Source organism: Micromonospora sp. NPDC005163, from assembly GCF_053599835.1.
In genome coordinates this window covers 254,751-311,753 of sequence record NZ_JBSFYP010000002.1, presented here as the reverse complement: position 1 = coordinate 311,753, position 57,003 = coordinate 254,751, and the positions used below count along the sequence as shown (strand labels likewise).

Genomic DNA, 57,003 nt, shown 5'->3' with positions numbered 1-57,003 from the left:
GTGAACGACTCGGTGGGCGCGGTCGCCACGATCTCCGCGAACGCCCGGAAGTTCGCCGCGCCCCGAGGGATGTCCAGCGTGCGGGCCTGGGCGATGGACTTGCCGGTGTCGGCGACCTCGGCGGTGACCAGGTCGTCGAAGCGGCGTTCCAGCTCGTCGGCGACCCGGCGCAGCACCTCGGCGCGCTCGCGTTCGCCCATCCGGCCCCACGGCCCGCGCAGCGCGGCCCGGGCGGCGGCCACCGCGTCGTCCACGGTGGACTTCGACGCCTCGGCCACCTCGAAGACCTGCTCGCCGGTCACCGGGCTCATTTTGGTGAACGTCGGCCCTCCGTCGACGAACTCGCCGGCCACGAAGTTGCGCAGCCGCGGTGGCCCGGCTGGCGCCCGGCCGTCCATCAGTCGGGGATCCCAGCTGCCAGTCATGCGCGCCTCCCTCGGCTGAGCGCCGCGCCGATCGCACCGACCAGCAGCAACGCGGCGCCGCCGGCGAGCACGCCGAGCGCCCGGTGCTGCCGGCGGACCCGACGGCGAACCTCGGCGTACGGGGTGGTGGAGAAGGACACCAGCTCGTACTGGGAAACGTACCGGCCGGGCAGCGCCCGTTCCAGTGCGTGCTCCACCCGCCGACCGAGCTGGAAGACCGGTGAGGCGACCTTGTCCCGCATCTCCACGAAGTTGGTCAACGCCATCCTCGCGATGGCCTCGGCGTTCTCCTGCCGCCGCCGCTGGAACAGGGGCAGCGCCGCCGCCCAGTCGTCGGCGCACTCGTCGAGACAGCGGTCCAGCTCCACCACGTCCTCGAAGGCGCAGTTGGCGCCCTGGCCGTAGAACGGCACGATGGCGTGCGCGGCGTCGCCGAGCAGGCCGACCGTGCCGTTGACCTGCCAGGGTGTGCAGCGGACCGTGCCGAGCACGCCCACCGGGTTGTGCTGGTAGTCGTCCACCAGGCCCGGCGCCAGCGGGATCACGTCCGGGTAGTGCTGGGCGAAGTGCCGCTCGATCGCGGCCGGGCTGTCCAGCGAGGCGAAGCTGCCTGCGCCCTGGTTGGGCCAGAACAGCGTGCAGGTGAAGGAGCGGTCCGGGTTGGGCAGGGCGATCATCATCGAGGTGCCGCGCGGCCAGATGTGCAGCGCGTCCGGATCCAGCGCGAAATCCCCGCCCAGTGGCGGCAGGGTCAGCTCCTTGTAGCCGTAGTCGAGGAGATCCACGCTCTCGCTCAGCAGCCCGTGCGCCAGCAGCTGCCCGCGTACCGCCGAGCCCGCGCCGTCGGCTCCAAGCACCACCGACGCCTTGGCGGTGACCGGGCCCTGCGGGGTGTCGAAGGTCAGGCCGCCGTCGGTCGGGTCGAGCCCGACCAGCCGGTGATCGAAGACGATCCGTACGCCGGGCAGCTCGGCGGCCGCGTCCAGCAGGGCGTTGTTCAGCGCACCCCGGCTGATCGAGTTGATCGCCCGGTCACCGGCCGCGCTGTACGACTGGAACTGCGGCTCCCCCTCGACCGGGTGGATCATCCGGCCGCGCATCGGCAGGGCGTCGGTCATCACCTGCTCGTCGAGGCCGATCCGGCGCAGCGCGTCCAGCCCGCGCTCGGAGAGCGCCAGGTTGATGGAGCGGCCCCGCTCCGCCGTGCCGGCGCGCGGGTCCGGCCGGCGCTCGTAGAGCGCCACCGGGTAGCCGCGCCGGGCCAGGAAGCAGGCGGCCAGGCAGCCAGCCAGTCCGGCGCCGATGATCGCGATCTCGTCGCGCTGGGAAGTCATGAGGACACCTGCCCAACCGTCGCGGCGAGCGCTGCGGCGGCCCGCCAACAGTCGTGATACGTGGAGTAGAGCGGCACCGGGGCGAACCGGACCACGTCCGGCTCCCGGGCGTCCGCGATCACGCCGTGTTCGTGCCGCAGGCGCTTGGTCAGCTCGGCGGCGCTACCGGCGCCGATCCGCACCGAGAGCTGGCAGCCCCGCCGGGCGGGGTCGCGCGGGGTGATGACGCGCAGCGGCCGGTCGGCGGTGACCTCGTCGAGCAGTTGCTCCAGCCAACCGGTGAGCCGCAGGCTGCGGACGCGCAACGCCGGCATGCCGACCGCGTCGAACAGCTCCAGCGAGGTGCGCACCGGGCCCATCGCGAAGATCGGCGGGTTGGAGATCTGCCAGGCCTCCACGGTGGCCGGTGGCCGGGACACCGGCGTCATCTCGAACCGGGTGGCCGCCGCGGTGCTCCACCACCCCTCGAAGCGGGGCAGGTCGGGGTCGCCGAGGTGCCGCTCGTGCACGAAGACACCGGCCAGCGCGCCCGGCCCCGAGTTCAGGTACTTGTAGGAGCACCAGGCGGCGAAGTCGACGTCCCAGTCGTGCAGGGCCAGCGGCACATTGCCGACCGCGTGCGCCAGGTCCCAACCGACCACCGCGCCGGCCGCCCGGCCGGCGGCCGTGATCGCCGGGATGTCGAGCAGCTCGCCGGTCAGGTAGTTGACCCCGCCGAGCAGCACCAGCGCCACCCGGTCACCCTCGGCGGCCAGGTATCCGGTCACGTCCTCGGTGCGCAGGGCGTCCTCGCCGGGGCGCGGGCGCAGCCGGACCACGGTCTCGTCCGGGTCCAGGCCGTGGAACCGCGCCTGGCTGCGCACCGCGTAGCTGTCCGAGGGGAACGCGGCGTCCTCGATGACGATGCGGGTGCGGGCGCCGGCCGGGCGGTAGAAGCTGACCATCAGCAGGTGCAGGTTGACCGTGAGCGAGTTCATCACCACGGTCTCCGCGGGCCGGGCGCCGACCAGTCGGGCCGCCGGCGCCGTCAACAGCTCGTGGTACGGCAGCCAGGCCCGCTCCGCCTCCAGGTGCCCCTCGACGCCGAGCCGCTGCCAGGCGTCCAGATCGGCGAGGAGTTCGTCACGGGTGGCCCGGGGCTGCAGTCCGAGCGAGTTGCCGGCGAGGTACGCCGACTCGGCGTGGCTGCCGCCGTCGGCCGGCGGCACGTGGAACAGGTGCCGGTGGCCCGGGTCGGCGTCGTCCAGGCGGCGGGCCTCCGCTTCGCCAGCGGCGAAGCCCAGTGGCTCGGTTTGAGGGGTGTGCACAGGGGTGTCTCGCTCTCCGGTCACATCGCGGTGCGGGCCGACCACAGCTCCGGGAAGACCACCCGGGCCATGCTGCGCTGCAACCACGCCAGTCCGGCGGAGCCGCCGCTGCCGACCTTGGCGCCCATTGTCCGCTGCACCGCCTTGACGTGGTTCCACCGCCAGTCGCCGAACTCCTCGGCGACCCCGCTCAACGCCTCGCCGAGCAGCCGCAGGTGGTTGTCCGGGCCGGCGTCGGCGTAGATCCGCACCCAGGCCGCCTCGACCGACGGCTGCGGGTCGTGCTCGACCGCCACGTCCCGGTCGAGCAGGTCGGCGGGGAGGTCGAAGCCGTGCCGGGCGAGCAGCGCGAGCACGTCGTCCCAGAGGCTCGGGCTGGCCAGGGCGGCGCTGAGCTCGGCGTACACCTCGGTCTGCCGGCGGAACGGCCGGATCAGCGCCGGATCGCGCAGCCCGAGCAGGAACTCCAGCTGCCGGTACATCGCCGACTGGAAGCCGGAGCCCTCGCCGAGCAGGTTGCGGAACCGGTTGAAGTCGGCCGGCGTCATCCAGCGCAGACCCTGCCAGGCGGCATTCAGCCCCTCCAGGTGCAGCGTGGCGCGGCGCAGCGGGGCCAGCGCGTCCCAGACCCGGTCGGCGCGCAGCAGTCGCTGGGTCTCCCGCAGCTCGTGGCAGGTCAGCCCGAAGTACAGCTCCATGATCTGGCTGACCACCAGGAAGGACATCTCACCCGGGTCGGTGCTGAGCGGGTGCTGCAACTGGTGCAGGGCGCTCGCCTGCACGTACGCGTCGTACGGCACCAGCTCGGCGAACTCCAACGTCGGCTCGCCGCCGTTGCGCGCGGCGCGGGCGGCCCGCTGCCGCGGGGTCACCGGTCGCACCGTGGCGGCGCGGTTCGGCGCCCGCCGCTCCGTCTGATCCACCATTGGTCTCCCTCCCCCGGACTGCCGACGTCATGATCTCGCGGTCAGATCGGCCTGCGGAATGCCGGATCAACGGCTTCCGCCGCGTTCTCCTGGTGAAACAAAGGCAGCTAGGCGAATTGAGTTCACGAAAGTAAGGTCTGAGCGTGGACGACATGGACTGGGCGCTGCTGCGTGAGTTGCAGGCCGACGCGCGGCTCTCCTTCAGCGAGTTGTCCCGGCGGGTGCACCTGTCCCCACCTGCGGTCGCCGAACGGGTCCGCCGGCTGGAGGAGGCCGGGGTGATCACCGGCTACCACGCCCACGTCGACCTGACCCGGGCCGGTCGCACCGTGGTCGCCCTGATCCGGATGTCCTGCTACGGCGCGCGGTGCATCCTGCACGATCCCGCGGTCGCCGGCTGGCCGGAGATCCTGGAGATCCACCGGATCACCGGGGACGCGTGCAGCATGCTCAAGGTGGCGGCCGGTTCGATCGGCGAGTTCGAGGCGGTCATCGACCGACTCGCCCCGTACGGTCAGCCGTCGAGCACGATGGTCCTGTCCTCCCCGCTGGACTGGCAGCCGATCACCCCGCTCCCGTCCGCCGGCACCACCTCACGCCACCGCTGACCCCACCCGCACCCTGCCCTCCTGCGGGTTTGCCCCCTGGCCAGCGGGAAATCAGCGCGGTGCCCAGGGGAGGGTTCCGGCGGTCGTCGCCGGGAGGGGGAAATCATGCAGGGTCTTCGCACGATCAACCGCGCGCTCTCGGCCGCCCTGACACTGGTCGGGCTGGTCGGGGCATTCGTCCTGATGTCGGTCTCGCCGGCACGCGCCGGTGAGAACACCTTCATCGAGGTGACGCCGAACAGCGTCCAGGCCGGCAGCCGGGTCAATATCCGGGCGAGCTGCGACAACAACAACAATGAGCAGGCCAACGTGCACTCCGACGCGTTCGGGAACGTGATGCTCAGACCGGACAAGGGGTTCCTGACCGGCGAGGTGACCGTCCCGGGCGACAAACAGCCCGGTGACTACCCGGTCGACCTGCGCTGCCAGAACGGCCAGACGGCCTCGACCATGCTGACCGTGCTGAACATGGCCTCACCCAGCAAGGGGCCGGCGACCGGGGGCGGCGGCACGGCCGGCGGTCACGGCACCGGATCGCTGCTGGTACTCGGCGGGGTGGCGCTCGTGGCCACCGCGATCGTGCTCGGCATGGCCGGGAACCGGCGCCGGACCGGAGCCGGCTCCTGAGCCGGATCAACCATGAGCCGCAGAACCGCGCGTGCGCGGCCGGACCACGGTGCCCGCAGCCGGGCCGGGGCAACGCTCCGCGCCTCCGGCCGGCTGCTGGCCCGCGCCTCCGGCCGGCTGCGCCGGGTCGCGGGGCAGGCGGTGTCGGCCAGCGTAGCCACCACCGACCCGGCGACCCGCCCGCTGCCGCCACGCCGTCCGGCCGGGTCGCCGCCGGCCCGGTGGCGGTTGGGCACCGGACCGGGAGTGCCGGTGCTGGCCGTCGCCGCGCTGATGGTGCTGATCGTGGCGATGCTCGGCGTCGAGCAGGTGACCGGGATCAGCATGCTGCCCGACCGGCTCAGCGCCGGTCTGCGGCCGCCGCCGAAGAAGTTTCCGGTACTGCCCGCCAGCCGCCCGACGGGTCTGGCCATCCGCACGCTGGACCTGCAGGCGCCGGTGCATGACGTGGGCATCGCCCCGGACGGCACCATCGCCGTGCCGGACGCGGCCCGCGCCCAGGAGGCCGGCTGGTACGACCAGGGCCCCGCACCCGGCCAGTACGGCCCGGCGGTGATCGTCGGGCACGTGGACACCACCAGCGGGCCGGCGGTCTTCCACCAGCTGCGGGAGTTGCGTTCCGGCGACCAGGTCGAGGTCACCCGCTCGGACGGCAGGATCGCCGTCTTCGAGGTCGACTCGGTGGAGCGGTTCGACAAGGGCCGGCTGCCGGTGGACGAGGTGTACGGCGACTTCAGCCGCCCGAGCCTCCGGCTGATCACCTGCGGCGGCCGCTGGGTCGGCGGCGAGACCGGCTACTCGGACAACGTGGTGGTGTTCGCCTCGTTGGTCAAGTCGCGTGAGGGTGGCTGAGGTTGGGGTTGTTGCGGGAGCCCGACCCGCTCCGGGCGGTCAGGCTTGATCCCTGCGCGGGTCGGGCTCCCGCAAACCCTCGCGCCGGCCATTGCCGCCTTGAGCCGCCGGGCTCAGGGGTGGCTTCAGCCCCGGTTGCGGCGTCGGGTCAGGCGGCGGTGTTTGGGTCAGCGGGCGGCTCTGGGTCAGGCTGCGGCTTCGGGCTCGCGCAGGTCGAGCCAGTCGGCCCAGCGCGGGTCGGGGGCGCGGTGCCCGAGCACCCGCCAGGCGGTGCCCTTTGGCGCGGCCGGCAGGGCGTGCAGCCGCCAACCCAGCTCGGCGGGGGTCTTGTCGCCCTTGGTGTGGTTGCACCGCGCGCACGCGGCGACCACGTTCTCCCAGGCGTGTCGACCGCCCCGGCTCCGCGGGAAGACGTGGTCGATGGTCTCCGCCGGGCCTCGGCAGTAGGCGCACCGCCACCCGTCCCGGGCGAAGATCGCCCGGCGGGAGAGCCCGACGTGGGTGCGGTACGGGACGCGGACGAAGCGGGTCAACCGGACGACCGATGGCACTGGGAGCGCGTCCCGCGCGCTGTGCAGGATGCCGTCACCGTCGGCGACGCAGACCGCCTTGGCGGAGAGAACGAGGATCGCGGCTCGACGCACCGACACGACACACAGCGGCTCGTAGGTGGCGTTGAGGACCAACGCGCCGGAGCCCACCGTGGGTCGTATGTCAGGCATCGCGCTCACCCTCCCGGTTCAGCGGCAGCTGGGCGCCGCCGCCGACCGGAGTGGGGCACGACGACCCACACGGTCGACGCCGGTCCGATCACCGACGTCCGTTGCGCCAATAGTCCCTGATCGGACCCCGGATTGCACGTACTAATCCCTCTTGGGGTATGAGGATCATCCGCATCCGGGCGGATCGCCGTCCCGACCTGGGAGAACTCTGCCGTTGCCTGACAGCGGTTGCCAGCCCTTGCCGGTCTCACTTGTGCCGGATCTGTGCCCGATGATCTTCGATCCCACCCCTTCCTGGAATCGCACCGACATCTTCCTATTCATCGCTCAATCTGGCTATCATCGCGTTATGGCGATTGATTGCACTCCTGGCCTGGCTCCGGCCGTGGCGCTGTTCCGGTCTCTCGGGGATCCGGCCCGGCTTGCGATTCTGCGCCGAATCGCGTCCAGCGAGGCTCGGGTGGTCGACCTGACTGGCGAGCTGGGGTTGGCGCAGTCGACGGTGTCAAAGCACTTGGCGTGTCTGCGTGACTGTGGCCTGATCGACTACCGGGTAGAGGGTCGCCAGTCGTTCTACGCCCTCACCCGGCCTGAGCTGCTGGATCTACTGCGCTCGGCGGAACAGGTCCTCGCTGCCACCGGCGAGGCCGTAGCTCTGCGCCCGGTCTACGGGACTCCGGCCGACTCCACCTTGGGAGTGAGCGCGTGAGTGCGTCGCTGCTGACTCCGGAGCGTCGGGCGGTGCTGTCCCGACGCAGCCTTTGGCTGGCCTATGCGACCGCCGGTTACAACCTGCTTGAGGGCCTCGTCGCGATCGCCGCTGGCGCGGCGGCCTCCTCCACCGCCCTGATCGGCTTCGGCCTGGACTCCTTCGTCGAGGTGTCCAGCGCAGCAGTCGTGATCTGGCAGTTCCGCTCTCGGGTGCCCGAGGACAGGGAACGACTGGCGCTGCGGCTCATCGGCGCATCGTTCTTCGCCCTGGCAGCCTGGGTCACCTTCGACGCCGTCCGCTCATTGCTGTCCGGGGGAGACGCTGACGCCAGCCGGGTCGGCATCGGCCTTGCCGTCGCGTCGCTGCTCGTGATGCCGTTGCTCGTTCGGGCCAAACGTCGCACCGGCAGGGAACTCGGCTCGGCAACAGTCATGGCCGACTCGACACAGACGATGCTGTGCACCTATCTGTCTGCGGTGCTGCTCATCGGCCTGGTCCTCAACGCCGCTTGGGGTTGGTCATGGGCCGACCCGATCGCGGCACTCGTGATCGCCGGGGTGGCAATTAAGGAAGGAATTGAGGCATGGCGGGGTGAGCACTGCGACGAATGCACACCCCTGCCTGCCGTCGATACCGCTACCGACCAAGCCTCAGGCTGCGGCAATGGCTGCTGCGCCGACCGCACGGTGTAGCCCTCTCTTCTGGTAAGCGGATCACCCGCACCGGGGCCGATTCGTACCCTTCTGGGGTCTGTGGTGTCCTTGGCGCGGTGGCAGCGCCGAGGGCGTGGCGTGTCCAAGGTCCACTCGGGGCTCGTCGCGGTGTGGACCACGCTCCGGTCGGCGGTGCTCGGGTATGGATCGGCCCGGATAAGATCGTCGGTCGTGACCCCGACCTCGCGCCGACTGTCCGCCCTACTGCGGCCGCTTCGGAGCTGGGCGCCGGCGCTGGTCCTGTTGGGGGCGGTGGTCGCGGCCGCGGGGGTCGTGGCCGTCGGACTGCGCGGTTCCCCCGCCGCGCCGTCCCGGGCTGTACTGGTCTCCAGCGGTGCGTGGGCACCGTTCGTGGGTCCCGATCTGCCCGGCGGCGGCCCGGTCACGGAGCTGGTCGTCGAATTGCTCAGCCGGTCCGGATACTCCCCCGAGGTCAGGTACACGTCCTGGCCCCTGGCCGAGGAGACGGTTTCCTCCGGAGCCTCCATCGGGGCGTTTCCGCTGGTGGCCAGCGAGTCACGGCGTACCAAGTTCCTCCTCTCCGACCCACTGATCGACTTCGAGTACGTGCTGTTCTACAACCGCCGCAACGGCGAGCCGAAGGTCTCGTCCGCCGGCGACCTCGGTGCGTTACGAGTGGGCGGCATCGCCGGGTACGACTACTGGGACGAGTTGGAGTCGGCGGTTCCCGAATTCGTGGAGTTCGAATCGGCCCTGGAGGGTTTCCAGGCGCTCGCCGACGGCCGGATCGACCTGCTCGCCGAGGGGCTGCTCCCCGGTCAGGCGGTGCTTGCCGACCCGTCCTTCGCCGGTGACGCCGGGGACTTCGGTCACCTCCAGGGCGACAACCGGCTGGTGCATTCGGTGCAGGGCCTGCACTTCATGATGGCGGACACCAACGAAACCGCCTCGGTGATGGCGAAGCTCAACGGAGTGCTCACGAAGATGCGTCAGAGCCAGGAGTACGAGGACATCATCGCCGGGCTCGAACCGTCCGCGTTCGACGAGGTGACCCTGACTCCGGTCGCTCTGTCAGGTCTGGTGGAACTCCTCGACCAGGAAGGCAAGCCGGTTCTGCTCGCTCCGAAGGGCACCAGGGCGCGAGTGCTGGCCTGGCCCGAGGCGTTCGTCGGAACCGGCGGCCCGCCGTCGGCAAAGGTCCTCGTCAAGGTGAAGGTGACCAACGGTCCCGCGCAGGGCCGGGTGCTGCACGTCGATGCCCGTGCCCTGCTGCTCGATCCGGGGACGGAATGATCCAGCTACGGATCCTGGCCCCGGTCGCGGTGGACTACTACGCCGTGCCTGGTGCGTCTCTGCGCGATCCTCATGGGTACGCGCGGTTCTGGGCCGACCAGCAGCGGGCGGTGGACGAGCTGCTGGCGGGGCTGGCGCCGGGCCCGGTGGCGGATGTGCCCCGGCGTCCCCCGTCCGTCGTGCTGGAACACACCCGGGCCACACGTTCGTTGAACCTCTACCGCACCATCGACGACCATGCGATCGAGCGGACGACGCACGTCCTCACCGGCACGCTGCACCCTGAGCACCTGCCGGGAGTGTTCGGCGGCGTCACCACCGCTCCGCATGTCGGGGTCGTCGAGATCAGCTTCCGGCTGTACGACCACGGCCTGATGTTGCTGGAGATGCTGGCCGACGTTGATCCGCGGCCCGCCGAGCACACCGAGGGCCTGGCGAGCCGCCTCGACGAACTCCAGGCCCGAGCGGTGGCGATGGGTGAGCGGGCAGCGCGGGAGATCGTCGCGCGGTACCTGGATCCGCTGCTGCGCCTGCTGCGTGCGGCCGACCGGGACAACCGGATCCTGGTCGCGGCGACCCCCGAGGGCGACCCGTTGACGGCGGAGTTCGGCGAGCCGCTCTGGGTCACCCGCAGCCTCGTACTCGACCCGGCCGAACCGGGAGCCGACGCGGTGACCCGGCACTGGATCAAAGACGTGGTGATCGCCGACGACGTCCGCGACCCGGCGGACCGGCTGCTCGACGGCGACCTGGAGCACCTGGTCCGCTGGCTGAACTACATCTTCCTGGACCGCACCGGGGTCGGCGGCCGGATGCTGCCCGGTGACCCGTTCCGCGACCAGTGGGACGCCCTGCGCTACGCGCAGGTGTTCTACGGCGCGCTGGATCGGATCGACGCCCGGCTGTCGAAGATCCTCGCGGATTCGGCGGCGGCCGATTCCCGCTGGGAACTGGAGCAGCTGAAGGGGAACCTGTTGGGGCTGAGTCAGCGCGCGGAGCTGATCATCATGGAGCGCCAGGACCTGTCGAAGTACCTCAAGCGCGCGGTACGGGCGGAGATGGACGCCATCCTCGGGTTCTGGGACTACGAGAGCTTGCTGGCACAGCCGGTCCGGTTCAAGATCGAGGTCTGCGACCGGCGCCTGGCCGAACTCGCCACACGGCGCACGGCCCGTTCGGCGATGTTCACCGACCTCATCCTGCTGGGCATCGGCGTGACGTCGATCCTGGGTACGGCGCTCGCGGTGACCGAGTTCGGGCGGTCGATGACCAACGACCCGGGCATGGCCGTCTACGACCTGGGACGCTCGTCGATCATGGCTTGGATCGCCGGGCAGCCCGCGGACGCCGTCCTGATCACGTCCGGCATGGTGTCGCTGCTGTTGGTGATCATGTATCTGTTCTTCCGTCGCGACCGGACCTGATGCGAACAGCCCTGCGCAGCCGCCCGATCCGGACGCTGGCGATCACCCAGTTCCTGCTCGAAGTGCAGTTCTGGTTTCCGATCTGGCTGATCTACCTGCTCGATCTGGGCTTCCCTCTGACAACGGCGGTACTCGCCGACGGAGCGTTCCGGATCGTCTCGGTGATCTGCGAGTTCCCGGTGGGGCTGGTCGCCGATCGGATCGGGCGGCGGGCCACCTATCTGGCGCTGGCCGGTGCGACGGTGCTGACCTTCGCCGTCATCACGCAGATCCGGTCCGTGCAGGTGCTGTTCGGAGCGTGGGTGCTCTGGGGTGTGCTGTGGGCGTTGTCGTCCGGCGCCGCCAGCACCTACCTGTACGAGCTGTGCGCCCAGGACGCTCTCGACATCGACCCGGCCAGGGCGATCGGGCTGGTACGGGCGGTCGGCAACGTGTCCGTCCTCGTCTCGCTGCTGGCCGCGGGCTACCTGTACGACGTGGACCACCGACTCCCGTTCGCCGTCACCGCCGTACTGGCCGCGGTCGCGTTCCTGCTCGCGTTCACGCTGCCGGAGATCGCCGGCTCACGGGTGGTCGCCACGGTCTCCTCGGTGCTGGCGGACATCCGGGGCGCGGCAGCCGACCCCCGCGTACGTCGGGCCGTGCGGCTGGGCGCGCTGCTGCTGCTGTTCGGCTGGAGCGCCCGCATCCTCTTCCAGCCACTCGCGCTGCATCTGGGCCTGTCTGCGCAGGTCACCGGATGGATGTACGGGGTGTTCGCGGCCGCCTCGGCGCTCGGTGGGCTGGTCGCCGGATACGTCCGCCCGGCGCACCGCGCCGGTGCGCTGAGCGCCGCGTTCCTCCTCATCCTCGCCGCGCTGGTGGCGACCAACCAGATGGACCGGCTCGGCCCGTTCCTCTTCCTGCCGATGATGGGATTCGGGTACACCCTCGGCCTGACGGTGCTGGAGGTCTTCACCAACGAGGTCACCCCGCGGGCGGTACGCGCCACGATCTTCGGGGTGATCGCCTGTGTCGGTGGTGTCGGCATCGCCGTGGCCCGCCCCGGTCTCGGGATGCTGGCGGAACGGCACTCCACGACCTTCGCGTTCGGGATCTGGGCTGGCGTGGGCGTGCTGCTGATCGGCCTGGCGGTGCCGGGAATCCGCCGGATCCGGGTGGCCGCCGCCCACCCGACATCCGACCGCTGAGCGAGCAGGTGTTCCCCGCGGCAGATCACCCGGCCGGTGGGTCGCCGATGGTCGCGCCGACCCGTTGCGGTACGAAGACAGGGTGAGTGCCGCCAGCGTGACGCCCCTTGCCCTGTCCACCGCCCCGTCGGTGAGCTGTCAGGGCAGTTCCTCCTGCGAGTTCCTGTACCGAATGACCCACTCGGCGTGGTTCGCCGAGGGCAGCTACTGGATCCTGCTCAAGCCGCTCCGGGTGCTGCTGATCGTGGCGCTGGCGATGGTCGCCCGCTGGGCGCTGCACCGGACGATCAACCGGTTGGTTCGGACCACCACCGACGGCGCGGTGCCGACGATGCTGCGGCCGCTGCGCGAACGGGTGCCCACCGCCGCGGTCAACCCGACCGAGTTCGTGCCGGAGCGGCGTCGGCAGCGGGCCGAGGCGATCGGCTCGGTGCTGCGCAGCCTGACCACCGCGTTCGTCTTCGGCATCGCGCTGCTGATGATCCTGCGCGAGTTCAGCTTTGACCTGGCTCCGCTGCTGGCCAGCGCCGGGATCGCCGGCGTCGCGCTGGGCTTCGGCGCGCAGAGCCTGGTCAAGGATCTGATCGCCGGGTTGTTCATGCTGATCGAAGACCAGTACGGCGTGGGTGACACCGTCGACCTGGGCGAGGCGACCGGTGTGGTCGAGTCGGTCGGGCTGCGGGTCACCACGGTGCGCGACGGTCGCGGCGTGCTCTGGTACATCCGCAACGGCGAGATCGTCCGGGTGGGCAACAAGAGCCAGGGGTGGGCCCTGGTGGTGGTGGACCTCCCGATCGGTTTCAGCGGCACCGAGGAGGCGACCGCCGTGTTGCGGACCGCGGCCGCCTCGGTGGCGGTGGACCCGGAGCTGTCGCCGGAGATCGTGGAGGCGCCGGAGGTGCTGGGCGTCGAACAGATGACGGTGGACGGCGCGGTGATCCGGACGGTGGTGAAGACGACCGCCGACGGGCAGTTCGCGGTGGGCCGGGAGCTGCGCCAGCGGCTGGCGGAGGCGCTGGAGAACTCGGGGATCACCGCACAAATCGCCTCCTCGCGCATTTATCCCGGTCTACTGAACCGGCCGTTGGCCGACGGCGAGACTGGTCAGGGCGGTGCGACCTGACCCGGCGGGCACTGTCCGCGAATCCAGGGGTCGCGGGCCACCCGGCCCCTCAGGTATCGTCCGTTCGTTCAGTCGGGGATGCGACGAACGATCCGTTCGCGCTAGCTAGTTGTCAGACGATCGGGCAGAATCCGGAGCACGCGTTCCCGCCGGAGCGTGATCACATCCTCGCTGATCCGTAGATCTGACGAGTGTTCCCGGCCGGGCTGCCACGAGCGGTCTCTCCGGGGGCCGATGGAGGCGACGGTGCCCGACGAGCGACCTTCCGTGGAAGGCCCGGCCACTTTCCGCGAGGTGTTCGACCAACGCGAGTTCCGGGCCGTCTTCACGGCCGGCGCCCTCTCCTGGGTGGGTGACTACGTCGCCAAGGCCGCCGTCACCCTGCTCGTCTACCAGCAGACCAAATCCGTCGCGCTCTCCGCCGCCGCCTTCGCGGTCAGCTACCTGCCCTGGCTGCTCGGTGGGCCTCTGCTCGCCGCGCTGGCCGAGCGGCACCCGTACCGGCGGGTGATGGTGGCGTGTGACGTGATCCGGATGGCGCTGATGCTGCTCATCGCCATCCCGAACCTGCCCGTCCCGGCCGTGCTGCTGCTGATCTTCGCCGCCACGCTGGCCAACCCGCCCAGCCAGGCGGCGAAGTCCGCCCTGATACCGCAGATCCTCGCCGGGGACCGGCTGGTCGTCGGGTTGTCGCTGAACAGCAGCATCGGGCAGGCCGCCCAGGTCGTCGGCTACCTCGTCGGCGCCGCCGTCGCCGCGATCGACCCGGCCCTCGCGCTGCTGATCAACGCGGTGACCTTCGCCGTCTCGGCGCTGATCGTCCGGCTGGGCGTCCGCGACCGGGCCCCACTGATGACCACCGCGCACCGCAGCCACCTGCTCCGCGAGACCGCCCAGGGGTTCCAGATCGTGTTCGGCACACCGGTGCTGCGGGCCATCGCGGTGCTGGTCTTCAGCGCGATGCTCTTCTCGATCGTTCCGGAGGGGCTGGCCGCGGCCTGGGCCAACCAGGACACCGGCGGCGACCTGGACGCGGGCGTGGCGCAGGCGGTGATCATGGTGGCCAACCCGGTCGGTTTCATCCTCGGCGGGCTGCTGGTGAGCCGACTGTTCGGCCCGGCCCGGCGGCTGGCCCTGATGCGGCCGCTGGCCGTGTTCGCCCCACTGGTCCTCGTGCCGGCGCTGTTCGACCCACCGCCGCTGGTGGTGGCTCTGCTCGCGGCCCTCTGCGGGTTCGCGGTCGCCGGCATGCTGCCGATGGCGAACGGGCTGTTCGTCCAGGCGCTGCCCGCCATCTTCCGGGCCCGCGCATTCGGCGTCATGGCCACCGGCGTGCAGGTCATCCAGGGTGTGGCGGTGCTGGTCACCGGGCTGCTCGCCGACCGGTTCGACATTCCGCTGGTGGTCGGTGTGTGGAGCGCCGCCGGGGTGCTGCTGATGATGGTGGCCGCGCTGCGGTGGCCGGACAAGCAGACCGTGGACGGGACGATCGCGGCGGCGACCGCGGCCAACGCCGAGTCACATGGCCCGGACAGCCCGAGCGCCGGCGGCACGGGGGCGGCGGCCCCCGAGCCGCGGACCGGCGACGGCCGCCGCCGGCACGCGGTCACCTGAGCCGGTCCCTGCCGGCGCCGACGGGAGCGGGCGGCGTGACCCGACGCACGGCGTCCGGGTCGGACTGGCGCGGGCCACACCTGGCAGGATGGAACGGTGAACCCCGCAGGCGAATCCGACCGACCCGGTGCATCGACAACCCTCTTCGAGGCGGTCGGCGGCGAGCCGACCTTCCGCAAGCTGGTGGCCGAGTTCTACGCCGGCGTCGCCACCGATCCCCTGCTCCGGCCCATGTACCCGGAGGAGGACCTGGGCCCGGCGGCGGACCGGATGACCCTGTTCCTGATGCAGTACTGGGGCGGCCCGAACACGTACTCCGCCCAGCGGGGGCACCCGCGGCTGCGGATGCGGCACGCGCCGTTCCGCATCGGCCTGGCCGAGCGGGACGCCTGGCTGCGGCACATGCGCCGCGCCGTGGACCGGCTCGACCTGGAGCCGGAGATCGCCGGCGCGCTCTGGGACTACCTGGAGCGGGCCGCGCACTTCATGGTCAACGCCGTGGACGAAGCGGCCGACGGCGCCTGACGGGCCCGTCACGGCGCCCGCCCGGCGGCAGCCTCAGAGCAGCGCGCCCTCGTCGTGCAGCCAGTCCACGAAGCTGGTGGCCACCGCGGCGCCGCAGTCGAGCATCTCGACCAGCAGCGCGTCGTGGGTGCCGGCAGCGAGCGGCACCTGCAGCTCGGCGTAGATCGGCAGCTGCCCGCGCTCGGTCGGGTCACCGATGTACGCCTTGCAGAACCGACGGGTGTGGTTCCACTCGTTGACCACCCGGTAGGCCCGGTCGGCCCAGTCCGGCGGCACCGTGGCGTGCGGACGGGCCCGCATCACCAGAATCTCGTCCTCCGGCCCCTCGAGGGTGACCAGCACGGCGTGCCGCTCCCACATGGCCAGCAGGTTGCCGTCACCGTCGGCCAGATATCGCACGTCGAGCAGATCGAGTGCGTCACACACGCGACGCAGGCTCACCGCCTCGACGGTGGCCGGCATCTCGGTCAGCACGGGCCGCTCGTTTCCCGGACAGTCGTCCCCCGGCTGCCGAGGGCTGGGCGGCCCGACCCGGACCGCGCTCTCGACTGTGATCCCCCTTCGGGCTTCCGGATCGCCGCCCTCAGCGGGACCCGGGCGCCATGACCACCACGGCATCGCTCGCGCACCTCACTCCCCAGCGGATCCAGCCGCCTACGGTGCGTTGGATCCGAGGATGGACGGTACCCGGACAGCCGAGTTGAAGCACCCCCCCAACGACCGCCCCAGCCCAGAAGAATGACCAGGGGTCATCCGTTCGGACGAGTCGCCAGGGGTGTGACGGCGAGATCCGTGGCCTTCTGCAACCAGGCCGCTCCGTATGGTCCCACCAGGCCAACCCAACGGCCGGCCACCCGCACCTGGACGGCGGCACCCGCGGGGGCGCCCGCCGGGCGGTCAGCCGTGCCCAGGAAGCCCATCCGCGTCAGCCCCTGCACCAGTCGCTGCGGCACCTCCACCGGCGGACCGGGCGGGTCGTCCGGAGTGACCAGCACGGCCACGTGGTCGAGCAGCGCGTCACGCAGCGCGCGTTGGCCCACCGCGCGACCGGCCACGCCGTGCTCACTCGCGGCGCGCAGGGTGCCGGCCGCCGCGCCCGCGATCCGCCACAGCTCGGCGGCGGGCAGCGCCTCCACCGGTTGGCTGCGGGCCGGCGGCAACGGCCACCGCCACTGCGCGTCCCGGCGGGCCGGCAGGGCCGCGCCCCCACGCTCCAGCTCCGCCAGCAGCTCCGGAGCCGCCACGGTGACGTCCGTGGACGCGCCGTCGGCCGGGCCGCCGTCCACCGTCCGGACCACCAGCACCTGCCACGGCAGCCGGGCCCAGAGGGCGACCCGGCCGGCGGCACCGGCCGGCCGCAGCCGGACCGGCGCCACCGGATCCAGCCGGACCAGCCGGGCCAGGAAGGCACCCGCGTCGGCCACCCCGGTGAGGCCGTGCCCGGGCGGCGCCGCCCGGTCCGGCCCAGCCGTGTCCGGCCGGGTCACGCAGCGCCGCCCTGCGGGGCGTAGGTGAGCAGGAACTCGCGCTCCTCGGCGCTGATCCGCCGGGGCACCTGGCGGGTCAGGTCGAACGGCACCAGCACCGAGCGGGCCCGGCTGGCCAGCACCTCGCCGTCGTACAGCTCGTAGGCGACGGTGAACCGGGAGGCCCGGATCTCCTCCACCCACAGCTCGATCCGGACGGTGGGTGCGGCCTCCGCGGTGGCCCGACCCAGCGCGTAGTCGACCGGGCGCAGGTAGTCGACCTCGTGCCGGCGGATCACCACCCCGTCGGCGAACGAGCCGACCCCCCAGGCCCGGCCGCCGGCGAACATCAACGCCACCCGCGCCTCCTCGTACAGGGTGAGGAAGCGCGAGTTGTTGACGTGGCCGTACGCGTCCAGGTCGGACCAGCGCAGTGTGCAGTGGTAGACGAACCGGTCAGACACCTTGTCGGCCGGTCAGTCGCGGGTCAGCTTGCGGTAGGTCACCCGGTGCGGCCGGGCGGCCTCCGCGCCGAGGCGGTCGATCTTGTTCTTCTCGTACGCCTCGAAGTTGCCCTCGAACCAGAACCACTTCGCCGGGTTCTGGTCGTCGCCCTCCCAGGCCAGGATGTGCGTGGCGACCCGGTCCAGGAACATCCGGTCGTGGGAGATGACCACGGCGCAGCCGGGGAACTCCAGCAGCGCGTTCTCCAGGCTGGAGAGCGTCTCCACGTCCAGGTCGTTCGTCGGCTCGTCGAGCAGGATGACGTTGCCGCCGATCTTGAGCGTCAGCGCCAGGTTGAGCCGGTTACGCTCGCCACCGGAGAGCACCTTGGTCGGCTTCTGCTGGTCCGGTCCCTTGAAGCCGAACGCGGCGATGTACGCCCGCGACGGCATCTCGACCTTGCCGACCATCAGGTAGTCCAGCCCGTCGGAGACGACCTCCCAGACGGTCTTGTCGCCGTCGAGGCCCTGCCGGTTCTGGTCGACGTACGACAGCGAGACGGTGGGACCGACCCGGACGTCGCCGCCGGTCGGCTCCTCCAACCCGACGATGGTCTTGAACAGCGTGGTCTTGCCGACACCGTTCGGGCCGATGATGCCGACGATGCCGTTGCGGGGCAGCGAGAACGACAGGTTGTCGATCAGCAGCCGATCGCCGAAGCCCTTGCTGAGACTCTGCGCCTCGATGACCGTGCTGCCCAGGCGCGGGCCCGGCGGGATCTGGATCTCCTCGAAGTCCAGCTTCCGGGTCTTCTCCGCCTCGGTGGCCATCTCGTCGTACCGGTCCAGGCGTGCCTTGGACTTGGTCTGCCGGGCCTTGGCGTTGGAGCGGACCCACTCCAGCTCCTCGGTGAGGCGCTTCTTCATCTTGGCGTCGCGGCGACCCTCGACGGCCAGCCGGGCGGCCTTCTTCTCCAGGTACGTGGAGTAGTTGCCCTCGTACGGGTAGGTGCGGCCGCGGTCCAGCTCCAGGATCCAGTTGGCCACGTTGTCGAGGAAGTACCGGTCGTGCGTGATCGCCATGACGGTGCCGGCGTACTTGGCCAGGTGCTGCTCCAGCCAGGAGACGCTCTCCGCGTCCAGGTGGTTCGTGGGCTCGTCGAGCAGCAGCAGGTCGGGCGCCTCCAGCAGCAGCTTGCAGAGCGCGACGCGGCGGCGCTCACCACCGGAGAGCTGGGTCACGTCGGCGTCCGGCGGCGGGCAGCGCAGGGCGTCCATGGCCAGTTCGAGCTTGGAGTCGACGTCCCAGGCGTCGAGGTGGTCCAGCTCCTCCTGGAGCTTGCCCATCTTCTCCATCAGCTCGTCGGAGTAGTCGGTCGCCATCTGCTCGGCGATCTTGTTGAACCGCTCCAGCTTGGCCTTGGTCTCGGCGACCGCCTCCTCGACGTTGCCGAGCACGGTCTTGGCGTCGTTGAGCGGAGGCTCCTGGGCGAGCATTCCGACGGTGTAGCCGGGCATCAGCCGGGCCTCGCCGTTGCTCGGCTTGTCCAACCCTGCCATGATCTTGAGGAGGCTGGACTTACCGGCGCCGTTCGGGCCGAGCACACCGATCTTGGCCCCCGGCAGGAAGCTCAACGTCACGTTGTCGAGCACGACCTTGTCGCCGTGCGCCTTGCGCGCCTTTTCCAGGACGTAGATGTACTGGGCCACGGTGCGGGCTACCTCCGTCGGTTGCTGTCGCATGATCGGCGGCGCGGCGCGGGCTGCGACCTCCGCCCGCCGCCACCGGCCGGGAGCCGGCCACGCGCACGCCATCGTCAATCCTGACAGGTACGGCCCGCTTCGCCCACATCACCCCGCCCCAGGAGTACGTCGTGCCGCTCACCGAGCCACCCTGTCAACAAGATCACGATTCCGATTCAGCCCACGCTGAGCGGGTACGGAACTCCGGCACGGGGCAACAGACGCCGCAGCTACGCTCAGTACGCTCATCGCGGTGGACCCGTCAGCACCCGGAGGTGGCCGATCGTGACCGTCCGTAGCTCCTTTGTCGTAGTGGCGAACCGCCTGCCGGTCGACGAGGTGAGCACACCCGAGGGACGGCAGTGGCGACGCAGCCCCGGCGGGCTCGTCACCGCGCTGCATCCCGTGCTCGCCGAGCACCAGGGCACCTGGGTCGGCTGGGCCGGCGGCACCGGCGCCGCCCCCGAGCCGTTCGACCTGGAGGGCATCCGGCTGCATCCGGTCCCGTTGAGCGCCGAAGAGTTGGAGCGCTACTACGAGGGCCAGTCCAACGCGACGATCTGGCCGCTCTATCACGACGCGGTGGAGACGCCGGCCTACAAGCGCCGCTGGCGGGAGGCGTACCGCCTGGTCAACGCCCGGTTCGCGGAGGCCGCGGCGGACGTCGCGGCCGAGGGCGCGACGGTCTGGGTGCAGGACTACCAGCTCCAGCTGGTCCCGGCGATGCTCCGGGAGCTGCGGCCGGACCTGCGGATCGGCTTCTTCCTGCACATCCCGTTCCCGCCGATCGAGCTGTTCATGCAGATGCCGTTCCGCACCGAGATCCTTCGCGGCCTGCTCGGCGCCGACCTGGTCGGCTTCCAGCAGCGGCTGGCCGCGCAGAACTTCGTCCGGCTGGCCCGGCACCTGCTCGGGCTCCGCTACGAGGGGCAGATGATCCAGGTCGACGGCCGGCAGGTGAAGGCGGGCGCCTTCCCCATCTCGATCGACACCCAGGAGATGGAACGGATGGCCGCCGACCCGGCGGTGCAGGCCCGTGCCAAGCAGATTCGGGCCGAGCTGGGCGACCCGAAGACGATAATCCTGGGCGTGGACCGGCTGGATTACACCAAGGGCATCGAGCTGCGGCTGAAGGCTTTTCGCGAGCTGCTGGCTGACGGAAAGTTGACAGTCCCGGACGCGGTTATGGTGCAGGTGGCCACGCCGAGCCGGGAACGCGTCGAGCACTACCAGGCGCTTCGGGTCAAGGTGGAGCGCGAAGTCGGTCGGATTAATGGTGAATTCGGCAGGGTCGGCGTGCCGGCGGTGCACTACCTGCATCAGTCGTACAGTCGCAGTGAACTGGCCGCGATGTACGTCGCTGCCGACGTCATGATGGTGACCCCGCTGCGAGACGGAATGAATCTGGTGGCCAAGGAGTACGTCGCATCGCGCGCCGACCAGGGTGGCGCGCTCGTGCTCAGTGAGTTCGCCGGCGCCGCCACCGAGCTGCGCCAGGCCTTTTTGTGTAACCCGCACGACCCGGACGCGGTCAAGGACGCCCTGCTCCGGGCCGTGCACGTGGAGAAAACCGAGGCACGCCGCCGGATGCGGACAATGCAACGTCACCTGCGTACCCACGACGTGGGGCACTGGGCCAAGTCTTTCCTCTCCGAGCTTGGAGTTTCCGAGGCGGAGGCCGCGTGAACACGTCCGTCAACGACGGAGCGGCGACCGCCACCGGGGTGATGGACCCCGAGCTGCGCTCCGCCATCGGCCGGATCGCCCGGGTCCCCCAGCTCCTGATCGCCTGCGACTACGACGGCACACTGGCGCCGATCGTGGAGGACCCGAGCACGGCCGTACCGCTGCCCGAGTCGGTGGCCGCGATCCGCGCGCTCGCCGCGCTGCCGCAGACCACCGTGGCGGTGATCTCCGGCCGGGCGCTGCGCGACCTGGCCGCGCTCTCCCGGCTGCCCAGCGAGGTGCACCTCGTCGGCAGCCACGGCTCCGAGTTCGACATCGGCTTCGTCGAGCGCCTCTCCCCCGAGCTGGTCGCCGTGCGCACCCGGGTGCGGAACGCGCTACGCGAGATCGCCGCCGAGCATCCCGGCATCCGCCTGGAGCGCAAGCCGGCCAGCGTCGCCGTGCACACCCGGGGGGTCGCTCCGCAGGTCGCCGCCGCTGCCATCGAGGCGGTACGCAACGGGCCGGCCACCTTCGACGGCGTCACGGTCACCCAGGGCAAGGAGGTCATCGAGCTCTCCGTGGTGGCCACCCACAAGGGCACCGCGATCGACCAGCTGCGGACCCAGCTCGCGGCCAGCGCCGTGCTCTTCATCGGTGACGACGTGACCGACGAGAACGCGTTCGGCAACCTGCACGGCCCGGACCTCGGCATCAAGATCGGTCCCGGGGACACCCAGGCCGGCTACCGGGTGGCCGAGCCGCTCGAAGCGGCCCGCGCGCTCGGGCTGCTGCTGGAGACCCGCCGGCACTGGCTGTTCGGCGAGCGGGCGGTGCCGATCGAGCGGCACTCCATGCTGGCCAACGGCCGCACCGTCGCGCTGCTCACCCCCGATGCCAAGGTCAGCTGGCTGTGTCACCCCAAGCCGGACTCGGCGGCGATCTTCGCCGACCTGGTCGGTGGCAGCCCGGCCGGCCACTTCAGCATCGTCCCGGAACGCGGCGGCATCCCGCTGGGCCAGCGCTACCGCTCCGGCACGATGACCGTGGAGACCCGGTGGTCCGGGCTCACCGTCACCGACTGGCTGGACAAGCCGGCCCGGGAGACCACCCCGGACGGCCCCGCGGTGATCACCGGCGACTCGACCCTGATCCGGGTGCTCACCGGCAGCGGCCGGGTTCGGGTGGAGTTCGCGCCGCGCCCCGAGTTCGGTCAGGTCGCCGTCCAGTTGCAGCCGCTCGGCGACGGCCTGCTGGTGCTCGGCTCCAACGAGCCGATCGCGCTCTACTCCCCGGGGGTGGAGTGGCAGGTCAACAATGACGGCGGCTACGAGACCGCCAAGGCGGTCGTCGACCTCTCCGCCGCCGGCGGGCAGGTCGTGCTGGAGCTGCGCTTCGCCACGCACAGCCTGGAGCACCACCGGGTGCCGATCCACGACCGGCAGGCCGCGGCCGAGCAGCCGTGGAAGGACTGGGTCGCCTCGCTGCGGCTGCCGTCCACCGCCCGCGACCTGGTCGCCCGCAGCGCGCTCACCCTGCGCGGGCTGTGCCACGAGGCGACCGGTTCGATCCTCGCCGCGGCGACCACCTCGCTCCCCGAGGAGCTGGGCGGCGTCCGCAACTGGGACTACCGCTACTGCTGGCTCCGCGACGCGGCGCTGACCGCCCGCGCGTTGGTCGACCTGGGTTCCATCGAGGAGGCCGAGGGGCTGCTGCGCTGGGTGGACGGCTGCATCGAACGCACCGGCGGCCACCCGGAGCGGTTGCACCCGCTCTACACCATCGACGGCTACGAGCTGGGCGCCGAGGCGGTCATCGACACCCTGCCCGGGTATGCCGGCTCCCGACCGGTCCGGGTCGGCAACCTCGCCAACCACCAGCTCCAGCTGGACGTCTTCGGCCCGATCTCCGACCTGATCGCGGCCGTCGCCGATGCCCGCGGCTCGGTCCGCGAGGACGAGTGGCGGGTGCTGGAGAACATGGTCGAGGCGGTCCGCCGCCGCTGGCACGAGCCCGACCACGGCATCTGGGAGGCCCGGCTCCCACCCCGGCACCACGTCTTCTCCAAGGTGATGTGCTGGATGACCGTCGACCGGGCGCTGCACGTGATCCGCCAGCACGGCGGCGAGGACCGGCCCGACTGGAAGGAACTCCGCGACCGGATCGCCGCCAACGTGCTGGAGCACGGCTGGCACGAGGAGGTCGAGGCGTACAGCGTCGCGTACGGCGACGAGGACATGGACGCCTCGTCGCTCTGGATCGGGCTGTCCGGCCTGCTTCCAGGCGACGACCCGCGCTTCCTGTCCACGGTGCTCCGGATCGAGGCGGACCTGCGCAGCGGCCCGGTCGTCTACCGCTACCACTGGGACGACGGCCTGCCGGGCCGCGAGGGCGGCTTCCACATCTGCACGGCGTGGCTGATCGAGGCGTACCTGCGCACCGGCCGCCGCACCGACGCCGAGGAGCTGTTCGCGCAGATGGTGCTCACCGCCGGCCCGACCGGGCTGCTCCCCGAGCAGTACGACCCGCTCGCCGAGCGCGGGCTGGGCAACCACCCGCAGGCGTACAGCCACCTCGGTCTGATCCGCTGCGCCCTGCTGCTGGACAACATGCTCAAGCAGTAGCCGATCGCCAGTTCAACGGCGGGCCGGAGCTTCACCGCTCCGGCCCGCCGTCTGTCCAGGGGCAGCGACCGGGGGGTGGCGCCTGCCGGGGGTCGGTGCCGCCGGCCCGGAGTCGGTGCCTCCGGCCGAGGAGCGTTGCCGGCGGGCCCGGGGTCGGCGCTGGCGACCGACGACCGGCGCCGCCGACCGAGGAGCGGGGACTACTCGCAAGCCCTTTGCTCTGCTTCAACCAACGCAACAGAGATGGCCTCTGGGTGTTGCGCCGGTTGAAGCAGAGCAAAGGAGGGCAGGAGGGTCCGCCGCCGGTGCCGCGCCGCTCGTTCCCGCCACCGCACGGCGAGGCACCGTGCACCGCGCGCCGCGGCATCGCACGGCCAAAGCACCGCACGGCCAAAGCACCGCCCACCGAGGCACCGCACGCCGGGAGCACCGCCCGCCGGAGCCCCGCATCGAGGCCGGCTGACGTCAGGTGTCCAGCGCGTGCACCACGTCGCCCACCACGACGACCGCGGGCGGGCGCAGGTCGGCGGTGAGCAGGTCGCCGGCCACCGCGCCGAGCGTCGACCGCAGCACCCGCTGGGCGCCTGTCGTGGCCTCCTGGACGATGGCGGCTGGCGTCTGCGGCGACCGGCCGTGTGCGATCAGAGTGGCCGTGATGGCGGCGAGGTTCTTCAACCCCATGAGGATCACCAGGGTGCCTCGCAACCCGGCGAGCGCCTCCCAGCGCACCAGCGAGGCCGGTGAGTCGGGCGCGACGTGCCCGGAGACCACGGTGAACTCGTGCGCCACCGCCCGGTGGGTGACCGGGATATTGGCGGCGGCGGGGGCGGCTATCGAGCTGGTCACTCCGGGGACCACGGTCACCGGTACGCCGGCCGCCGCGCACGCCAACAGCTCCTCGCCGCCCCGGCCGAAGACGTACGGGTCACCGCCCTTGAGCCGGACCACCAGGGCGCCGGACCGGGCACGGTCCACCAGGATCCGGTTGATCTCCTCCTGGGCCCGGGACGGTCCGTAGGGGATCTTCGAGGCATCCACCAGCTCGACGTCGGCGCGTAGCTCGTCCAGGAGCAGCCCGGGCACCAACCGGTCGGCGACCACCACGTCCGCCTCGGTCAGCAGCCGCCAACCCTTCACGGTGATCAGCTCGGGGTCGCCCGGACCCGCCCCGACTAGCGCCACCCGCCCGCCCGCGTCAGGAAGGGACCCTTCCACTACCGCAGGTGTTAGCAGGGGGCCCTTCCTTGCGCTCAGGAGGTCGCGGATGGCGTCCCGGACGGTCATCGCGCGGCGCGGGTCGCCGCCGCCGAGCACCGCCACGGTGACCGGGCCGTGCCGGGTCACCGCCGGGGTCCAGGCGGTGGCCGCCAGGCGGTCGTCGGCCCGGACGCAGAAGATCCGGCGCTCGGCGGCGACGGCGCTCACCGAGGCAGCCGCGACCGGGTCGTCGATGGCCACCTGGACCAGCCACGCCCCGTCCAGGTCAGCCGGCTCGAACCGGCGGGGCACCCAGCGCAGCCGGTTTGCGTCCGCCCGGGCGCGCAGCGCCGGGGTCAGCTCCGGTGCCACCAGCAGGACGTCCCCGCCGGCGTCCAGCAGCGCCGGGACACGTCGGGTGGCGACGGCGCCACCGCCCACCACGACCACCCGCCGCCCGTCGAGCCGCAGGCCGAGGGGGTACGGGTTGGTGCTCACGCCGCCTCCTCGCCCCGCCGGGCGGCGATGCCGGGCACCGCACCGCCGAGCCGGATCGTCCGCTCGCCGGGTCCGCTCACTTCTCCGCCACGCCCGCCGAGTCGAAGGTGGCCACCTCGTGCAGCACCCGAACCGCGCCGGTGACCACCGGCAGCGCCAGCAGCGCTCCGGTGCCCTCCCCGAGGCGCAGCCCCAGGTCGATCAGCGGGTCGAGGCCGAGGTGGCGCAGCGCCACCGTCGCGCCCGGCTCGGCCGAGCGGTGGCCGGCGACCATGGCGCTGACCGCGTCCGGGGCGAACGCGGCGGCGGCGAGGGCGGCGGAGACCGCGATCACCCCGTCCAGCAGCACCGGTGTGCGGCGCGCCGCGGCGCCCAGGATCAGCCCGGCCAGGGCGGCGTGCTCCAGGCCGCCGACGGCGGCCAGCACACCCAGCGGGTCGGCCGGGTCGGGCGCGTGCCGGGCCAGCGCGGCCCGCACCACGGCCACCTTGCGGGCGTACGTCGGGTCGTCGACCCCGGTTCCTCGGCCGGTGGCGTCGAGCGGGTCGGCGCCGGTGAAGGCGGCGATCAGCGCAGCGGCCGGCGTGGTGTTGCCGATGCCCATGTCGCCGGTGAGCAGGATGGCCGCCCCAGCGTCGATCAACTCGTCGGCGATCCGGATGCCGGTCTGCACCGCCGCCCTCGCCTCGTCCCGGGTGAGCGCGGCGGTCACCGCGAGATCCCGGGTGCCCCGGCGAACGCACGCGGCGACCAGCCGGGGCGTGGACGGGTCGAGGACGACCGGGCCGGATGCCTCAGCGGCCGGCTGAGCGGGCAGCGGCGTGGCCACGCCGACGTCGACCACGGTGACCGAGGCGCCCGCCTGCCGGGCGAAAGCGTTGACCACCGCACCGCCGGCCAGGAAGTTGCCGATCATCTGCCCGGTGACCTCCTGCGGCCACGGAGTCACCCCCTGGGCGTGCACCCCGTGGTCCCCCGCGAAGATCGCCACCGCGGCCGGCTCGGGCAGGGGCGGCGGGCAGGCACCGGCCAGGCCGGCGAGGCGTACTGACAGCTCCTCCAGCGCGCCCAGGGAGCCGGCCGGCTTGGTGAGCCGGCCGTGCAGCGCACGGGCGTCGGCCATCGCCGACTCGTCCGGCGGTTGGATCGCCGCGATCGTGGTCTCCAGCATCATGCCTCCATGGTCTCGCGCAGCACCTCGATGAACGCATCGGTGGTGGATCGGTCGCGCACCGCCACCCGCAGCCAGTCCGGGCCGAGCCCAGGGAACGTGTCACCCCGGCGTACCGCCCAGCCACGCTCGCGCAAAGTCGCCCGGACGCGGGTCGCTCCGGGCAGGTGCAGCAGCACGAACGCGCTGGCCGGGCGGCCGACGACGCGTACACCGGGCAGGTCGGCCAGGCGGGCGGTCAGGTGGTCGCGGTCGGCGGCGAGGTCGGCGGCGATCGCGCGTTCGGCCTGGACCGCGACGGGGGTGGCGCAGGCCGACGCGGCGGCCAGCGCCGGTGTGGAGACCGCCCAGAGCGGCTGGACGGCGGCCAGCCGGGACAGCAGCTCCGGTGCGCCGAGCAGGTAGCCGATGCGCAGGCCGGCCAGGCCCCAGGTCTTGGTGAGGCTGCGCAGCACGAGCAGCCCGGGCAGGTCGCGCCGCTCGGCCAGCGACTCCGGTTCGCCGGGTCGCCCGGGTACGGCGGTGGTGTCGGCGAACGCCTCGTCGACCACCAGGATCCGACCCGGTCGGGCCAGCGCGGCCAGGGTGCGCGCCGGGTGCAGCACCGAGGTCGGGTTCGTCGGGTTGCCGATCATCACCAGGTCGGCGTCGGCGGGCACCCGGTCCGGGTCGAGCCGGAAGTCGTCGGCGGCGTCCAGCAGCACCCGCTCCACCGGGTGCCCGGCGGCTCGCAGCGCCGCCTCCGGCTCGGTGAACTGGGGGTGCACCACGACCGGCCGGCGGACACCGCGCAGCGCCTGGGCGATCAGCACGAACCCCTCGGCGGCGCCGGCGGTGAGCAGTACCTCGTCCGGGTGACGCCGGTGCCGGGCGGCGACCGCGGCTCGGGCCGGTGCCGGGTCCGGATATCGGCCCAGGTCGCTGAGGGTGGCGGTGATCGGGTCGGCCAGCCAGTCCGGCAGCGGTGCCTGGCGGACGTTGACGGCGAGGTCGACCAGGCCGGCACCGACCTCCACGTCGCCGTGGTGTCCCAGGTCCGGCTCGGGAACTGCGGCCGGTCCGGTCCCGGCGACCGGTGCCACTCCGCTCGGCTGATCACGCATGTCCGCGATCCTGCCGGGAAGGTCGCCGATGGAACAGCTGATCTCCGCGTAAGCCGCGTCACCACCCGCCGGTTTATGAGTTCTTCTCATGTACGAATCGGAAATGTCATAACTTGGCCACGTGAGCAACCGACCCCTTGCTGCCGCTGGTCGACTCGTCCCTCTCCTCCGCGCCGGGCTGATCGCCGGCATCGTGATCGCCGCCGCCGCGTACCCGCTGGTCGCCCTCACCGGGCTCGGCGCGAAGGCCACCGCGCACGCCGTGGAGCAGAAGACCAGGCTGCTGACCACCGCCCTGCCCGCCGAGACCTCGTACCTCTACGCCCCGGACGGCAAGACCGTGCTGACCATGTTCTACGAGGAGTACCGGCAGTACACCAAGCTGTCGGACATGTCGCCGAACATCCAGCAGGCGATCGTCGCCGCCGAGGACTCCCGCTTCTACCAGCACCACGGCGTCGACCCGAAGGGCGTGGCCCGGGCCTTCGTGGCCAACACCCGCTCCAGCGGCGTCTCCCAGGGCGCCTCCACCCTGACCATGCAGTACGTCCGGATGGCCCTGCGGGACAGCGCGACCACCCCCAAGGAGGTCCAGGAGGCCACCCAGCAGACCAGCCTGCGCAAGGTCAAGGAGATGCGGATGGCGCTGGACCTGGAGAAGGAGATGAGCAAGGAGCAGATCCTGGAGCGCTACCTGAACTCGGCGTACTTCGGGCACCGGGCGTACGGCATCTACGCGGCCAGCGAGATCTTCTTCTCCAAGACCCCGAAGGACCTCACCCCCGTCGAGGCGGCCACCCTCGCCGGGCTGGTCAAGTCGCCGTCGGAGTACGACCCGGCCGACTCCGACCAGAAGGAGGCCACCGGGCGGCGCAACTACGTCCTGGACCGGATGAGCCAACTCGGCTACCTCTCCCCCGACTCGGCCGCCGCCGCGAAGACCGAACCGATCCGGCTGAAGCTGACCAGCCCGCCGAACGACTGCGCCGCGGTGTCGGAGAAGTACAACAGTTGGGGCTTCGCCTGCGACTACCTGAAGAACTGGTGGAGCGCGCAGCCCGCGTTCGGGGCGAACCGGCTGGAACGGATGGACAAGCTGCGCCGAGGCGGCTACCGGATCGTGCTCAGCATCGACCCGAAGATCCAGGAGGCGGCGGAGAAGAACGTCGGCAGCAAGGAGAGCACCGGCAGCCCGTTCGCCAACGGCATCGTCGTCTCCGAGCCCGGCACCGGACGGGTCAAGGCGATGGCGGTGAACCGGGCGTACTCGCTGGACCTGAGCGAGAATCCGCTGAGCTCCAACCCGGAGGCCGGGCCGAAAGTGAAGGCGAACTATCCGAACACGGTGGCACCCCTGCTCGGCGGCGGTGACCTGCCGGGCTACCAGGCGGGATCGACGTTCAAGATGTTCCCGATGCTGGCCGCGCTCAACGACGGGATGCCGCTGTCCACCGAGATCAACTCTCCGTACCGCTACCAGTCGCGGGTCTACGACGGCTGGGCCCCATCCAACGCCAGCGGCGCCATGACCGGCCGGCAGACCATGTGGTCCGGGTTCGGCAAGTCGGTGAACACGTTCTTCGTGCAGCTGGAGGAGAAGATCGGGGCGGAGAAGGGGGTCCGCCTCGCCGAGCAGCTCGGGCTTCGCTGGCGGACCGACGTGGACCGGGACCACGCCTCCCCTACCAAGGCGAACAAATGGGGTGCGTTCACCCTGGGTGTCTCCGACGCCACCCCGCTGGAGATGGCGAACGCGTACGCCGCCATCGCCGCCGACGGCCGGTACTGCGAGGCGATCCCGGTGCAGGCGATCATGAACCGGGACGGCACGCCGACCACGTACGCCACCGCCAGCGGCATCCACCGCGAGGTCGCCAAGCCGCGCTGCCGGCAGGTGGTCAGCGCGGACGCCGCCCGGGCGGCCACCGACGCCGCCCGCTGCCCGACCGGGGACACCCCGGCACGCGGGGGCTGCGGCGGCTGGTCCACCGCCGACAGCGTCCGGGGTACGGTCGGGCGCCCCGTGGCCGGCAAGACCGGTACCACCGACAGCACCCGGTCCGCCTGGTTCGTCGGCTACACCCCGGAGTTGGCCGCGGCGAGCTTCATCTCCGACCCGGACAACCCGTTCAACGCGGTGGGCGACGGGCAGTCCCAGATCCCGATCGCGGCGGTCGCGGAGACCCTGCGCGACGGACTGAAGGGCCAACCGACCCGCCAGTTCACCGCGCCCTCGGACGCCATCGTCGGGTGACCGGCACGGGTCAGCGCAGGTCGGCGGCGACGAACGACCAGAGTTCGAGGTCCACCCGGCCGCCGCGGACGAACCCGGCGTTGCGTAGCAGGCCCTCGTAACTGAAGCCGGCCTTCTCGGCGACGCGGCGGGAGGCCAGGTTGCCGGGGGCCACGCGCAGCTCGACCCGCTGGAAGCCGTGCTCCAGGATCAGCGCGATGGCCACCGCGTCCACGGCCTCGGCCGCCAGGCCGAACCCGCGCGCGTGCGGCGCCATCGCGTAGGAGATCTCGGTGGCCCGGGCGCCCCAGTCGGTGCGCCGGGTCCACAGCGAGCCCACCACCTGGCCGTCCTCCCGGCGGAGCACCGCCCAGTGGTCCCCGTCGCCGCTGTCGCGCCGCTGCCGTGCCAGGTCGGTGCACCATGCGTGCCCGTCGATCGGGCCGGAGTCGTCGGCCAGCGGCAGCCAGCGCCGGGTCAGCTTGTCGGCGAAGATCTCCCCGACCGCCGCCGCGTCGGCCGCGGTGTGCCGCCGCACCTCGGTGCGCGGGGTGGAGACGGTCAGCGCCGGGAAGCGGCGCACCGCCACCTGACCGATCACGCCGGCACCCCGCCGGGTTCCACGGGCACCGCCTCGGCCGCCGGGTCGGCTGCCGCCGCCGCGACCAGCCGGGCGGCGGTCGCCGGGTGGCCGGCCCAGTGCAGGGTGAGCTGCGAGGCGTGCACGTTGCGCCAGACGAAGCCCTCCGGCGTGCCGCCGTCCCAGCTCCACGCCGGGCGTTGACCGGATCGCGGGGTGAGCACCGCCCGGTGCTCCTTGTGCCCGACCAGCACCGTGCCGCTCGCGGCGACCACGCTGTCGGTCTGGGCGGTGGCCTCGCGGTAGCCCACCACCAGGCCGTCCCGGCTGACGCCGACCGCGTCCAACACCCCGCACATCGGCAGGCCGTCCAGCTCCCGGGCCAGCCAGAGCAGGCCGGTGCCCTCGGCGACCACCGGACGCCCGGTGCGCGCCAGCTCGGCCACGGCGATGCAGAGCCGCCGGTTGGCGGACAGCTGCTCGGCGTACGCCTCGGGCAGCGCGCCGCCGACGACCAGCGCACGGGTGCCGGCCGGCAGCGCCTCGTCGCGCAGCGGATCGAGCGTGACCACCTCGGCGCCGGCGGCCCGCAGCAGCTCGGCGGTCTCCGGATGGCTGAAGCTGCTGCCCGGCCCGCCGGCGAGCGCCACCAGCGGGCGGTCCGCCGGGACCGTCACCGGACCGAGCGCCTCCTCCGGCGACCACGCCGAGGCGGGCAGCGGCGGAGCGGAGCGGGCCAGCCCGAGCAGCCGTTCCAGGTCGACCGTGGCGGCGACGGCCTCGCCCAGCCGGCGGACCGCGCGGGCGGCGTCGGCGGACCCGCCGACCACCGGAACCACGCCGTGCCGGCGCGACGGCAGCACCGCCGGCAGGTCCTGCCGGCGCAACGCGCCGTAGACCGGCACGTTCACGTCATCCAGCGCCTCGCGCAGCATCCCCTCGTGCCGCGAGGACGCCACCCGGTTGAGGATCACCCCGCCGAGCCAGAGCTGCTCGTCGTACGAGCGGAAACCGTGCACCAGGGCGGCCACCGACTGACCCATCGCGGCCACGTCGACCACGAGCACCACGGGGCTGCGCAGCGCGGCGGCCGCGGCGGCGGTGGACTCCTGTTCCGGGCGGCCGCCGACCGAGTCGTACAGGCCCATGCTGCCCTGCACCACGGCGAGCCCCGCGCCCTCGGCGCCGTGCGCGACCAGCGGAGCGAGCCGGTCGACGCCGACCAGCCGGGGATCGATCGACCGGCCCGGCCGACCGGAGGCGAGACCGAGGTAGGCGGCGTCGACGTGATCCGGGCCGAGCTTGAACCCGGCGACGTCGACACCCCGCTCGGCGAGGGCGGCGAGCAGCCCGATAGCCAGCGCGTTCTTGCCGTGCCCGGAGGACGGCGCGCTGAGCACCAGGCGCGGCACGACGGTCATCATCGACTCCTCGCGGGGGCGGCGGGTACGCGACGGCGGACCGGTTGGACCGATCCGTCCGCGTGACGATACCCGCCCCGCCCGACACGCGAGCACCGCCGATCGGGGCCGGTTGGGCCGTCGCGGCCCGGTCCAGGTCAGTGGCGTCGGTCATACGGGTAGCCTCGTTGCCGTGTACCGGTTCCTGCTGAGCCCACGCTGGCTGGGCGCTCTCGCCCTGACCCTGGTCGCCGCCGCGGTCATGGTCCTGCTCGGCAACTGGCAGCTGGACCGCTACCGGGGGCGCACCGAGGTCAACGAGCGGATCGACGCCGGCCTGCGGATGGCCCCGGCTCCGCTGGCCGAGGCGCTGCGCGCTCCCGCCGGCGGCCCGGGAACGGTCGGCCCGGCCCCCGCCGAGGACAAGGTGTGGACCCGGGTCACCGTCAGCGGCCGGTACGACCCGACGAACACCGTCCTGGTCCGTGGCCGGACGGTGGACAGCCGGGTCGGCTTCGAGGTGCTCACCCCGCTGGTGCTCGCCGACGGCACGGCGCTGCTGGTGGACCGGGGTTGGGTCCCGCCGGCGCCGGGTGGGGCGATGGCCCAGCCGACGGTGCCCGCCGCGCCGACCGGTGACGTGAAGGTGGTCGGCCGGGTGCACGAGACCGAGAGCGGCGCCGGCGCGGTGAACCGCCGCGACGGACGGCTGGAGACCCGACGGGTCGGGGTGTCCCGGCTGGCCCGCGAACTGCCCTACCCGGTGTACGGCGCCTACCTGCTGCTGGACGAGCAGACTCCGGCGGCCGACCCGGTGTTCAAGGCGGTGCCGGTCGGGCACACCAACAACTGGCAGAACTTCGGCTACGTCGTGCAGTGGTGGCTCTTCGCCGTGATGGCCCTGTTCGGCTACGGCTGGGTGGCCCGCCGGGAGGCCCGCCGGGCCGCCGGCATCGGCACCACGTCAGCCCCGTTGGACCGGGCCGCCGAGCCGACGCCGAGCGCGTCCGCCTGACCGCCTGACCTCGGCCGGTGCGGCCGGTCAGCCGGTGGGACGGCCGGCGTGGATGGCGCGGACCGCGTCGATGGTGTCCGCCTCGGCGGCGGACTTGTCGTCGCGATACCGCACCACGCGGGCGAACCGCAGCGCCATCCCGCCCGGATAGCGCGAACTCGTCTGCACCCCGTCGAAGGCGATCTCCACCACCTGCTCGGGGCGGACCCGGACCACCCAGTCGCCGCGCTCCACCGCGAGGTCGAGGAAGCGCTCGGTCTGCCAGCGCAGCAGCTCGTCGGTGAGCCCCTTGAACGTCTTGCCGAGCATCACGAAGTCGCCGGTGCGCGGGTCCCGCGCGCCGAGGTGCAGGTTGGACAACCAACCCTGCCGCCGGCCGCTGCCCCACTCGACGGCGAGCACCACCAGGTCGAGGGTGTGCCGGGGTTTGACCTTGACCCAGGCCGCGCCGCGCCGACCGGCGTCGTAGGGCGCGTCCGGCGCCTTGACCACCACGCCCTCCTGGCCGGCGTCGATGGCGGCGGCGAACGCCGCACCCGCCTGCTCCGGGTTGTCAACCTCCAGCCGCCCGACCAGCAGCGACGCGTCCACCGCGCCGGCGAGCGCCGCCCACCGCTCCCGGCCGGGCAGGTCGATCAGATCCTGGCCGTCGAGGTGCAGCAGGTCGAAGAAGTACGGCGTCAGCACGGTCTCGCCGGCGCTGGCGGCGGCCGCGAGCACCGCCGGGGCGACCGGTGTGCGCCCCGTGGTGCTGGGTGTGGTGCGCCGGGCGGCCCGGCTGGACGTCTGCTGGAACGGCAGGGGGCGGCCGGTCTCGTCCAGGCCGATCGCCTCGCCGTCGAGCACCAACTCCCGGCCGGGCAGGGCGCGGACCGCAGCGACCACCTCGGGCACCCGGGTGGTGATCTCGTCGAGGCTGCGGGTGAAGACGGCGATGTCGGCGCCGGAGCGGTGCACCTGGATGCGGATGCCGTCGAGCTTCACGTCGACCACCGCCGGCGCGCCGGTCGCGGCCAGCGCCTCATCGACCGAGGGGGCGCTCTGGGCGAGCATCGGCGCCAGCGGACGGCCGACCCGCAGGCCGAACCCGGCCAGCTCGGCGGCGCCTCCGGCCATGGCGGCCACCGCCACCGCGCGCAGGTCACCGGCGAGCAGCAGGGCTCGACGGACCACCGCCACCGGCACCTCGGCCGCCCGGGCCACCGCGTCGGCGAGCAGCCCGGCCTGGGCGCCCTGCCGCAGCTCACCGCTGAACAGGTTGGTGAGCAGCCGCTGCTCCTCGGCCGTCGCCGCCGCGTAGAGGGCCCCGAGCAGCGCACGGCGTCGTGCCTGCGAGCCCGCGCCGTGCACCGCGGCGATCTGCTCGATGGCCGCGTCGACGGCGGCCACGGTCAACGTCGGCTCGGCGGCCGGCGGCGGCAGGTCACGCAGGCTCGCATAACCCACGCCGGTCTGCCGCTGACGCAGCTCACCGGCGAGATAGCCGGCGCCGGGCTCCACCTCGGCCGGGTCGAGACGGCGCAGCGCGTCGGCGAGCAACTCCACCTTGGCGCGCCGGCCGCTGGTGGCGCCGACGGCGGCGGACGTGGCTGCCAGGTCGAGGAACCGCACGAGCCTCATCCTGCCAGTCGCCCCCGACACCGCCCGGGCATTGCCATGCCCGGGCGGTGTCGGCAGGGTGCCGCCGCCCACGTGGACGGCGGATCAGGCGGAGACGGGTTCCTCGATGCGCAGCCCCCGGGCGCGGACCTCGCCGGCGACCCGGGAGAGCACCGAGTCGAGGGCGACCAGGGCGGTGGAGAGCTCACCGAGCTGTTCTTTGAGCGTGTCCTCGGACCACGCGGAGACGTCGACGTCCCCCAGCGCGCTGACAGCGGCCCCCAACCGGGCCATCACCTCGTTCGTACTCATGTTCGAAAGGCTATAGCAGCCCCGCGCCCGACACACCGCAAACTCCCAGATCAGACCGGAAGTTACGGTTCCGACACCTAACTCCCGTTCGTGCCCGCCGCGGCCACCTTGCCCAACAGCAGCGCCTCGGCCAGGCAGACCCGGGCGAACTCCCCGAGGTGCAGGCTCTCGTTCGGGCCGTGCGCGCGGGCGTGCGGGTCCTCCACACCGGTGACCAGGATCGCCGCCTTGGGGAACATCTCCTGAAAGGTGGCGATGAACGGGATCGACCCGCCGACGCCGATGTCCACCGGATCGGTGCCGTCCCAGGCCTCCCGGAACGCCGAGCGGGCGGCGTCGAACATCGGCCCGGACGCGTCGATCACGCAGGGGTCGCCGTCGTGCTCGAAGGAGACCGTCACCTGCGCGCCCCACGGCGCGTGCTTCTCCAGGTGCGCGCGCACCGCCGCGTACGCCCGCTTGGGGTCGTCGCCCGGGGCGAGGCGGATGCTCAGCTTCGCCTTCGCAGACGGGACCAGGGCGTTCGGCGCCTCGCCGGTGGACGGCGCGTCGATGCCGAGCACCGCCAGCGCGGGCTTGGTCCAGAGCCGGTCGGTGATCCGGCCGCTGCCGATGAACTGCACGCCCTCGGCCAGCCCGGCCTCGCCCCGGATCCGGTCCTCCGGGTAGTCGACGGTGGCGCCCTCGCGGCCGATGAGCCCGTCCACCGCCACGTCACCGGCGTCGTCGTGCAGGGTGGCCAGCAGCCGGACCAGCGCGGTGAGCGCGTCCGGGACGGCACCGCCGAACATGCCGCTGTGCACCGCGTGGTCCAGCGTGCGGACCTCGACGAAGCAGTTGACGATGCCGCGCAGCGAGGTGGTCAGCGCCGGTACGCCGATGTCCCAGTTGCCGGAGTCGGCGATCACGATGACGTCCGAGGCGATCTCGTCGCGGTGCTCGTCCAGCAACCGCTCCAGCGAGTCGGAGCCGTACTCCTCCTCGCCCTCGATGAAGAGGACCACGCCGACCGGCAGCGCGTCACCGTACGCGCGCAGCGCCGCGATGTGCGCCATGATACCGGCCTTGTCGTCGGCCGCGCCGCGACCGTAGAGCCGGCCGTCCCGCTCGACCGGTTCGAACGGGTCGGACTCCCACAGCGACCGGTCGCCGACCGGCTGCACGTCGTGGTGGGCGTAGAGCAGCACGGTGGGCGCACCGGCCGGGGCGGCACGGCGGCCGATCACCGCGGGCTGCCCGCCGGAACGCACGATGTCGACGTCCAGGCCACACCCGCGCAGCAGTTCGGCGACCGCCTCGGCGGAGCGCTCCACGTGTGAGTGGTCGAAGCCCTCGAAGGCGATGCCGGGGATGCGGACGAGTCGTTCCAGGTCGGCCCGGACACCGGGCATCTCCCGCTCGACGGCGGCCCGCACCTGGGACTCGGACATGATCGGTGTGGTCATGACCGGCATCGTATGCCGGCCTTACCCGGGCGTGCCGGCCGAGCCCGTACTGTCACCGGCTCCCGGGCCGGCACCCGCCGTCGCGCCGGGCGCGGTCCGGCCCGCGCGGTGCGCGCGGCCGGCGGCCTCGGTGGCGGCGTCCATCCAGGAACGGGCCCGGCCCGCGGTGCCGCCCACCCACTCACCGACGTCGCTGGCGCCGTCGCCGAGCCGACGCAGCAGCCCGACCAGCGGGTCGGTGGACCGGCTGAACTCCTCCCGGTACGACTCGGCCGCCGCCTTGATCTCCTCCGAGACGCTGGTCGAGCCGTCGTCGTCGCGGCGCGGGTAGTCCCCGGCCAGCACCCGCCCGTACGCCCCGGAGTCGATCCACTGCCGCAGCTGGGCGGCGCGCGCCACCGGCACCGGGTGCGTGCTCCACGCGGTCATCCGGATCTTGTGCAGGCTGTCCCGCAGGTCGCCGCCACCGGCGTACTCGGCCGCCTGCTCCAGGAAGGCGGTGGTGTCGATCTGGGACAGGTCGCCGCCACCGGCGAGCTTCATCAGCAGCCGCAGGGCGGCCGCCGGGTCCTGCCCGGCGAGCAGACCGGCCCGGTCGGCGGAGAGCTCCGCCTTGCGCCACCACTCCAGCATCGCCGCGATGATCGCGCGCAGCGCGAACGCGCCGACCGGCAACCAGCTCAGGTTTGCCGCCCAGCGGGTGAGGATCATGAGCATCGTCTTGTAGACGGCGTGCCCGCTGCCGACGTGCCCCAGCTCGTGGCCGAGCAGGCAACGCAGCTCGTCCTCGTCGAGCTCCTGCACGCAGGCGGAGTTCAGCACGATGAACGGCCGGTCCAGGCCGACCGCCTCGGCGCCCAGCCAGGGCGACTGCGTCACGTACAGCTCAGGCAGCTCGGCGACGTCGAGCGCCGCGGCGGCCTCGGTGTAGCGCTGCCAGACCGCCGGGTACTGCCGGTGGTCGACCCGGATGCCCGAGGCCAGCACGGAGAGCCGGAAGCCGCGCTCGTTCCACATGCCGAAGAACGCCCGCACCACGTCGTCGAAACCCCGCAGCTCACGCAGCGCGACCAGGGCGCCCCGGTCGGCCGAGTGCTCCCAGGCCCGCGAGCTGATGCCGGTGAGGGTGATGCGGCGCCGCGCGGGCGAATCCGCTGCCGACATGATGAGTCCCCCGTTCGCCGCGCCCTGAGCCTTCTCGGATCGTGCCGTGGCCGATGGCAGCCTCCTCGCATCGTGCCGCAGCCGGTGGCACACGTCCATGCCCCGCTCAGCGGATGCGCACGTAGTACCGGTCCGCGTCGTGCGGCAACCTCGGCGCGCCGTCGACCACCAGGTCGACCCCGGTTGCCGTGTGGTCGGCGACGAAGTGCGCACGTTCCCCGTCGTGCCAGCGACGCAGCTCGGGCAGGATCTCCGGCCCGTCGCGCTCGACCGCGCGGGCCAGCCGCAACGAGGCGGGCGCGGTGACGAAGGCGGCCAGGGTCACCTCCGGCCGGACAACCGCGCGTGCCGCGCTGACCCCCTCCAGGATCAGCACCGGCGCGACCGGCACCGGGACCGGGCGGGGCAGGAAGCATCGCCGCACCCAGCTGTAACGCCGGTAGGAGCCGGGCCGCCCCGCACGCAGCGGATCCAGCACCCACTCATCGAGCCGGGGCCAGAAGGTGAGTTGGTCGTCCCAGCCGTCGAGCAGGTCGTCGGTGTGCACCACCGGCGGCCGGGCACCGCCGGGAAGCGCCGCCAGGGCGTCCGCGAGGTGCACGGCGAACCGGCTCTTGCCCGCGCCGCTCGGCCCGTCGACCGCGACCAGCCGGGTCCGCCCCAACCGCGCCGGGCCCGCGACAACCCGGCGCGCCAGCATGGAGTACGCCTCGACGACCGCCACCGGCAGCACCCCGTCCACGCCGCTCCCCGTCACCCCGCCAAGTCCACACGATCGACTTGCGATCACGGAAACCGGGGTATCCCACCGACAGGGACACCACGACTTCAAGGAAGCCGAGTCGATCGTGCCTGATCGAGGTGGCCGCAACTCGTCCGGCTGACCGCCACGACCGGGCACCGTCACGTCCGAGGGATTTGGGGCGACGACGGGTGATGCGCGGCCCGTTCGCCGCCCGACGCGCACCCGAATCGGCATGATCGGGTGGTGCTCCGAGACGTGATGAGCCCCGGCATCGACGCCCTGCTCGAACAGGCGCGCGCCGGGCTGCACCGACTGACTCCGCAGCAGACCGTCGAGGCGGTCCGCTGCGGCGCGCTGCTGGTCGACACCCGTACCGAGATGCAGCGCCGCGACCAGGGCGACCTGCCCGGGGCGGTCGTCATCGACCGGACGGTGCTGGAGTGGCGACTCGATCCGGCCAGCGAATGGCGGATTCCGGAGGCCACCGGCTACGACCGGGAAATCGTGCTGGTGTGCCGGGAGGGCTACAGCTCCAGCCTGGCCGCCGCCAGCCTGCAGACGCTCGGGCTGCGCCGGGCCACCGACATGATCGGCGGCGTCGACGCGTGGCTCACCGCCGGCCTTCCCACCACCGACCGCCCCGCCGACGTCCGGCACTGACGCCGACGCCGGTCCGGGGACGCGGTGGCCGAACGGGCGGCGTCGCCGGTCCGGGGACGCGGTGGCCGAACGGGCGGCGTCGCCGGTCCGGGGACGCGGTGGCCGAACGGGCGGCGTCGCCGGTCCGGGGAGCGGTGACCGAGCCGGCGGCGTCGCCGGTCAGGCCGGTGGCGGACCGGGTGGGATGAAGGGCAGGCCGGCGGGCGGGCCGGTCTCGATGAGGCGCCAGAGGGCGTCGGTGTCCAGATGTTCCTCCACCAGGTCGCCGAGCAGGTCGAGCGAGCGTTCCCGGGCGGCCGCGAAGCTGGTGTCGAGTGCGACCCGGAACCCGGTGCGCCCGGCCATCCGGGCCGCCTCGGTGAGGAAGCGGCGGCGGAAGCCGTCCGACTCGAACGCCCCATGCCAGTGCGTGCCGTGCACCACGCCGAGCACCGCGCCCTCGCCGGCACCGTCGCTCCCGGTCAGCAGCGGGGCCAGGGTCGGATCGGTGTGCGAGACGTACCCGTGGTGGATCTCGTAGCCGTGGACCGGCAGGTCGCCGTGGGCGGTGCCCACCGACTGCCGGACGGTCTTGCGCGGATCGAAGGTGATCTCGATGGGCAGCAGGCCGAGGCCTGGCACGCTGCCCTGGCGGCTCTCCACCGGATCGTGGATCGCGCGCCCGAGCATCTGGAAGCCGCCGCAGAGACCCAGCAGTGGCTTGCCGGCCGTCGCGTGGGCCAGGACCGCGTCGGCGAGGCCGGTCTCGCGTAGCCAGGCGAGGTCCGCCACGGTCGACTTGGACCCGGGCAGGACGACCAGGTCGGCGGCGGCCAGCTCGGCTGGTTCGACGGTGAGGCGTACGCGGACGCCCGGCTCGGTGGCCAGCGCCTCCACGTCGGTGGCGTTGCTGATCCGGGGCAGCCGGACGACGGCCACGTCCAGCCACTCGGTGCCGTGCGGGGCGGCCGGGCGGCCGAGCACCCGACCGTAGGCGAGCGAGTCCTCGGCGTCGAGCCAGAGGTCGAGTGCCCAGGGCAGCACCCCGTACGTGGGGCGGCCGGTGACGTGGCGCAGCATGTCCAGCCCCGGCTGGAGCAGGCCGAGGTCGCCCCGGAACTTGTTGATCACGAAGCCGGCGATCAGCGCCTGGTCGGCCGGGTCGAGCAGGGCCACGGTGCCGAACATCGAGGCGAAGACGCCGCCCCGGTCGATGTCGCCGACCACGATGGTGGGCAGGTTGGCGTGCCGGGCCAACCCCATGTTGACGTAGTCCCCGGCCCGCAGGTTGATCTCGGCGGGGCTGCCGGCGCCCTCGCAGATCACCACGTCGTACGCGGCCCGCAGCTCGGCCAGCGCCGCGTACGCGGTCTCGGCGAGCCGGGGACGCAGGTGCCGGAAGGTGCCGGCGGTGATCGTGTCGACCGCCTCGCCGAGCAGCACGACCTGGCTGGCCAGGTCACTGCCCGGCTTGAGCAGCACCGGGTTGAAGCGCAGGTCGGGGGCGATGCCGCAGGCGGCGGCCTGCATGGCCTGGGCCCGGCCGATCTCGCCGCCACGCCCGTCCGGCCCGACCACCACCGCCGAGTTGTTCGACATGTTCTGCGCCTTGAACGGCGCCACCTTCACGCCTTGCCGGTGCAGCCAGCGGCAGATGCCGGCGGTCAGCACACTCTTGCCGGCGTCGGACGTGGTGCCGGCGACCAGCAGCCCGCCGCTCACCGCCCGCTCCCCCGCCCCGACACGACGGCTCGCGGCCCGCGCCGGGCACCAGCACCGGCCAGCCCGCGTCGCCCGACGGCGGCGCTCCACCCGCGTCGCCCGACGGCGGCGGCCAGACGCCCGACGGTCAACGGGTACGCGGCGGCCAGCCCGAGGGCGGCCAGGCCGACCGCGCCGGAGATCCGGGCAGCCCGCCTGAGGTGCCGCGCCTCGGGGCGGGGACCGTCGCCCAGGAAGGGGCGCACCTCGGAGCGCCCGAAGTAGACGTTGCGGCCGCCGAGGCGGACCCCCAGCGCGCCGGCCATCGCCGCCTCGCACTGACCGGCGTTGGGGCTCGGGTGGTCGTTGCGGTCGCGCCGCCACACCCGCCATGCGCGTTCCCGGTCGCCGTTCGCGACCGGCGCGACGGCGATGGTGAGCAGCCCGGTCAGCCGGGACGGCACCAGGTTGAGCAGGTCGTCGAGCCGGGCGGCGGGGGTGCCGAACCGCGCGTAGCGCGCCGACCGGTGCCCGACCATCGCGTCGAGGGTGTTGGCCGCGCGGTAGCCCAGCAGCCCGGGCAGGCCGGCGACCGCGCCCCAGACCAGAGGGGCGACCACCGCGTCGGAGGTGTTCTCCGCGACCGACTCGACGGTGGCCCGGGCCAGTTCCGACTCGCCCAGAGTCGACGGGTCCCGACCGCAGAGGTGACCGAGGCGTCGCCGGGCGGCGGGCAGGTCGCCGTCGCGCAGCGCCCCACCCATGGTGGTGGCCTCGTGCCGCAGGGTGCGACCGCCCAGCACGGTCCAGGTGCCGGCGGCGACGAGCACCGCCCGGGTCACCGGCCGGTGCCGGGTGGCTGCCGCAGCGGCCGCCCCGAGCAGCACCGGCCCACCAACGGCCAGCGCGGTGAACACCGCCCCGGCCGTCCGGTCCGGTCGGTAGAGCCGCCGCTCCAGCGCGCCGGCGACCTGCCCGAAGCCGGCCACCGGGTGCCACCGGCGTGGGTCGCCGAGCAGCCTGTCCAGCGCGTACCCGGCCAGCAGCCCCACCGCGTTCGCCACCGGCGCTGTCCGTCGCACGCGCACCACCTCCGGCCGGCCAGCCTAGACGAGCGTCCCGTGAACCAACCTGGCCCGGCACGCCCCGGCCCACCCCGTCCAGGCTGCTCGCCGCGCCGGGCAGCGGGGCGGTGGCAGGTGCGGCAGAGGCCGGAAGCAGGGCGGCGCTGGGTGTGGAGGGACGGGCCAGGGGCGTCACGCGGGGTGACGACGCCGGTCGCGTCGCCACCCCGCCCCCGTTCGTGACATGTCGCGGAGCACCCGCCGGGAGCGGGTGGTGGGCGCGGAGGTCGCGGCACCGGTGCTGCCCGCACACCGCTCGCGCCGCCGCCTGGCCGCCACCCCGGCCGTCGTCCACGACAGCCGGGATGGCCGAGCCGAGGGGTCAGACCGGTTGCGGGACCCGCCCCCGGCCACGCCGTCCCCGGCCGGACGGCGTGGGCTCCGGCCGGCCCTCGTCCGGCACCGGCCCCAACTCGTCGTCCGGCCGGTCGTCGTCCGGCCGGTCGTCGTCCGACTGGTCGTCGTCAGCCCCGAGAGGGAACGCCAACTCGTCGTCGTCGAGCCCAGCCGGGCCGTCGGTGTCGCCGCCCTGCGCGCCGCCGACGCTGAGGGAAGCGTCGTCGACCGGGCCGGCCGCGCTGAACGGGCCGGGACGCAGCGCGCCGAAGTCGGACAGCTCGAAGTCGTCGTCGAGCGGGCGGTCGTCGGGCAGGACGGGCGTCTGCCCGGCCGGGACCGGCTCGGTGGGCTCGCCGTGCACCCGGCTCTCCGCCTCCGCGTCCTCCGTCGTGCTGGTGGTCATGCTCGGGCGGTTGCGCAGGAACCGCGCCCGACCCCGGGACAGGTCGTGGCCGACGGCGACGGCCTCCAGCTCGTAAAGGGTGCGGTGGTTGCCGGCGTCGTCGGTCCAGTCGCGGGTGTAGAGCCGGCCGCAGACCACCACCGGGTCGCCGACCATCACCGAGGCGGCCACCCCCTCGGCGAGCTTGCGCCAACAGTTGACGCGGACCCGGAGCGAGTTCCCGTCGACCCAGCGGCCGCTGTCCCGGTCGAGCCGGCGGGCGGTGGAGGCGACCTTGAAGTTGGCCACCAGGGTGTTGCTCTGGGTGGTACGCCGCCACTCGGGCGTGGTCAGCACATTGCCGACAATTGTCACGTAGGTGTCGAACATCGTCCCTCCAGGGGGATCGGGGGCCTGCCAGCGCGAGTCGACTCGACACCGAGCCTCGACGCGGCGGACGGTCCTCGCCAGCACCCCACCCCCGACCTGTGGACAACGACGCCACCTGTGGACAACGCCCTGATCAGGCCCGGATGTGGTACGGCCGACCCACCCGGACGGGCGTCAGCGGTTTCCGGGTCCGACCAACCTGGGTATGGACTTGATCAAGCACCACCGACAGCTCCACGTCGACGAGAGGTCAGCGCCATGATGATCACCACGATCGGCTCCGCAACCGCTTGCGAGGCGCGGCGATGAGCGCCGTGACGAACCCGGCCACCGTGGCCGAGTGCCTGCGGGTGGGCGCCGGGTTCTCGCAGGGCGACCGCGCCTGGATCGCCGAGCAGTTCGCCACCCTCGACGCCCGGCTGGCCGGCTTCCACGCCGACGCCACCGAGCTGGAGGTGTCGGTGAAGGACCGCGAGGCGCGGGGGCAGAAGGTCACCCTGGAGTGCTGGATCGCCGGCCGGCAGAAGATCGTCACCACCTCCGGCGAGGAGGACCTGCACGCCGCGCTCAACGACGTCCGCGACGACCTGCGCCGGCGGCTCAACGACGCCAAGACCCGCCAGGAGCCTCGGCACAACAAGCACCTGCGCGACGTCAGCCAGCCGCGGGATCAGGTCGACCCGGCCGAGGAGCCCGAGGCGCTGCCCGCCGGCGACCCGAGCCGCGCCGACGCGGAAACCGTCTGACGCGTACTCCCGCATGCCCCGGCCGGCCGGCTGGCACGGCCGGTCGGGGCGGCCGGATCCCGGGGACTACCGCCGGGTAGCTTGGCGGCGTAGCGTCGCGAACGTGGAACCGGACGTGTTGGGGCCGCCGTACGAGCGGCAGACGATCGACCTGGGCACCGACGACGAGGGCGCGGTCGTCGCGACCCTGGTCCGGCGGCGGGCCGAGCGCCCCACCGGGCGGGCCGTGCTCTACGTGCACGGCTTCGTCGACTACTTCTTCCAGACCCACCTGGCCGACTTCTTCGCCGAGCGGGGCTGGGACTTCTACGCCCTCGACCTGCGCAAGTACGGTCGCAGCCTGCTCCCGCACCAGACCCCGAACTTCTGCCAGGACATCAGCGACTACTTCCCTGAGCTGGACGCCGCCGCCGAGATCATCCGCACCGACGACGAGCACGACACCCTGCTGGCGATGGGCCACTCCACCGGCGGCCTGATCACCTCGCTCTGGGCGGACGCCCGCCGCGACGCCGGCACCGTCGACGGCCTGGTGCTCAACAGCCCCTTCTTCGACCTGAACGCCCCCTGGGCGGTGCGCAGACCCCTCGCGGCCGCCGTCTCCCGGCTGGGCCGCCGGGCGCCGCACCGCATCGTGCCGTTCGGGCTGGGCACGGTGTACGGCGAGAGCCTCCACACCGACCACCGGGGCGAGTGGACCTACGACCTGGCGTGGAAGCCGCTGGCCGGGTTCCCGGTCCGGGCCGGCTGGCTGAACGCGATCCGCACCGGCCAACGCCGGCTGCGCGCCGGGCTGGACATCCAGGTGCCGGTGCTGCTGGCCTGCTCGACCCGCTCGTTCCGGGGCACCAAGTGGCACGACAGCGCCACGCTGGCCGACGCCGTGCTGGACGTGGAGCACATGGTGCGGTATGCGCCCCGCCTCGGCCGGCACGTCACCCTGGCCCGCTTCGACGGCGGGCTGCACGACCTCACGCTCTCCGGCCCCGCCGTACGCCGAAAGGTCTTCGACGAGGTCGGCCGGTGGGCCGAGACGTTCCTCGCCGCTGGCCCCACCGCCCCGGCCGACGACGTGGCGACCGACGACGCTGCCCAGCTGCCGGAAAGCCGGCGTCCCGCGTCCGATCCGGCAGGTGCGGCGACGGCGGGCGGCTGACCCGGCCGGGCCACGGCTCGCCGCGCCACCCGCCGAGTGGCGTGTCTCAGTCGCCGGGTGTCGCCGGAAGAACGGCCCGGATCCGGTCGAAGGTCGCCACCGGGTGAGCGCCGACGCCGGGCAGCACCAGGCCCAGGCAGTACAGCGACACCTCCCCGACCGGGTCCGCCTGCACAATGAAGACCGGCGCCCCGACGTACCCCGGCGGCAGTTCAGTGGTGATCCGCACGGCGTCCCCGTCGCGGACCACCCGCTCGATGGCCACCTCCAGTGGCCGCGACCCGTCCTCGCGTACCCCATGGGCCAGCACGAAAGCGGAACTGGCGTCGGCGCCGAGGCGGGCGACCACCTCGGGCCCGGCGGCGATCCCGGCGGGCACCGGCTGCACCCGCCACCGCCAGCCGCCGTCACCGGCGTACCGGTGCAGCCCGCCGGTGGGCAGCACCGCGACGCCGTCCCCCGGGAAGCGCGCCCAGCCAAGCCTCATCTCGGCGTCCGCGACGGCGTCCGGTGCGACCCCGGCCGGCTCGGTGACGCTCGCCCGCAGGCCCAACTCCCCATCCGGCGTGCCGGTCAGGTCGGCCGCCGTCAGCAGCGACTCCCCCACCGGGTCGTCGGTGCCCTGGAAAAAGAACGCGGTGCCGAAGCGCTGGCCGGTGGCGTCCGACGACCGGTACGGCAGGATGGCACGGCCCACGATCTGGCACAGCTCGTAGGCGACGTCGTTCTCGGCGTCGGGGTCCAGCAGCACCAGCCGAGGGTACGGGCCTGCGGCGGGTCGGTCCGTGGGAACCCGGATGCCAGTCAACCGGCCTCCGTGAGACCCTGCTCGGCAACGTGGACGCGGGCACCCTTTTCCCCGCCGGCCGGCGGGTCGGCGGTACCCTCTGGGCGCGACACCCACGCCGCGCGCCCGTAGCTCAGCGGATAGAGCAGGGGACTTCTAATCCCAAGGCCGCAGGTTCGAATCCTGCCGGGCGCACCCACCCCGCCGCAGATGATGCGGTTACCCAAGGTCTAGTTCAATCCGATTTCCAAGCTGTCCGTGCGACAGGGCGACGATGACCGCTGAGGGGCCGTCACCGGGCCGTCAAGGGCCGACCAATAGCGACCAACGGCGACCAGCAACGCCCGAAGAAACAGCGGGCCATTCCTGGCTGCAAAGACGTTGACGGAGATCATTTTGCCGACTAGCTTGACCACGCTATGACGTCTTGAGAATTCGGGGGCTTGAATGTTAATTGGATCAACCTCGGGCACGCGCAAGCGTTCTACTCGCCGTGGGCTCGTTGCGATGACCGCGTCGCTGGTGCTGTTGGCCGTCGGTTCGATGCTGCTGGCGCCCCCCGCGTCCGCGGCCGTCACGGGTTCGGTCAAGACGAAGGCTCCCCTCCAGCCGACGATCAGCTTCCCGAACGGGGACAGCGTGGTCGAAGGCGGCCAGCTCGCCATCAGGTTCGACGCGAACGGTGACACCTCGGTGACCAGCTACAGGTACAGCGTCGGTGACACCAACCTGGGCAGCGTGGTCCGGTCGGGGCGTGATGGTGCCGCCACTGTGACGATCGACGTCGGCAACGTGAGCGGTGAGCGTCCGGTGTACGCGGTGGCGGTCGACCGCCGGGGCCGGCTCAGTCCCCTGACGCAGGGATCCTTCACGGTGTCCGTCATGTGGAGCCTCAGGGGCCAGGCGATCGACACGACCACCTGGCTGCCGGTGGTGGAGGCGACGATCCGGCTGGAGCCGGTCGGGATCGAGGCTGTCACTGGCCCTGACGGCGGCTATCAGTTCGCCGTCGACCCGGGCCTCTACACGCTCACAGGCACCTACGCCGGCCCGCCCAGCCTCTCGGGCAGCAGCCAGCAGTTGGAGGTTGACGGTCAGGGACTGTGGTTCGACCTGTACCTGTCGCCGGATTCCGGGAACTGATGACCACTACCCATCGCGATTAGATGGGCTCGCTCGATGGCCCCGGCGCTCAACGCCGCGGCCATCGTCTCGAAGGTCTACTGCCTGCCGACCGAGGAATCCGCCTGGCGCCGGCTTAAACACCGGCCTTCCTCTCAACCTCCCGCACGAAATTTCGCGCGGCCCGATACCAAGGTGCGTTGCCTGCCTGCCCGTCCATGTGCCTGGCCCTACCGAGCGGGTGCGACAAGGCACCCCCACTGCCGCGGATTTGATTAGGTCGGGGCGCCCGGCCAGCCGATTCCGTCGAGGAATTCGTCCACGGCGACCACGACCCGGCTGAGCACCGCGATCGAGTCCGTCAGCGGACCCGGTACGTACATCCCGTGATCCGCTTCGGGCACCTCCAGCACGTGGGGTGACAGCCGGCGAGCGGCGTCACCGTCCCACAGCTTGTCGGCCGTGCCACCGACGAGGAGAAACGGTGCGGTCGCCCGGCTCAGGGCGTCAACCACCCATGGCAGGGTGAGTACGGGCGTGATCCACACCGCGGGCAGGGACCGCTTGGCGGCGATGGCCGCCGCGTTGGTGCCGAGCGACTTGGCGATCAGCAGCGGGCGACCGCTGACGCTGTCGATCAGCGGAGTGATTTGACCGCGCACCCAGCCTTCTATCTCCGGCGCGTCCGGCCGTGCTGGCTCCTCGGACCACGAGTGTCGGTGCACCGTCGCACCGCGCTGTTCGGCGACATCGCCGGCATACATCAGGAGAGGCGCACCAGGTCCGAACGTACGGCCGGGGATCACGACTGCGTCAGCCACGCCGCCAACGCTACCCAGGACGGTGCTGGCGCGTGGCTCTGGAGCGACCCTCCACGCTGCGGCTGCGGCCACGCAGAACTCGTTGCCTTCCGGGTCGGCCATCACCACGTGGTGGCCGTCGACTTCCTCCAGGACACTCCCGCCCGCCTTCACCAGGCGTTTCGACTCCGCCTTGATCCGCGCCCACCGCTCGTCGGGGCTTCCGTGGCCGGGCAGCCGAATGTCGATGTGGAGCCGGTTTTTCGCCGTCTTGGGCTCGGGAACGTTGAGGATGGAGAGGCGGGGGCCGACGCCATCCGGATCGCACAGCCACGCACCATCATCCGCCAGGTCATCCTCCGGCAGGTCGAACTGCGCGAGCCACTCCTCACGGGTGGTGAAGGGCGCGGGTGGCGGCTCGTCGACGTAGCCCACGGCCGTCTTCCAGAACGCGGCGAGCACCCGGGCGTCGGTGGACTCGAGCGTCAGATCAATGCTGGCTGCCATGCCGGGAGGGTAGGTCGCACCTCTGACTTCCACCCGAGGCGCTATCGCGCGGTCTCGCTGGCGGCCCCGCGATGGTGCCGGTCACCTGGGTTCGCTCTTGAGCGCGTGGGCGGATTTCCAGGCCACGGCGCGGTTGATCCGGTCCGGGTAGCGCTCGATGATCGCGTCGTACAACTCCTCGGCGCTCTCCGTCCGCTCCGCGGCTGCCTGGACCTCCCGCAGGTAGCTGGCGGTCTCCTCGACGTTGTGCGGGTCGTCGTCGGCGCCGTCGGGTTTGTGGCCGGCGATCACCACGCACGGCCGCAATGAGTTGACAATGGTGAGCGCGTCGAGCCAGGCCCCAATCCCGCCGTGGCCGGCCTCGCCGAGATACAGGTGGACGTCGTTGTAGACCACGTCGCCGGCCACGACGAGACCACGCGACGGTACGTGCAGCACGCTCGTGCCGTTGGTGTCGGTGCGGCCGGTCTCGACCGCCACCAACCGCTCCCCCTCAAGGTCGATGTTGTTGTCCTCCAGCGGCTCGGCGATCGGTGGACGCTCGGCGATCTGCTCGGGGAAACCCTTGCGCCAGACATCGTTGAGCCACCGCTCCCCCAACTGATCGTGCATCTTGTCCACCACGCTCACGGGTGCCACCATCCGCGCCCGGGGAAAGCGCTCCAGCACGGCGGCCGCCCCGAAGAAGTGGTCGCCGTGGGCGTGGGTGATGTAGATCGTCGTGAGGTTTTTGCCGCTCGCCGCGACCCAGTCGGCCAGGGCCCGGCCCTCGTCGAGGGTGAGCAACGCGTCGACCAGGACGGCGTCGCGGTCTCCGTAGATCAGCGTGGAGCTGGTAGGCGACCACATCTCGCGGCCCTCGCCCGGCGGCAGGTCCGTCGACACGACCGGCTTGGCCGGGGCGACATAGGTTGACCAGGCCAACGAACCCACGACTGCTCCTCACCCCACCGGCGCGCTCCCCGTCCCAGTCCAGCAGACCGCAACGCCACTCCGGGCGAGATCACGGAAAGAGCCAACAAAGGCCTGCTCAGCCCAGCAGCTCGGTCAGCGTGACGTCGCCCTGCCCGAGCTGTGCCCCGCCGGTGGCCGGCACGACCAGGATGCGTCGGCAGCCGTCCAGTTCCACGTACCGGTCGGGTCCACCGGTGCCGTCCAGCGGGCGCAGCACCGCGAATCGCGACGCCGGGGTGACGCACGTCGTCGCCGGTCCGGCGGTGGCCAGTGCGCGGAGCACCGCCGCCTGCCGCTCGGGCGTCAGCGGCCCGCCGTACGCGAACTCACCCGCCGGCTTGCCGCCGCCCCGCTCCGACGCGGGCACCTGGTAGACGCAGAGGCGCAGCGGCTCCACGGCCGGGACCGTCGCCGGCGCGGGCCATCCGGGGCGTCCCGTCGTGGTCTCCACCCACACCATGTCCGCCCACCGCCGCGCGCAGCCGGCGGCCTCGGCCGCCGGGGATCCGACCCGCCCGACGGTACGGCTGTCCACCGTGGTCAGCCGCAGCCCGTCGAGCGCCGCGCGCACCTCCACGCGGGCCTTGCCGCAGACGTCCCTCGGCAGGTACGGGCGCAGCCAGCGACCTCGCTCGTCGAGCAGGGCCAGCCAGGGCGGGACGACCATGTCGGCTGTGCAGACGATCTTCCCGTCCGTTCGCCGGTCCGGCAGGCGCAGCGCGGCGACCAGCGCGGCGATGTCGTCGGCACGCCGCTCGGTGGCCACCTGCTCCGCACCGCCGCCGGGGCGCGGCCGTATCTCCCGGCCGCAGAGCACTGCGGCGACCGGTGTGAACGCGGGGTCGATCCGTCCGATCGCCGGATCGTCCCCGGGCGGCACCGGCTCATCCCCGTCCGGCGCCGGAAGCACGACACCGGCGCCGGCCCATGGTGCCGCCTCGGCGCAGGAGGTCCACTTCCCGACGATCCGGGCCGGGCCGGGATCGTCCCCCGGACCCGGCCCGGCGTCCCGGACCGCGTAGCCGACCACCGCCACGCCGACCAGCGCCACGCCGAGCAGCGCCACCGCCAGTACCGTCCCGCCCGAGCGCATCCGGCTCACCACCTCTCCGCCGAGTGATGGGACGGGCGGGAACCGTGCCCGGTTCCGCAGCGGGCACCGAGGCCGGCGCTGGACGGGTGCAGCTCACATCCGCCGAACGCCGATCGGGGTTGCCGTCCGTCCGCCGGCATGATGACCCGATGGCACATCTGGGACTGGTCGCGTTGCTGGTACGGGAGTACGACGAGGCGATCGACTTCTACGTCGGCGGCCTCGGCTTCGAGCTGGTGGAGGACACCCCACGTCCGGACGGCTCGCGATGGGTGGTGGTCCGCCCGCCGGGCGCCCGGGAGACGGCACTGCTGCTGGCCCGGCCGAGCAGCGCCGAGCAGCGGGCCCGGATCGGCGACCAGACCGGCGGTCGGGTCGGCCTGTTCCTGTACACCGAGGACTTCGCCCGGGACCACGCCCGGATGGTCGCGGCCGGGGTGCGGTTCCTGGAGGAGCCGCGGCACGAGGCGTACGGCGCGGTCGCGGTCTTCGCCGACCTCTACGGCAACCGCTGGGACCTGCTCCAGCCGCGCAGCACGGAGTGACACATCGGCGACACACCGGGCACAATGGGTGATTGCTTGCCATCGACCATGCTATTTTCCGATGTCGATCTCCGCCGCGCGGACCCGGACCGGGTCGTTGTCGGAAGGACACTTCCCGATGCCGGCCGTTGCCACCCCGACCGCGTCGCCACCTGCGCTGGACAATCCGGCCGGCGGCGCGTTCAGCCTCATCTTCACCACGTTGCCGGCGCTGCTGCGGCTCACCTGCGGGCTGGTCGGCGCGGTGGTGGCGCTGTCGGTACGTACCCCGCCGGTCGAGCCCGCCCTGCTCCTGCCCGGCGTGGCCGTGCTGACCGGCTGGTCGCTCTGGTACGCCGGCCGCGCGATGCGCCACGGCATCACCCCGACCCTGGTCGCCGGTGACGTCGCGGTGACAACCGTGGCCTGCCTGCTCATCCCCCGCCTGGTGGCGCCCGGGGTGCTGCCCGGCGAGGGCAGCTGGATCGCGGTGCTGGCCAGCACCACGGTGATCAACGCGCAGGCCACCGCTCCGGCACGCTGGTCGGTCCCGGCCGGGCTGCTGGTCACCGCCGCGTACGCGATGGGGGCGCACGGGGCCGGCAATCCCGCCGAGGCCCGGGCGCACGCGGCCACCCTGCTGGTGCAGACCGCCTGCACGGCGATGATGACGTCGGTGATGCGCCACCGGATCGGGCGGGCGGACCGGGCGTTCGCCGAGCACCAGCGGCTGACCCGGGACGCGTTGATCGCCCGGGCCGCCCGGGAGGCCGAGCGGCGGCAGAACCGCGACCTGCACGACACGGTCCTCGGCACGTTGACCATGGTGGGGCTCGGCGCGGTGCCCGGGCCATCCGCCGCGTTGCGCGAGCGGTGCGCGGCCGACCTGCGTACCCTCGTCGCGCTGACCGACGCCGGCCCGGTGCCCGGTGACGGCCCGGTGCCCCTGGACGGGCGGCTGCGGACGGTGCCCGACCGACTGCCCGAGCTGCGGGTGGGCCTGGAGCTGGCGTCGTGCGCGGTGCCCGCCGGTGTGGCCGACGCGATCACCGAGAGCGCCTACGCGGCGCTGTCCAACGTGGTCCGGCACGCGCCGGGCGCACACGTCACGCTGCGGATGACCCGGGACGCGATCGCCGTCGTGGTCGAGGTGACCGACGACGGCCCCGGCTTCGACCCGGCCGGTGTCCCCCCACACCGGTACGGGCTGCGAGAGTCGATCCGCGGCCGGATGGCGGCGGTCGGCGGGCGGGCCGAGGTCCGCTCCGCCCCCGGCGCGGGCACCACGATCCGGCTGGAGTGGCCCGGTGTCGGCTGACCCTCGGCGCCTCGACGGACCGCACCGCGGCGCCCGGGGCCACGGATCCGCAGCCGGGTCGGGCCAGCGTGCCAGCGCCCCGGGGCCCGGCACCCAAGGCGGTGCTCGCCGCGCCGGCGGCCGTGGCGCACGCCTCCGACCGGGGTGCCCGGATCGTCTCCGTCGCGATAGCGCTGGCCTGGCACATCGCGATCGGTCTGCCCGCGGTGCTGGGCGCCCGCGCGGACTTCGCCGCGCCGGCGGTGGTGCTCGGCGGCTGGCTGCTGGTCGCCGGGGCCGGGGTGGTGGCCGGGGTACGGCTGCTGCGCGGGGCGCCGCTGCCGCCGTGGCCTTTCGCCGCGCTGCTGCTCGCCGTCGACGCGGCGGTCTTCGCGGCGGTTGGTGAACAACACCTGTTCGCCGCCGCCAACTGGGTGTGGAGCACCCTCGGCTGGTTCTTCCTGCTGGCGATGTGGGGCCGGCGGGTCACCGGGCTCGTCGCGCTGCTGACCACGCACGCGGTGATCGCCCTGGTCGCCGTGCTCGGGCACGGCCACGATCCGGCCGACCTGGCCCGCTACATGATGTACGTCTACGGCACCTTCTCGCTGCCGGTGGCGGTCTTCGTGGGAGGCGCGACGATCGTCGGCCTGGCCCGCGAACGGGCCGCCTCGGCGGCCGCCATGCACGCGATGGCCGCGGAACGGGACGCCGCCGAACAGGGCCTGCGGGAACGTCGGGACCGGCTCGCCCTGGTCGGCGTGGCGGCCGGGCGGGTGCTCGGGGAACTGGCCGACGGGCAGGCCGATCCGGACGACCCGGAGGTGCAGCGCCGGTGCGTGCTGGCCGCGGCCCGGCTGCGCCGCCTGATCGCCGAATCCGACGACGTGCCCGACCCGCTGCTGCACGAGCTGCGCGCCGCCGCCGACCTGGCCGAACGCAACGGGCTGCCGATCGACCTGGTCACCATCGGCAACCCGCCACCGCTGCCGGTGGAGATCCGCCGCCGGCTCGCCGACCCGCTCACCGGCATCCTCGCCGACGCCCGGGGCTGGGCCCGACTGACCGTCGTCTCCGGCCCGGACGATGTCGTGGTCAGCCTGGTCACACCCGACCGGGAGGGGCCGGACGCGACCGGCCCGCCGCCCGGGGAGCACGACGACGGGCCGGTGCAGCACCTCTACGAACGGGACGGGGACATCAGATGGGCGCAGACCCGGTGGCGGAGATGACCGGCGACCGGACGGTCGGGGTGGCGATCGTCGACGACCACCCGGTGGTTGTCGAGGGCGTCCGCGTTTGGCTCGCCAGCGAGCCCAGGCTGACCGTGCTGTCCACCGGGGACGACCCGGACGAGGTGTTGCGGGCGGCGCCGGACGCCGACGTGGTCCTGCTCGACCTGCGACTGCACGGCCGGATGGCGCTGGACAAGCTGGCCGAGCTGAGCGCCACCGGGCGGCGGGTGGTGGTCTACTCCGAGCACACCGACCCGGAGACGATGCTGGCCGCGTTGGACGCCGGAGCGGTGGCGTTCCTGGCCAAGCACGAGGGCCGCGAGCACTGCGTGGCGACCGTGTTGGCCGCGGCGAGCGACCGCCCGTACGTGCCGCCCGCGCTGGCCGGCGCGATGGTCGGCGACCCGCGGCCGGACCGGCCGATGCTGTCCGACAAGGAGCGCGAGGCGCTGCTGCTCTGGTTCCAGTCGATGTCCAAGGCGTCGGTGGCCCGTCGGATGCGGATCAGCGAACACACGGTGAAGCAGTACGTCGACCGTGCGCGGATCAAGTACACCCGAGCGGGCGGCCGGCCGCCACAAAGGCGGCGCTGCTCGCCCGGGCGATCGAGGACGGCCTCGTCCGCCCGGAGGAGATCGGCATCTACCGGTCACAGGCGACGCACGACCGGCCGACCCCCTAACGGGCGTCATGACACGGCCCCCCCGGATCCGCGAGGCTCAACGCACACCAAGCTGACCCGGGAGGTCGTGACGATGCACGCCGACGCGTCCCCCTTCTTCATCGGTCCCCACCGGTTCGACGCGCCGGATGATGATGCGGGGCCGATCCTCGACCGCCGCTACGCCCTGCGACCGGTGCCCGGTGAGAAGGTGCTCGGCCGGTACCGGTTGCTGATCGCGGGTTACCTGCTCGGGCCGACCGAGGCGCGGCGCGGCTGGCGGCTCCCGGGGCCGGTGTCGGTGACCGTCACCGACCAACGGATCTGCTGGGTGGGCACCGGGGCGCAACTGTCCCTGGTCGCCGACGAGACGCCCCCGCGCCGAGCGGCGGGTCGACCGGCCGGCCTGATGAGCGGGCAGATCCGCTGGCAGTGGCCGTCCCGGTTGGAGCTGCCGCCGGCCGGCCCGGACGGGCCCGAGCAGCTGCTGATCGTCTGCGACGCGCTGCGCACCATCCAACAGCCGGCGCTGGCCCTCGGCGGAGCCGCCGGGGAGGTCGCCGCGCTGGCCCGGCAGGTCCGCCGGGCGGTGGCGATGTTCCGGCTCACCCGCCCGCAGCTGGTCGACCTCTCCACGCAGGAGCGCGACGTGCTGCTGCTGCGGGCCGGCCCCGCGCTGCTCGCCGGGGACTCCCGGGTCACCCTGCCCGGCTCGCTGCCGGTGGAGTTCCGATCCCGGGACGACTACTACCGCTCAGGGCCGGAGCCGACCCGGTGGAGCGGGCTCGCAGGCGGCGCAGCATCCGGGCGTCAGTGAAACCGACGGTCCGCGCCGCGGCCTCCACCGTCGCGCCGTGCCCGATCAGGTGCTCGGCGCGTTCCACCCGCAGCAGCTGCTGGTAGCCGAGCGGAGTGAGCCCGGTGGTCGCGCGGAACAGCCGGGTCAGCGTCCGCTCGGCCACGCCTCCGGAGGCGGCCAGCTCGGCCAGCGGCAGCGTCTCTGCGTACCGGCTGTCGATCATGTCCTGCACCTGGTGCACCGCCGCGTCGGAGAGGTGCGAGCGGTGTCGCATCATCGCGCTGGCCTGCTGCTCGTGCCCGTTGCGCCGCGCGTAGACGACCAGCGTGCGGGCGATCCGGGCGGCGACCGCCGGGCCGTGCCGGGTGGCCACCAGGTGCAACGCCACGTCGATGCCGCTGGCGATGCCCGCCGAGGTGACCACCCGGTCGTCGACCACGTACAGCACGTCGCGGGCCACCCGCGCCGCCGGATGCCGACGGGCGAGGTCGTCCTGCACCTCGTGGTGGGTGGTGCAGCGCCGGCCGTCGAGCAGCCCGGCCCGGCCGAGGGCGTACGCGCCGGCGCAGACGCTCGCCACGGTGCCGCCGGCGGCGTGGTGATCGGCCAACCGGCGCAGGTCGACGGGCGAGACCGGCCCCTGCGGCCCGTGCGCCGCGGGCCGCCAGCCCGGCACCAGCACCAGGTCCTCCGGGGTCAGCTCGGGCCACCGGGTGTCGGCGACCAGCGGTACGCCCTGCACGGTGGGCACCTGCTCCCGCTCGGCGACGTAGTGCAGCCGATAGTCGTAGCCGAGGTCGGCGGCGCTGGAGAAGACCTGAGCCGGCCCGGCGAGGTCCAGCAGGTGCAACTGCGGGACCAGCAGGAAGACGACCCGGGTCACTGAGTCAGCCCCGGGCGCCGGCGTAGGTCGCGCCGATCAGCTCGTCCACCGTCCGGATGGTGGCGAAGCGGCCGGCCAGCGCGTACTCGGTGCGGGTGACGATCTCCTCGTTGCTCAGGGTGCGCGGGTCGGCGAGGATCTCCTCGACCGTGGCGGTCTCCGGCAGGTCCCGGTGCGGAATGGGGAAGGTCAGCGTGGCGTCGGTGACGAAGGTCATCCGGTAGCCGAGGTCGGCGCCGACCCGGGTGGTGGTCTCGACGCACTGCTCGGTGCGGATGCCGCAGACGGTGAGGTCGTGCACGCCTGCCACGGTGAGCAGTTGCTGGAGGTTGGTGGTGGTGAACGCGTTGTGCGCGGTCTTGACCAACGTCGGCTCACCCTCGACCGGGACCAGCCCGTCGATCAGCCGCACGTGCCCGAGGGCCGGGTCGAAGACCCCGCCCGTGCCGGGCTCCGAGTGCAGGACCCAGACCACCAGATCGCCGCGCTCGCGGGCGGCGGCGACCAGCCGGTCGACCTGCCGGACCAGGTCGGGGTTGGAGCCGTACGCCCAGATGGGGCGCTGACGGAAGGACTCCTGGGCGTCGATCACGACGAGTGCTGCTCTGCTCATGGCTCCGATCCTGACCGCAGGACCGCCCCGACGGCAGACACCATCATGCCCGGATGCGGAACGATCCGGCCACGCCCGAAGTCGTCAGGCGCTGGGGGTGCGGTGCTCGGCGGCGGCGTCCAGGGCGGCGGCCTCCTCCGGGGTCGGCGCGCTGCCGCCCAGGTGCGCCGGCAGCCACCAGGTGTCGTCCGGGCCGGCCGGCGCGTCCGGGTACTCCCGCTGCGCCCGGTCGACGAGCGCGCTGAGGCGGGTCGTCAACTCGGCGGCGAGCACGTTCGGGTCCGGGAAATCCACCGGGTCGATCGGCTCGCCGATCAGGATGCTGATCGGCGTGTGCCGGCGGGTGAGGGTGCGCGGGCGTCCCTTCGTCCAGAGGCGCTGGGTGCCCCACAGCGCGACCGGCAGCACCGGCACCTTCGCCGACCGGGCCATCCGGACGGTGCCGCTCTTGAGCTCCTTGACCGTGAACGACTGGCTGATCGTCGCCTCCGGGAAGACGCCGACGACCTCGCCGCGCTTGAGCGCGGCCACGGCGGCGCGGAACGAGGCGGCACCGGCCTGCCGGTCCACCGGGATGTGCCGCATCCCGCGCATCAGCGGGCCGGAGATCTTGTGTGCGAAGACCGACTCCTTGGCCATGAACCGGACGAGGCGACCCGACGCGTTCGCACCCAGCCCGGCGAAGATGAAGTCGAGGTAGCTGACGTGGTTGCTGGCCACCACCGCCCCGCCGGTGCGGGGTACGTGGTGGGCGCCCTCAATCGTGATCCTCAGGTCGAGGACCCGGAACATCGTCTTGGCGGCGGCGATAACGGGCGGGTACACGAGCTCCGGCATTGGCAGAATCTACCCTGCCCCACTGAGGGGCGCCTGGGTGGCGACCGGCCGGGACGGTGGTGTTCGTTCTGCCCTCGGCGGATCCCCTTGGCCGCGCGTCGGACCTGGTCGCAGGATGGCGGGATGACGGAACGAGCGGTGCTGCTCTGGATCCATGGCGGTGGCTGGCGCGGGCGGGCGAGCGAGGACGGCGCGGCTCTGGCCGTGCACGGGCTGCGGGTGGTGCAGGCCAGCTACCGGCTGGTGCACGAGGCGCACTGGCCGGCCCAGTTGGCCGACGTACGCGAGGAGGCCCGTCGCGCCCGCGACGACGGCCGGCCGCTGCTGGTGGGAGGCGACTCGGCCGGGGCCACGCTCGCCCTTCAGGCGGGTCTGCGCGGCATCGACCGTCCGGACGACGTGGCCGGGGTGCTGGCGTACTGGCCGGCCGTGGACCCGCTCGACCCCGAATGGATACGGCTGCGCGCCGGCAACGATCCGTGGGTCGACCTGCTCGGCCACCAGCCCGCCACCGGCGACCCGGCCACCGTCGACGCCACCGTCGGCACCCACGTCGGCAACCGGGTGCCGGTGCTGCTCGTGCACGGCACAGCCGATCGTTCGGTCCCGGTGAGCCAGACCGTCCGGTTCACCGGTGCGTTGCTCGCCGCCGGGC

53 protein-coding genes, 1 tRNA gene and 1 pseudogene (2 of these 55 running past the window's edge) are annotated in these 57,003 nt (G+C 72.8%); 26 read left to right on the top strand and 29 right to left on the bottom strand.

All coding sequences use genetic code 11. The annotated features are described in order from the left end of the window. The 4 genes in view from ACWD6N_RS03160 to ACWD6N_RS03145 are tightly spaced (at most 23 nt apart) and all read right to left on the bottom strand, a layout consistent with a single transcriptional unit that may run on beyond the window. Positions 1-398, bottom strand: the beginning of a protein-coding gene (locus tag ACWD6N_RS03160; protein WP_354964027.1) for a 2-hydroxymuconic semialdehyde dehydrogenase. 1,084 nt of this gene lie to the left of the window's left edge; the window shows 398 of its 1,482 coding nt (coding positions 1-398); its start codon is at positions 396-398; its stop codon lies beyond the left edge, outside the window. Between the two features lie 23 nt (positions 399-421). Continuing rightward, a complete protein-coding gene (locus tag ACWD6N_RS03155; protein ID WP_354963976.1) occupies positions 422-1,759 on the bottom strand; it encodes an FAD-dependent oxidoreductase in 1,338 nt (445 codons plus the stop codon). After that, positions 1,756-3,066 (bottom strand): kynureninase, encoded by a 1,311-nt coding sequence (gene kynU / locus ACWD6N_RS03150; protein WP_354963975.1) that lies wholly within the window; start codon positions 3,064-3,066, stop codon positions 1,756-1,758. Before kynU ends, ACWD6N_RS03155 begins: the two co-directional genes overlap by 4 nt. Positions 3,067-3,086: 20 nt before the next feature. Next, positions 3,087-3,989 carry a tryptophan 2,3-dioxygenase gene (locus ACWD6N_RS03145; protein WP_354963974.1) on the bottom strand — a complete coding sequence of 301 codons (903 nt, stop codon included), beginning with the start codon at positions 3,987-3,989 and terminating at the stop codon, positions 3,087-3,089. Positions 3,990-4,135: 146 nt separating this feature from the next. Between ACWD6N_RS03145 and ACWD6N_RS03140 the strand changes: the two genes are divergently transcribed. From ACWD6N_RS03140 to ACWD6N_RS03130, 3 genes are all read left to right on the top strand, one after another. Further along, positions 4,136-4,600, top strand: coding sequence for an Lrp/AsnC family transcriptional regulator (locus ACWD6N_RS03140; RefSeq protein WP_354963973.1), 465 nt, complete (start codon positions 4,136-4,138; stop codon positions 4,598-4,600). Positions 4,601-4,753: 153 nt separating this feature from the next. Further along, positions 4,754-5,227, top strand: a complete 474-nt coding sequence (locus ACWD6N_RS03135) for a hypothetical protein (RefSeq protein WP_387326240.1) — start codon at positions 4,754-4,756, stop codon at positions 5,225-5,227. A 12-nt stretch (positions 5,228-5,239) separates the two neighbouring features. Next, entirely contained in the window at positions 5,240-6,079 is an 840-nt protein-coding gene (locus tag ACWD6N_RS03130; protein WP_354963972.1) for a class F sortase, read from the top strand. 185 nt (positions 6,080-6,264) lie between these two features. Here ACWD6N_RS03130 and ACWD6N_RS03125 read toward each other — a convergent pair whose 3' ends face one another. Next, positions 6,265-6,801: an HNH endonuclease gene (locus ACWD6N_RS03125; protein ID WP_074313833.1), complete on the bottom strand. Its 537-nt coding sequence runs from the start codon at positions 6,799-6,801 to the stop codon at positions 6,265-6,267. A 349-nt stretch (positions 6,802-7,150) separates the two neighbouring features. Between ACWD6N_RS03125 and ACWD6N_RS03120 the strand changes: the two genes are divergently transcribed. The 8 genes from ACWD6N_RS03120 to ACWD6N_RS03085 all read left to right on the top strand — a co-directional run bounded on the left by ACWD6N_RS03120 (position 7,151) and on the right by ACWD6N_RS03085 (position 15,356). After that, positions 7,151-7,510 carry an ArsR/SmtB family transcription factor gene (locus ACWD6N_RS03120; protein WP_387326236.1) on the top strand — a complete coding sequence of 120 codons (360 nt, stop codon included), beginning with the start codon at positions 7,151-7,153 and terminating at the stop codon, positions 7,508-7,510. After that, positions 7,507-8,205, top strand: coding sequence for a cation diffusion facilitator family transporter (locus ACWD6N_RS03115; protein WP_354963971.1), 699 nt, complete (start codon positions 7,507-7,509; stop codon positions 8,203-8,205). Before ACWD6N_RS03120 ends, ACWD6N_RS03115 begins: the two co-directional genes overlap by 4 nt. 192 nt (positions 8,206-8,397) lie before the next feature. Beyond that, complete coding sequence (locus ACWD6N_RS03110; RefSeq protein ID WP_354963970.1) at positions 8,398-9,480, top strand: substrate-binding periplasmic protein; 1,083 nt, start codon at positions 8,398-8,400, stop codon at positions 9,478-9,480. Beyond that, positions 9,477-10,904: a hypothetical protein gene (locus tag ACWD6N_RS03105; RefSeq protein WP_354963969.1), complete on the top strand. Its 1,428-nt coding sequence runs from the start codon at positions 9,477-9,479 to the stop codon at positions 10,902-10,904. The genes ACWD6N_RS03110 and ACWD6N_RS03105 overlap by 4 nt, the downstream gene beginning before the upstream one ends. After that, the gene (locus ACWD6N_RS03100; protein ID WP_354963968.1) at positions 10,904-12,094 is read left to right on the top strand and encodes an MFS transporter; all 1,191 of its coding nucleotides are present in this window, start codon (positions 10,904-10,906) and stop codon (positions 12,092-12,094) included. Before ACWD6N_RS03105 ends, ACWD6N_RS03100 begins: the two co-directional genes overlap by 1 nt. A gap of 64 nt (positions 12,095-12,158) precedes the next feature. Further along, entirely contained in the window at positions 12,159-13,217 is a 1,059-nt protein-coding gene (locus ACWD6N_RS03095; RefSeq protein ID WP_387326181.1) for a mechanosensitive ion channel family protein, read from the top strand. 234 nt (positions 13,218-13,451) lie between these two features. Further along, positions 13,452-14,831: an MFS transporter gene (locus ACWD6N_RS03090; protein ID WP_354963967.1), complete on the top strand. Its 1,380-nt coding sequence runs from the start codon at positions 13,452-13,454 to the stop codon at positions 14,829-14,831. A gap of 96 nt (positions 14,832-14,927) precedes the next feature. Further along, positions 14,928-15,356 carry a globin gene (locus ACWD6N_RS03085; protein ID WP_354963966.1) on the top strand — a complete coding sequence of 143 codons (429 nt, stop codon included), beginning with the start codon at positions 14,928-14,930 and terminating at the stop codon, positions 15,354-15,356. Between the two features lie 33 nt (positions 15,357-15,389). Here the strand turns inward: ACWD6N_RS03085 and ACWD6N_RS03080 are convergent, their stop codons facing one another. From ACWD6N_RS03080 to ettA, 4 genes are all read right to left on the bottom strand, one after another. Further along, a complete protein-coding gene (locus ACWD6N_RS03080) occupies positions 15,390-15,974 on the bottom strand; it encodes a type III secretion system chaperone family protein (protein ID WP_354963965.1) in 585 nt (194 codons plus the stop codon). Between the two features lie 131 nt (positions 15,975-16,105). Beyond that, the gene (locus ACWD6N_RS03075) at positions 16,106-16,843 is read right to left on the bottom strand and encodes a serine/threonine-protein kinase (RefSeq protein WP_354963964.1); all 738 of its coding nucleotides are present in this window, start codon (positions 16,841-16,843) and stop codon (positions 16,106-16,108) included. Further along, a complete protein-coding gene (locus ACWD6N_RS03070) occupies positions 16,840-17,286 on the bottom strand; it encodes an acyl-CoA thioesterase (RefSeq protein ID WP_354963963.1) in 447 nt (148 codons plus the stop codon). Before ACWD6N_RS03070 ends, ACWD6N_RS03075 begins: the two co-directional genes overlap by 4 nt. A 12-nt stretch (positions 17,287-17,298) precedes the next feature. Beyond that, positions 17,299-18,975, bottom strand: a complete 1,677-nt coding sequence (gene ettA, locus ACWD6N_RS03065) for an energy-dependent translational throttle protein EttA (RefSeq protein ID WP_354964023.1) — start codon at positions 18,973-18,975, stop codon at positions 17,299-17,301. A 318-nt stretch (positions 18,976-19,293) separates the two neighbouring features. Between ettA and ACWD6N_RS03060 the strand changes: the two genes are divergently transcribed. Further along, complete coding sequence (locus ACWD6N_RS03060) at positions 19,294-20,694, top strand: alpha,alpha-trehalose-phosphate synthase (UDP-forming) (protein WP_074313851.1); 1,401 nt, start codon at positions 19,294-19,296, stop codon at positions 20,692-20,694. Positions 20,695-20,735: 41 nt separating this feature from the next. Further along, positions 20,736-23,297: a trehalose-phosphatase gene (gene otsB / locus ACWD6N_RS03055; protein ID WP_450004384.1), complete on the top strand. Its 2,562-nt coding sequence runs from the start codon at positions 20,736-20,738 to the stop codon at positions 23,295-23,297. Between the two features lie 465 nt (positions 23,298-23,762). On the opposite strand, the gene cobA is transcribed toward otsB, so the two are convergent. The 3 genes from cobA to cobC all read right to left on the bottom strand — a co-directional run bounded on the left by cobA (position 23,763) and on the right by cobC (position 27,266). Further along, entirely contained in the window at positions 23,763-24,992 is a 1,230-nt protein-coding gene (gene cobA, locus ACWD6N_RS03050; protein ID WP_354963962.1) for a uroporphyrinogen-III C-methyltransferase, read from the bottom strand. A 76-nt stretch (positions 24,993-25,068) separates the two neighbouring features. Further along, positions 25,069-26,163: a nicotinate-nucleotide--dimethylbenzimidazole phosphoribosyltransferase gene (gene cobT / locus ACWD6N_RS03045; protein ID WP_354963961.1), complete on the bottom strand. Its 1,095-nt coding sequence runs from the start codon at positions 26,161-26,163 to the stop codon at positions 25,069-25,071. Then, positions 26,163-27,266 (bottom strand): Rv2231c family pyridoxal phosphate-dependent protein CobC, encoded by a 1,104-nt coding sequence (cobC, locus tag ACWD6N_RS03040; protein ID WP_354963960.1) that lies wholly within the window; start codon positions 27,264-27,266, stop codon positions 26,163-26,165. Before cobC ends, cobT begins: the two co-directional genes overlap by 1 nt. A gap of 121 nt (positions 27,267-27,387) precedes the next feature. On the opposite strand from cobC, the gene ACWD6N_RS03035 reads away from it, so the two are divergent. Continuing rightward, complete coding sequence (locus ACWD6N_RS03035) at positions 27,388-29,520, top strand: transglycosylase domain-containing protein (protein ID WP_354963959.1); 2,133 nt, start codon at positions 27,388-27,390, stop codon at positions 29,518-29,520. Between the two features lie 10 nt (positions 29,521-29,530). Here the strand turns inward: ACWD6N_RS03035 and ACWD6N_RS03030 are convergent, their stop codons facing one another. Together ACWD6N_RS03030 and ACWD6N_RS03025 are read right to left on the bottom strand one after the other, a co-directional pair. Next, positions 29,531-30,100 carry a GNAT family N-acetyltransferase gene (locus tag ACWD6N_RS03030; protein ID WP_089019337.1) on the bottom strand — a complete coding sequence of 190 codons (570 nt, stop codon included), beginning with the start codon at positions 30,098-30,100 and terminating at the stop codon, positions 29,531-29,533. Next, positions 30,097-31,500: a cobyrinate a,c-diamide synthase gene (locus ACWD6N_RS03025; RefSeq protein ID WP_354963958.1), complete on the bottom strand. Its 1,404-nt coding sequence runs from the start codon at positions 31,498-31,500 to the stop codon at positions 30,097-30,099. The genes ACWD6N_RS03030 and ACWD6N_RS03025 overlap by 4 nt, the downstream gene beginning before the upstream one ends. 172 nt (positions 31,501-31,672) lie before the next feature. Here ACWD6N_RS03025 and ACWD6N_RS03020 point away from each other — a divergent pair, with 172 nt between their 5' ends. Further along, positions 31,673-32,494: an SURF1 family cytochrome oxidase biogenesis protein gene (locus tag ACWD6N_RS03020; protein WP_354963957.1), complete on the top strand. Its 822-nt coding sequence runs from the start codon at positions 31,673-31,675 to the stop codon at positions 32,492-32,494. Between the two features lie 27 nt (positions 32,495-32,521). On the opposite strand, the gene ACWD6N_RS03015 is transcribed toward ACWD6N_RS03020, so the two are convergent. The 5 genes from ACWD6N_RS03015 to ACWD6N_RS02995 form a co-directional block, all read right to left on the bottom strand. Beyond that, complete coding sequence (locus ACWD6N_RS03015) at positions 32,522-34,114, bottom strand: ATP-dependent DNA ligase (protein WP_387326170.1); 1,593 nt, start codon at positions 34,112-34,114, stop codon at positions 32,522-32,524. Positions 34,115-34,198: 84 nt separating this feature from the next. Then, entirely contained in the window at positions 34,199-34,405 is a 207-nt protein-coding gene (locus tag ACWD6N_RS03010) for a hypothetical protein (protein WP_354963955.1), read from the bottom strand. A gap of 77 nt (positions 34,406-34,482) precedes the next feature. Further along, positions 34,483-35,835 (bottom strand): dipeptidase, encoded by a 1,353-nt coding sequence (locus ACWD6N_RS03005; protein ID WP_387326231.1) that lies wholly within the window; start codon positions 35,833-35,835, stop codon positions 34,483-34,485. A 36-nt stretch (positions 35,836-35,871) separates the two neighbouring features. Continuing rightward, positions 35,872-37,014 carry a M48 family metallopeptidase gene (locus ACWD6N_RS03000; RefSeq protein WP_387326167.1) on the bottom strand — a complete coding sequence of 381 codons (1,143 nt, stop codon included), beginning with the start codon at positions 37,012-37,014 and terminating at the stop codon, positions 35,872-35,874. Between the two features lie 106 nt (positions 37,015-37,120). Beyond that, positions 37,121-38,083 (bottom strand): uridine kinase family protein, encoded by a 963-nt coding sequence (locus ACWD6N_RS02995; RefSeq protein WP_387326228.1) that lies wholly within the window; start codon positions 38,081-38,083, stop codon positions 37,121-37,123. On the opposite strand from ACWD6N_RS02995, the gene ACWD6N_RS02990 reads away from it, so the two are divergent. Further along, the gene (locus tag ACWD6N_RS02990) at positions 38,018-38,419 is read left to right on the top strand and encodes a rhodanese-like domain-containing protein (protein WP_354964019.1); all 402 of its coding nucleotides are present in this window, start codon (positions 38,018-38,020) and stop codon (positions 38,417-38,419) included. The genes ACWD6N_RS02995 and ACWD6N_RS02990 overlap by 66 nt on opposite strands. Before the next feature lie 159 nt (positions 38,420-38,578). Here ACWD6N_RS02990 and ACWD6N_RS02985 read toward each other — a convergent pair whose 3' ends face one another. From ACWD6N_RS02985 to ACWD6N_RS02975, 3 genes are all read right to left on the bottom strand, one after another. Then, on the bottom strand, positions 38,579-40,120 hold the full coding sequence (locus tag ACWD6N_RS02985) for a cobyric acid synthase (RefSeq protein ID WP_387326164.1): 1,542 nt from the start codon (positions 40,118-40,120) through the stop codon (positions 38,579-38,581). Then, positions 40,117-41,181, bottom strand: coding sequence for a cobalamin biosynthesis protein (locus tag ACWD6N_RS02980; protein WP_354963952.1), 1,065 nt, complete (start codon positions 41,179-41,181; stop codon positions 40,117-40,119). The genes ACWD6N_RS02985 and ACWD6N_RS02980 overlap by 4 nt, the downstream gene beginning before the upstream one ends. A 364-nt stretch (positions 41,182-41,545) precedes the next feature. Beyond that, positions 41,546-42,334, bottom strand: a complete 789-nt coding sequence (locus ACWD6N_RS02975; RefSeq protein ID WP_354963951.1) for a single-stranded DNA-binding protein — start codon at positions 42,332-42,334, stop codon at positions 41,546-41,548. A gap of 305 nt (positions 42,335-42,639) precedes the next feature. Between ACWD6N_RS02975 and ACWD6N_RS02970 the strand changes: the two genes are divergently transcribed. Then, the gene (locus ACWD6N_RS02970) at positions 42,640-43,080 is read left to right on the top strand and encodes an HPF/RaiA family ribosome-associated protein (protein WP_387326159.1); all 441 of its coding nucleotides are present in this window, start codon (positions 42,640-42,642) and stop codon (positions 43,078-43,080) included. Positions 43,081-43,183: 103 nt separating this feature from the next. Continuing rightward, entirely contained in the window at positions 43,184-44,236 is a 1,053-nt protein-coding gene (locus ACWD6N_RS02965) for an alpha/beta hydrolase (protein ID WP_354963949.1), read from the top strand. A 46-nt stretch (positions 44,237-44,282) separates the two neighbouring features. On the opposite strand, the gene ACWD6N_RS02960 is transcribed toward ACWD6N_RS02965, so the two are convergent. After that, the gene (locus ACWD6N_RS02960) at positions 44,283-44,987 is read right to left on the bottom strand and encodes a hypothetical protein (protein WP_387326156.1); all 705 of its coding nucleotides are present in this window, start codon (positions 44,985-44,987) and stop codon (positions 44,283-44,285) included. A gap of 158 nt (positions 44,988-45,145) precedes the next feature. Here ACWD6N_RS02960 and ACWD6N_RS02955 point away from each other — a divergent pair. Beyond that, positions 45,146-45,218 (top strand) — tRNA-Arg (locus tag ACWD6N_RS02955). A 252-nt stretch (positions 45,219-45,470) separates the two neighbouring features. Then, on the top strand, positions 45,471-46,166 hold the full coding sequence (locus tag ACWD6N_RS02950; RefSeq protein ID WP_387326153.1) for a hypothetical protein: 696 nt from the start codon (positions 45,471-45,473) through the stop codon (positions 46,164-46,166). Between the two features lie 254 nt (positions 46,167-46,420). On the opposite strand, the gene ACWD6N_RS02945 is transcribed toward ACWD6N_RS02950, so the two are convergent. From ACWD6N_RS02945 to ACWD6N_RS02935, 3 genes are all read right to left on the bottom strand, one after another. Then, the gene (locus ACWD6N_RS02945) at positions 46,421-47,452 is read right to left on the bottom strand and encodes a VOC family protein (RefSeq protein WP_354963946.1); all 1,032 of its coding nucleotides are present in this window, start codon (positions 47,450-47,452) and stop codon (positions 46,421-46,423) included. A gap of 81 nt (positions 47,453-47,533) precedes the next feature. Beyond that, positions 47,534-48,385 (bottom strand): MBL fold metallo-hydrolase, encoded by an 852-nt coding sequence (locus tag ACWD6N_RS02940; RefSeq protein WP_354963945.1) that lies wholly within the window; start codon positions 48,383-48,385, stop codon positions 47,534-47,536. Positions 48,386-48,482: 97 nt separating this feature from the next. Next, complete coding sequence (locus ACWD6N_RS02935) at positions 48,483-49,508, bottom strand: hypothetical protein (RefSeq protein WP_354963944.1); 1,026 nt, start codon at positions 49,506-49,508, stop codon at positions 48,483-48,485. 140 nt (positions 49,509-49,648) lie between these two features. Here ACWD6N_RS02935 and ACWD6N_RS02930 point away from each other — a divergent pair, with 140 nt between their 5' ends. From ACWD6N_RS02930 to ACWD6N_RS02910, 5 genes and pseudogenes are all read left to right on the top strand, one after another. Continuing rightward, positions 49,649-50,044, top strand: a complete 396-nt coding sequence (locus ACWD6N_RS02930) for a VOC family protein (RefSeq protein WP_354963943.1) — start codon at positions 49,649-49,651, stop codon at positions 50,042-50,044. 118 nt (positions 50,045-50,162) lie between these two features. After that, positions 50,163-51,341, top strand: coding sequence for a sensor histidine kinase (locus ACWD6N_RS02925; RefSeq protein WP_354963942.1), 1,179 nt, complete (start codon positions 50,163-50,165; stop codon positions 51,339-51,341). A gap of 68 nt (positions 51,342-51,409) precedes the next feature. Next, positions 51,410-52,552 carry a hypothetical protein gene (locus ACWD6N_RS02920; RefSeq protein WP_354963941.1) on the top strand — a complete coding sequence of 381 codons (1,143 nt, stop codon included), beginning with the start codon at positions 51,410-51,412 and terminating at the stop codon, positions 52,550-52,552. Continuing rightward, positions 52,525-53,237 (top strand): annotated as a pseudogene (locus ACWD6N_RS02915) (response regulator). The gene ACWD6N_RS02920 and the pseudogene ACWD6N_RS02915 overlap by 28 nt, the downstream one beginning before the upstream one ends. A gap of 73 nt (positions 53,238-53,310) precedes the next feature. Then, positions 53,311-54,033 (top strand): hypothetical protein, encoded by a 723-nt coding sequence (locus tag ACWD6N_RS02910; protein WP_387326146.1) that lies wholly within the window; start codon positions 53,311-53,313, stop codon positions 54,031-54,033. Here ACWD6N_RS02910 and ACWD6N_RS02905 read toward each other — a convergent pair. The 3 genes from ACWD6N_RS02905 to ACWD6N_RS02895 form a co-directional block, all read right to left on the bottom strand. After that, positions 53,915-54,898, bottom strand: a complete 984-nt coding sequence (locus ACWD6N_RS02905; protein ID WP_450004382.1) for a GlxA family transcriptional regulator — start codon at positions 54,896-54,898, stop codon at positions 53,915-53,917. The two genes, ACWD6N_RS02910 and ACWD6N_RS02905, sit on opposite strands and share 119 nt — an antisense overlap. Before the next feature lie 4 nt (positions 54,899-54,902). Further along, on the bottom strand, positions 54,903-55,511 hold the full coding sequence (locus tag ACWD6N_RS02900; RefSeq protein WP_354963938.1) for an isochorismatase family protein: 609 nt from the start codon (positions 55,509-55,511) through the stop codon (positions 54,903-54,905). A gap of 84 nt (positions 55,512-55,595) precedes the next feature. Beyond that, positions 55,596-56,348, bottom strand: coding sequence for a lysophospholipid acyltransferase family protein (locus tag ACWD6N_RS02895; protein WP_354963937.1), 753 nt, complete (start codon positions 56,346-56,348; stop codon positions 55,596-55,598). Between the two features lie 123 nt (positions 56,349-56,471). Here ACWD6N_RS02895 and ACWD6N_RS02890 point away from each other — a divergent pair, with 123 nt between their 5' ends. After that, positions 56,472-57,003, top strand: the 5' portion of a protein-coding gene (locus ACWD6N_RS02890) for an alpha/beta hydrolase (RefSeq protein ID WP_354963936.1). Its footprint extends 110 nt past the window's final position; the window shows 532 of its 642 coding nt (coding positions 1-532); the start codon lies at positions 56,472-56,474; its stop codon lies off the right edge, out of view.

Bases quoted from the DNA above. Each gene is read 5' to 3' on its own strand.
- ACWD6N_RS03155 (WP_354963976.1), bottom strand. From the start codon at position 1,759: ATGACTTCCCAGCGCGACGAGATCGCGATCATCGGCGCCGGACTGGCT.
- ACWD6N_RS03130 (WP_354963972.1), top strand. From the start codon at position 5,240: ATGAGCCGCAGAACCGCGCGTGCGCGGCCGGACCACGGTGCCCGCAGC.
- ACWD6N_RS03125 (WP_074313833.1), bottom strand. From the start codon at position 6,801: ATGCCTGACATACGACCCACGGTGGGCTCCGGCGCGTTGGTCCTCAAC.
- ACWD6N_RS03120 (WP_387326236.1), top strand. From the start codon at position 7,151: ATGGCGATTGATTGCACTCCTGGCCTGGCTCCGGCCGTGGCGCTGTTC.
- ACWD6N_RS03105 (WP_354963969.1), top strand. From the start codon at position 9,477: ATGATCCAGCTACGGATCCTGGCCCCGGTCGCGGTGGACTACTACGCC.
- ACWD6N_RS03100 (WP_354963968.1), top strand. From the start codon at position 10,904: ATGCGAACAGCCCTGCGCAGCCGCCCGATCCGGACGCTGGCGATCACC.
- ACWD6N_RS03090 (WP_354963967.1), top strand. From the start codon at position 13,452: ATGGAGGCGACGGTGCCCGACGAGCGACCTTCCGTGGAAGGCCCGGCC.
- ACWD6N_RS03080 (WP_354963965.1), bottom strand. From the start codon at position 15,974: ATGCCGTGGTGGTCATGGCGCCCGGGTCCCGCTGAGGGCGGCGATCCG.
- otsB (WP_450004384.1), top strand. From the start codon at position 20,736: ATGGACCCCGAGCTGCGCTCCGCCATCGGCCGGATCGCCCGGGTCCCC.
- cobT (WP_354963961.1), bottom strand. From the start codon at position 26,163: ATGCTGGAGACCACGATCGCGGCGATCCAACCGCCGGACGAGTCGGCG.
- cobC (WP_354963960.1), bottom strand. From the start codon at position 27,266: ATGCGTGATCAGCCGAGCGGAGTGGCACCGGTCGCCGGGACCGGACCG.
- ACWD6N_RS03025 (WP_354963958.1), bottom strand. From the start codon at position 31,500: ATGACCGTCGTGCCGCGCCTGGTGCTCAGCGCGCCGTCCTCCGGGCAC.
- ACWD6N_RS03015 (WP_387326170.1), bottom strand. From the start codon at position 34,114: ATGAGGCTCGTGCGGTTCCTCGACCTGGCAGCCACGTCCGCCGCCGTC.
- ACWD6N_RS03010 (WP_354963955.1), bottom strand. From the start codon at position 34,405: ATGAGTACGAACGAGGTGATGGCCCGGTTGGGGGCCGCTGTCAGCGCG.
- ACWD6N_RS03005 (WP_387326231.1), bottom strand. From the start codon at position 35,835: ATGTCCGAGTCCCAGGTGCGGGCCGCCGTCGAGCGGGAGATGCCCGGT.
- ACWD6N_RS03000 (WP_387326167.1), bottom strand. From the start codon at position 37,014: ATGTCGGCAGCGGATTCGCCCGCGCGGCGCCGCATCACCCTCACCGGC.
- ACWD6N_RS02990 (WP_354964019.1), top strand. From the start codon at position 38,018: ATGAGCCCCGGCATCGACGCCCTGCTCGAACAGGCGCGCGCCGGGCTG.
- ACWD6N_RS02975 (WP_354963951.1), bottom strand. From the start codon at position 42,334: ATGTTCGACACCTACGTGACAATTGTCGGCAATGTGCTGACCACGCCC.
- ACWD6N_RS02970 (WP_387326159.1), top strand. From the start codon at position 42,640: ATGAGCGCCGTGACGAACCCGGCCACCGTGGCCGAGTGCCTGCGGGTG.
- ACWD6N_RS02950 (WP_387326153.1), top strand. From the start codon at position 45,471: ATGTTAATTGGATCAACCTCGGGCACGCGCAAGCGTTCTACTCGCCGT.
- ACWD6N_RS02945 (WP_354963946.1), bottom strand. From the start codon at position 47,452: ATGGCAGCCAGCATTGATCTGACGCTCGAGTCCACCGACGCCCGGGTG.
- ACWD6N_RS02930 (WP_354963943.1), top strand. From the start codon at position 49,649: ATGGCACATCTGGGACTGGTCGCGTTGCTGGTACGGGAGTACGACGAG.
- ACWD6N_RS02925 (WP_354963942.1), top strand. From the start codon at position 50,163: ATGCCGGCCGTTGCCACCCCGACCGCGTCGCCACCTGCGCTGGACAAT.
- ACWD6N_RS02910 (WP_387326146.1), top strand. From the start codon at position 53,311: ATGCACGCCGACGCGTCCCCCTTCTTCATCGGTCCCCACCGGTTCGAC.
- ACWD6N_RS02900 (WP_354963938.1), bottom strand. From the start codon at position 55,511: ATGAGCAGAGCAGCACTCGTCGTGATCGACGCCCAGGAGTCCTTCCGT.
- ACWD6N_RS02895 (WP_354963937.1), bottom strand. From the start codon at position 56,348: ATGCCGGAGCTCGTGTACCCGCCCGTTATCGCCGCCGCCAAGACGATG.